48 protein-coding genes and 1 pseudogene (1 of these 49 running past the window's edge) are annotated in these 57,671 nt (G+C 71.2%); 26 read left to right on the top strand and 23 right to left on the bottom strand.

Features of this window, described 5'->3' with window-relative positions:
* On the bottom strand, window positions 1-147 hold the beginning of the coding sequence (locus ACFRCG_RS25825) for a peroxidase family protein (RefSeq protein WP_380035439.1). Its footprint begins 1,656 nt before the window's first position; 147 of the gene's 1,803 nt are visible here — the first part of the coding sequence; it begins with the start codon at window positions 145-147; its stop codon lies beyond the left edge, outside the window.
* Window positions 148-417: 270 nt separating this feature from the next.
* Between ACFRCG_RS25825 and ACFRCG_RS25820 the strand changes: the two genes are divergently transcribed.
* From ACFRCG_RS25820 to ACFRCG_RS25810, 3 genes are all read left to right on the top strand, one after another.
* Entirely contained in the window at window positions 418-1,464 is a 1,047-nt protein-coding gene (locus ACFRCG_RS25820) for a ferritin-like protein (protein ID WP_380035436.1), read from the top strand.
* 82 nt (window positions 1,465-1,546) lie between these two features.
* A complete protein-coding gene (locus ACFRCG_RS25815; protein WP_380035433.1) occupies window positions 1,547-2,926 on the top strand; it encodes an aminotransferase class I/II-fold pyridoxal phosphate-dependent enzyme in 1,380 nt (459 codons plus the stop codon).
* Window positions 2,927-2,935: 9 nt separating this feature from the next.
* Complete coding sequence (locus ACFRCG_RS25810; RefSeq protein ID WP_380035430.1) at window positions 2,936-3,259, top strand: hypothetical protein; 324 nt, start codon at window positions 2,936-2,938, stop codon at window positions 3,257-3,259.
* A gap of 79 nt (window positions 3,260-3,338) precedes the next feature.
* On the opposite strand, the gene ACFRCG_RS25805 is transcribed toward ACFRCG_RS25810, so the two are convergent.
* Window positions 3,339-4,235, bottom strand: a complete 897-nt coding sequence (locus ACFRCG_RS25805) for a sigma-70 family RNA polymerase sigma factor (protein ID WP_380035427.1) — start codon at window positions 4,233-4,235, stop codon at window positions 3,339-3,341.
* A gap of 83 nt (window positions 4,236-4,318) precedes the next feature.
* Between ACFRCG_RS25805 and ACFRCG_RS25800 the strand changes: the two genes are divergently transcribed.
* Together ACFRCG_RS25800 and ACFRCG_RS25795 are read left to right on the top strand one after the other, a co-directional pair.
* Window positions 4,319-4,768: a carboxymuconolactone decarboxylase family protein gene (locus ACFRCG_RS25800; RefSeq protein WP_380035424.1), complete on the top strand. Its 450-nt coding sequence runs from the start codon at window positions 4,319-4,321 to the stop codon at window positions 4,766-4,768.
* A 291-nt stretch (window positions 4,769-5,059) separates the two neighbouring features.
* Window positions 5,060-6,187 carry a methyltransferase gene (locus ACFRCG_RS25795; protein WP_380035456.1) on the top strand — a complete coding sequence of 376 codons (1,128 nt, stop codon included), beginning with the start codon at window positions 5,060-5,062 and terminating at the stop codon, window positions 6,185-6,187.
* Window positions 6,188-6,267: 80 nt separating this feature from the next.
* On the opposite strand, the gene ACFRCG_RS25790 is transcribed toward ACFRCG_RS25795, so the two are convergent.
* Window positions 6,268-6,453 (bottom strand): DUF397 domain-containing protein, encoded by a 186-nt coding sequence (locus tag ACFRCG_RS25790; protein ID WP_380035454.1) that lies wholly within the window; start codon window positions 6,451-6,453, stop codon window positions 6,268-6,270.
* Between the two features lie 10 nt (window positions 6,454-6,463).
* Complete coding sequence (locus ACFRCG_RS25785) at window positions 6,464-7,342, bottom strand: helix-turn-helix domain-containing protein (RefSeq protein WP_380035421.1); 879 nt, start codon at window positions 7,340-7,342, stop codon at window positions 6,464-6,466.
* A gap of 233 nt (window positions 7,343-7,575) precedes the next feature.
* On the opposite strand from ACFRCG_RS25785, the gene ACFRCG_RS25780 reads away from it, so the two are divergent.
* Together ACFRCG_RS25780 and ACFRCG_RS25775 are read left to right on the top strand one after the other, a co-directional pair.
* Window positions 7,576-7,992: an ATP-binding protein gene (locus ACFRCG_RS25780; protein ID WP_380035418.1), complete on the top strand. Its 417-nt coding sequence runs from the start codon at window positions 7,576-7,578 to the stop codon at window positions 7,990-7,992.
* Window positions 7,993-8,098: 106 nt separating this feature from the next.
* Window positions 8,099-8,779, top strand: a complete 681-nt coding sequence (locus ACFRCG_RS25775) for a hypothetical protein (RefSeq protein WP_380035415.1) — start codon at window positions 8,099-8,101, stop codon at window positions 8,777-8,779.
* A 43-nt stretch (window positions 8,780-8,822) separates the two neighbouring features.
* Here the strand turns inward: ACFRCG_RS25775 and lysA are convergent, their stop codons facing one another.
* Complete coding sequence (gene lysA, locus ACFRCG_RS25770; protein ID WP_380035412.1) at window positions 8,823-10,127, bottom strand: diaminopimelate decarboxylase; 1,305 nt, start codon at window positions 10,125-10,127, stop codon at window positions 8,823-8,825.
* Between the two features lie 198 nt (window positions 10,128-10,325).
* Between lysA and ACFRCG_RS25765 the strand changes: the two genes are divergently transcribed.
* The gene (locus ACFRCG_RS25765; protein ID WP_380035409.1) at window positions 10,326-11,897 is read left to right on the top strand and encodes a helix-turn-helix domain-containing protein; all 1,572 of its coding nucleotides are present in this window, start codon (window positions 10,326-10,328) and stop codon (window positions 11,895-11,897) included.
* Here ACFRCG_RS25765 and ACFRCG_RS25760 read toward each other — a convergent pair.
* The 3 genes from ACFRCG_RS25760 to ACFRCG_RS25750 all read right to left on the bottom strand — a co-directional run bounded on the left by ACFRCG_RS25760 (window position 11,882) and on the right by ACFRCG_RS25750 (window position 15,812).
* Window positions 11,882-13,474: a serine hydrolase domain-containing protein gene (locus ACFRCG_RS25760; RefSeq protein ID WP_380035407.1), complete on the bottom strand. Its 1,593-nt coding sequence runs from the start codon at window positions 13,472-13,474 to the stop codon at window positions 11,882-11,884. The two genes, ACFRCG_RS25765 and ACFRCG_RS25760, sit on opposite strands and share 16 nt — an antisense overlap.
* Complete coding sequence (locus tag ACFRCG_RS25755) at window positions 13,474-14,967, bottom strand: APC family permease (protein WP_380035404.1); 1,494 nt, start codon at window positions 14,965-14,967, stop codon at window positions 13,474-13,476. Before ACFRCG_RS25755 ends, ACFRCG_RS25760 begins: the two co-directional genes overlap by 1 nt.
* A 221-nt stretch (window positions 14,968-15,188) precedes the next feature.
* Window positions 15,189-15,812, bottom strand: coding sequence for an RraA family protein (locus ACFRCG_RS25750; RefSeq protein WP_380035401.1), 624 nt, complete (start codon window positions 15,810-15,812; stop codon window positions 15,189-15,191).
* 190 nt (window positions 15,813-16,002) lie between these two features.
* Between ACFRCG_RS25750 and ACFRCG_RS25745 the strand changes: the two genes are divergently transcribed.
* Window positions 16,003-16,704, top strand: a complete 702-nt coding sequence (locus tag ACFRCG_RS25745) for an HNH endonuclease family protein (RefSeq protein ID WP_380035398.1) — start codon at window positions 16,003-16,005, stop codon at window positions 16,702-16,704.
* Window positions 16,705-17,033: 329 nt separating this feature from the next.
* Here the strand turns inward: ACFRCG_RS25745 and ACFRCG_RS25740 are convergent, their stop codons facing one another.
* The gene (locus ACFRCG_RS25740) at window positions 17,034-17,519 is read right to left on the bottom strand and encodes a GbsR/MarR family transcriptional regulator (RefSeq protein WP_380035396.1); all 486 of its coding nucleotides are present in this window, start codon (window positions 17,517-17,519) and stop codon (window positions 17,034-17,036) included.
* Window positions 17,520-17,636: 117 nt separating this feature from the next.
* On the opposite strand from ACFRCG_RS25740, the gene ACFRCG_RS25735 reads away from it, so the two are divergent.
* Both ACFRCG_RS25735 and ACFRCG_RS25730 read left to right on the top strand, forming a co-directional pair.
* The gene (locus ACFRCG_RS25735) at window positions 17,637-18,548 is read left to right on the top strand and encodes an ATP-binding cassette domain-containing protein (RefSeq protein WP_380035393.1); all 912 of its coding nucleotides are present in this window, start codon (window positions 17,637-17,639) and stop codon (window positions 18,546-18,548) included.
* Window positions 18,545-20,191, top strand: coding sequence for an ABC transporter permease (locus ACFRCG_RS25730; protein WP_380035390.1), 1,647 nt, complete (start codon window positions 18,545-18,547; stop codon window positions 20,189-20,191). Before ACFRCG_RS25735 ends, ACFRCG_RS25730 begins: the two co-directional genes overlap by 4 nt.
* 54 nt (window positions 20,192-20,245) lie before the next feature.
* Here ACFRCG_RS25730 and ACFRCG_RS25725 read toward each other — a convergent pair whose 3' ends face one another.
* Window positions 20,246-21,712, bottom strand: coding sequence for a sugar porter family MFS transporter (locus ACFRCG_RS25725; RefSeq protein ID WP_380035387.1), 1,467 nt, complete (start codon window positions 21,710-21,712; stop codon window positions 20,246-20,248).
* Window positions 21,713-22,122: 410 nt separating this feature from the next.
* Here ACFRCG_RS25725 and ACFRCG_RS25720 point away from each other — a divergent pair, with 410 nt between their 5' ends.
* The 8 genes from ACFRCG_RS25720 (at window position 22,123) to ACFRCG_RS25685 (ending at window position 33,457) form a co-directional block, all read left to right on the top strand.
* Entirely contained in the window at window positions 22,123-24,471 is a 2,349-nt protein-coding gene (locus ACFRCG_RS25720) for a M4 family metallopeptidase (RefSeq protein ID WP_380035385.1), read from the top strand.
* A gap of 317 nt (window positions 24,472-24,788) precedes the next feature.
* On the top strand, window positions 24,789-26,000 hold the full coding sequence (locus tag ACFRCG_RS25715) for an ROK family protein (RefSeq protein ID WP_380035382.1): 1,212 nt from the start codon (window positions 24,789-24,791) through the stop codon (window positions 25,998-26,000).
* Window positions 26,001-26,318: 318 nt separating this feature from the next.
* Complete coding sequence (locus ACFRCG_RS25710; protein ID WP_380035451.1) at window positions 26,319-27,608, top strand: ABC transporter substrate-binding protein; 1,290 nt, start codon at window positions 26,319-26,321, stop codon at window positions 27,606-27,608.
* A gap of 4 nt (window positions 27,609-27,612) precedes the next feature.
* A complete protein-coding gene (locus tag ACFRCG_RS25705; protein WP_380035379.1) occupies window positions 27,613-28,578 on the top strand; it encodes a carbohydrate ABC transporter permease in 966 nt (321 codons plus the stop codon).
* 112 nt (window positions 28,579-28,690) lie between these two features.
* The gene (locus tag ACFRCG_RS25700) at window positions 28,691-29,596 is read left to right on the top strand and encodes a carbohydrate ABC transporter permease (protein ID WP_380035376.1); all 906 of its coding nucleotides are present in this window, start codon (window positions 28,691-28,693) and stop codon (window positions 29,594-29,596) included.
* Entirely contained in the window at window positions 29,593-30,879 is a 1,287-nt protein-coding gene (locus ACFRCG_RS25695) for a 6-phospho-beta-glucosidase (protein WP_380035373.1), read from the top strand. Before ACFRCG_RS25700 ends, ACFRCG_RS25695 begins: the two co-directional genes overlap by 4 nt.
* A complete protein-coding gene (locus tag ACFRCG_RS25690; protein ID WP_380035370.1) occupies window positions 30,867-31,901 on the top strand; it encodes an N-acetylglucosamine kinase in 1,035 nt (344 codons plus the stop codon). Before ACFRCG_RS25695 ends, ACFRCG_RS25690 begins: the two co-directional genes overlap by 13 nt.
* A gap of 356 nt (window positions 31,902-32,257) precedes the next feature.
* Window positions 32,258-33,457 (top strand): MFS transporter, encoded by a 1,200-nt coding sequence (locus ACFRCG_RS25685; RefSeq protein WP_380035367.1) that lies wholly within the window; start codon window positions 32,258-32,260, stop codon window positions 33,455-33,457.
* Window positions 33,458-33,470: 13 nt separating this feature from the next.
* Here ACFRCG_RS25685 and ACFRCG_RS25680 read toward each other — a convergent pair whose 3' ends face one another.
* Both ACFRCG_RS25680 and ACFRCG_RS25675 read right to left on the bottom strand, forming a co-directional pair.
* The gene (locus tag ACFRCG_RS25680) at window positions 33,471-34,325 is read right to left on the bottom strand and encodes a Gfo/Idh/MocA family protein (protein WP_380035365.1); all 855 of its coding nucleotides are present in this window, start codon (window positions 34,323-34,325) and stop codon (window positions 33,471-33,473) included.
* 202 nt (window positions 34,326-34,527) lie between these two features.
* Complete coding sequence (locus ACFRCG_RS25675) at window positions 34,528-36,249, bottom strand: alpha-glucosidase (RefSeq protein ID WP_380035362.1); 1,722 nt, start codon at window positions 36,247-36,249, stop codon at window positions 34,528-34,530.
* 250 nt (window positions 36,250-36,499) lie between these two features.
* Between ACFRCG_RS25675 and ACFRCG_RS25670 the strand changes: the two genes are divergently transcribed.
* Both ACFRCG_RS25670 and ACFRCG_RS25665 read left to right on the top strand, forming a co-directional pair.
* Window positions 36,500-36,994: a DUF2269 family protein gene (locus ACFRCG_RS25670; RefSeq protein ID WP_380035359.1), complete on the top strand. Its 495-nt coding sequence runs from the start codon at window positions 36,500-36,502 to the stop codon at window positions 36,992-36,994.
* A gap of 115 nt (window positions 36,995-37,109) precedes the next feature.
* Window positions 37,110-38,729: an ATP-binding protein gene (locus ACFRCG_RS25665; RefSeq protein ID WP_380035356.1), complete on the top strand. Its 1,620-nt coding sequence runs from the start codon at window positions 37,110-37,112 to the stop codon at window positions 38,727-38,729.
* Here ACFRCG_RS25665 and ACFRCG_RS25660 read toward each other — a convergent pair.
* From ACFRCG_RS25660 to ACFRCG_RS25615, 10 genes and pseudogenes are all read right to left on the bottom strand, one after another.
* Entirely contained in the window at window positions 38,697-40,901 is a 2,205-nt protein-coding gene (locus ACFRCG_RS25660; RefSeq protein ID WP_380035353.1) for a xanthine dehydrogenase family protein molybdopterin-binding subunit, read from the bottom strand. The genes ACFRCG_RS25665 and ACFRCG_RS25660 overlap by 33 nt on opposite strands.
* Complete coding sequence (locus ACFRCG_RS25655; RefSeq protein ID WP_380035350.1) at window positions 40,898-41,887, bottom strand: FAD binding domain-containing protein; 990 nt, start codon at window positions 41,885-41,887, stop codon at window positions 40,898-40,900. Before ACFRCG_RS25655 ends, ACFRCG_RS25660 begins: the two co-directional genes overlap by 4 nt.
* 5 nt (window positions 41,888-41,892) lie before the next feature.
* Window positions 41,893-42,375 carry a (2Fe-2S)-binding protein gene (locus ACFRCG_RS25650; RefSeq protein WP_380035347.1) on the bottom strand — a complete coding sequence of 161 codons (483 nt, stop codon included), beginning with the start codon at window positions 42,373-42,375 and terminating at the stop codon, window positions 41,893-41,895.
* A 72-nt stretch (window positions 42,376-42,447) separates the two neighbouring features.
* A complete protein-coding gene (locus tag ACFRCG_RS25645; protein WP_380035343.1) occupies window positions 42,448-43,260 on the bottom strand; it encodes an ABC transporter ATP-binding protein in 813 nt (270 codons plus the stop codon).
* Entirely contained in the window at window positions 43,257-45,008 is a 1,752-nt protein-coding gene (locus ACFRCG_RS25640) for a dipeptide/oligopeptide/nickel ABC transporter permease/ATP-binding protein (RefSeq protein ID WP_380035340.1), read from the bottom strand. The genes ACFRCG_RS25645 and ACFRCG_RS25640 overlap by 4 nt, the downstream gene beginning before the upstream one ends.
* Window positions 45,005-45,973 (bottom strand): ABC transporter permease, encoded by a 969-nt coding sequence (locus ACFRCG_RS25635; RefSeq protein WP_380035337.1) that lies wholly within the window; start codon window positions 45,971-45,973, stop codon window positions 45,005-45,007. The genes ACFRCG_RS25640 and ACFRCG_RS25635 overlap by 4 nt, the downstream gene beginning before the upstream one ends.
* Before the next feature lie 61 nt (window positions 45,974-46,034).
* A complete protein-coding gene (locus ACFRCG_RS25630; RefSeq protein WP_380035334.1) occupies window positions 46,035-47,588 on the bottom strand; it encodes an ABC transporter substrate-binding protein in 1,554 nt (517 codons plus the stop codon).
* An 80-nt stretch (window positions 47,589-47,668) separates the two neighbouring features.
* A complete protein-coding gene (locus ACFRCG_RS25625) occupies window positions 47,669-48,511 on the bottom strand; it encodes an alpha/beta fold hydrolase (protein ID WP_380035331.1) in 843 nt (280 codons plus the stop codon).
* A complete protein-coding gene (locus ACFRCG_RS25620) occupies window positions 48,508-49,866 on the bottom strand; it encodes an O-acetylhomoserine aminocarboxypropyltransferase/cysteine synthase family protein (protein ID WP_380035448.1) in 1,359 nt (452 codons plus the stop codon). Before ACFRCG_RS25620 ends, ACFRCG_RS25625 begins: the two co-directional genes overlap by 4 nt.
* A gap of 180 nt (window positions 49,867-50,046) precedes the next feature.
* Window positions 50,047-50,874, bottom strand: a pseudogene (locus ACFRCG_RS25615) (isopenicillin N synthase family dioxygenase); the annotation flags it as partial.
* A 519-nt stretch (window positions 50,875-51,393) separates the two neighbouring features.
* Here ACFRCG_RS25615 and ACFRCG_RS25610 point away from each other — a divergent pair.
* The 5 genes from ACFRCG_RS25610 (at window position 51,394) to ACFRCG_RS25590 (ending at window position 56,039) form a co-directional block, all read left to right on the top strand.
* Window positions 51,394-51,474, top strand: a complete 81-nt coding sequence (locus ACFRCG_RS25610) for a putative leader peptide (RefSeq protein ID WP_379998678.1) — start codon at window positions 51,394-51,396, stop codon at window positions 51,472-51,474.
* 316 nt (window positions 51,475-51,790) lie between these two features.
* Window positions 51,791-53,167, top strand: a complete 1,377-nt coding sequence (locus tag ACFRCG_RS25605; RefSeq protein ID WP_380035328.1) for a bifunctional o-acetylhomoserine/o-acetylserine sulfhydrylase — start codon at window positions 51,791-51,793, stop codon at window positions 53,165-53,167.
* Between the two features lie 36 nt (window positions 53,168-53,203).
* Entirely contained in the window at window positions 53,204-54,430 is a 1,227-nt protein-coding gene (locus tag ACFRCG_RS25600) for a homoserine O-acetyltransferase (RefSeq protein WP_380035325.1), read from the top strand.
* A 101-nt stretch (window positions 54,431-54,531) separates the two neighbouring features.
* Window positions 54,532-55,095, top strand: a complete 564-nt coding sequence (locus tag ACFRCG_RS25595) for a rhodanese-like domain-containing protein (RefSeq protein ID WP_380035323.1) — start codon at window positions 54,532-54,534, stop codon at window positions 55,093-55,095.
* A gap of 125 nt (window positions 55,096-55,220) precedes the next feature.
* The gene (locus ACFRCG_RS25590; RefSeq protein ID WP_380035320.1) at window positions 55,221-56,039 is read left to right on the top strand and encodes a polysaccharide deacetylase family protein; all 819 of its coding nucleotides are present in this window, start codon (window positions 55,221-55,223) and stop codon (window positions 56,037-56,039) included.
* 640 nt (window positions 56,040-56,679) lie between these two features.
* Here ACFRCG_RS25590 and ACFRCG_RS25585 read toward each other — a convergent pair.
* The gene (locus ACFRCG_RS25585) at window positions 56,680-57,558 is read right to left on the bottom strand and encodes an alpha/beta hydrolase (protein WP_380035317.1); all 879 of its coding nucleotides are present in this window, start codon (window positions 57,556-57,558) and stop codon (window positions 56,680-56,682) included.
* Window positions 57,559-57,671 lie beyond the last annotated feature (113 nt).

Raw genomic sequence — 57,671 nt, 5'->3', positions numbered from 1 at the left:
GTCCGCGACCAGGCCGTGCACGAGGCCGAGGGGGGTTCGCCCGTCGCCGTTGCCGTCGCCCAGGAGTTGATCGAGGAGTCGGGTACGTGCCTGCTCACGGAGGACGGTGCGGTCGTCGGGGGCTTCGGTCGAGATGTCGAGGGCCATCGCAGATGTGCCTTTCGCATGCGGCAGCGCGTGTGCGGCGGGGTGCGTGGGAGAGGGCTCGGCAGTCGTGCGCCGGGCGCCGAGACCTGTTCATCGTCACCCGGGCTTCCCGCGCGGTGTGGCAATGGGAGACATCGCTTCACTACAACGAGTTGGTTGTTTGCGCCGTATGGCGGCCGTAGGTGGCCGCTCGCCCGTTACCCGGCGCAGGCTCGGAACGGTCGCACCCACAGCCGGCGCCGCTCGCTCACCCGCACATCGGAGGATCAGATGGTCACGACCCTCGCCGAACCGTCACTCGCGGAGCGGATCGCCCGTCACGTTCTGCGTGACGACGTCAACGATTGGCAGAAGGAGATCAAGGATCAGCTGCAGTGTGCGATCGAGTTGGAGCTCACCACCATTCCGGCCTACCTCTGCGGTCTTTGGTCGATCAAGAACAAGGACGACAAGAAGAGCAAGCCTGCGTACGACCTGATCAGGAGTGTCGTACTGGAGGAGATGCTCCACATGGCACTGGCCTGCAACATGCTGACCGCCGTCGGAGGGGTGCCGACGATCAAGGCCCCCGTGTATCCGACGGCCCTGCCGGGCGGAGTCGGCGCGGGCCTGAACGTGCGCCTCCAGGGATTGACACGGGAATACGTACAGGACACCTACATGGCCATCGAAGCCCCGGAGATCCCGTCCCTGCCGCCGCCGACGACCGGCACTCCGGTCACGATCGGGGCCTTCTACGACGTGCTCCTGACCCGACTGCGACGCCACACCCCGGCACTCGTGCGCACGTCCCAACTCGGCGATGTGGATCTCGGCCTGTTCGAAATCCAGGACTTCGCGGACATCGAGCGGGCGATCGCCGAGATCAAGGCACAGGGCGAAGGCACCACCACCGTCCCCGGCATCTCCGACGACCCCGATGAGCTCGCCCACTACTACAAGTTCGCGCAGATCGTGGCCGGCGGCGAACTCATCAAGAAGGGCACGGGACGGTGGGAGTACAGCAAGGCTCTTCCCGTGCCCTTCCCCGACGTCTGGCCCATGGCCGAAGTGCCCAAGGGCGGCTATGCGAAGGACCCCGGCTCGTACACGGTGAGCGCGGGAGTCCAGAAGCAGCTGACCGCGTTCAACGACGCGTACAAGAAGGTCCTCGAACTCCTGCGCGACGCGTGGTCGCCCACCGGGGGCGGCCGGAAGTCGTTGAGCGCGGCGGTCGTGGCCATGAAGGGTCTGGAGAAGTTGGCGACCCCACTTCTCCAGGAGCAGAACCCCAAGAACACCGCGCAACACTTCGGTCCGGAATTCCTCGCCTCCTGAGCCCCCGCGCTCCCATCGACGGGCGGCGATTCGCCGTGTGCCGGCACTTGTCACATCATCCCGACGCCAAGGAGCCCGTAGCATGACGACCACATCCCCGCGCAAGACCGCCACCGCCCGCACGGACGCCGCGCTCGCCGAGAGTGTCGATCGGGCGGTGGCCCTGGAACGCCTGCGGCGGATCGCCGACCCCGAGGAACGCCTGGTCGCGTATACCCGGATCGTCACCGAGGACGTGTTCAATCTTGGTATCGCGAACAACGTCCTGCTGTTCGACCTGCTGAGCAAGGAGGTCTTCGCCAAGGTGCAACTCACCGAGGCGGACGCCGAGTACGTGTCACCGCCGTACGGGGTGCAGGAACTGCTCGACCCGATCACCACGTTGCTCCGGCGCAGGTTCTCCCCCGGCATCGACCCCGAGTACGACGTGTACGCCACCGCCGGCGGCTCGGGGGCCCTCGAGTCGTTGGCGTTCGCGCTGCTCCACGGCGGCGTGCTGAACCCGGGCGACCAGGTTCTGCTGCCGGCACCCTTCTGGCCCGGCTTCCTGTGGTGCTTCGAACAGCGCCCCGGCCTCAAGTGCGTACCCGCACGCCTGGACGGCGATCAGCAACTCACCCTGACCGTGGACGCACTGAAACGGGCCTACGAAGCCGCACCGGATCCCAAGCCCAAGCTGTTGGTCCTCACCAACCCGCACAACCCACTGGGCGTCAACTACGAGAAGAAGTTGCTCGAGGACGTATGCCGCTGGGCACTCGACCGGCAGATGCACATCGTCTCCGACGAGATCTACGCGCACTCCCAGAGCACGGGCACCGACGGATTCACCAGCGTCCTGTCCCTGGACGCCTACGCCACCGCCCCCGACCGCATTCACCTCGTGTACGGACTGACCAAGGACTTCGGCCTGTCCGGCTTTCGCATCGGCTTCCTGATCTCCAAGTCGAACGACGTCCGCAAGGTCATGCAGGGCGACGAGACCTGGAAGTCGCTGTCGTGGTTCGGTCCATTGGACTCGCTCAAGACGGCGTACGTCCGCAAGCTGTTCGGCACCACGGCCAAACCCAGTGACTTCCCGGCGAAGCTGATGAAGGACTACGCCGACCGTCTCGAGGACGCCCACGACAAAGCCGCCGCGAGCCTCGACAAGGCGCAGATCCCCTACGTGGGCAAGGGCGACGCCAAGCGCAACGCGGCCCAGTTCTTCCTGCTCGACCTGAGCAAGTACCTGGACAGCGCCAAGCTCCCCGGGAATCTGCCGCTGTTCAACCACGAGATCGATCCGCGCGAGGCCCGCCTGGAGGCCTTCCTCCGCACGGACGCCAAGGTGCTGCTCCTGCCCGGTGGGGAAATGCACTGCCCCAAAGCCGGGTACTTCCGGCTGTGCTACACCGCCGACACGGTGGACCGAGTCGGCAAGGCGATCACCGCCCTGGCGACGTCACTAGCGAAACTCTGAGGACACATCATGAACTGTCCCCGAATTCTCGGTTCGTTCCTGACCGCCGCGGCCGTCACGGCCGGGGGGCTCCTGGTCGCCGCGTCACCCGCGGCGGCGACTCCCGACGGGTGCGAGGTGACCAAGTACACCGAGAACCTCGCGCTCGCCGTCGTCGTCGGCGACTGTTACGGACGTCCCCACGACCAGCGATTCCGTGTGGTGGCCCTGTGCAAGCGCATCGACGGCTCGGTGTACGAGGACAAGTCCGCCTGGACGTTCGCCACGAGCAACAACGCCGCGAACTGCCAGGCAGGCGAGGCGCTCGTGGATGGCGACATCGAACTCGGCTGATCACCCGATCGGGCCGCAGGCTGTCCCGGAAAGGGGGGTGGGCAGCCTGCGGCTTCGTGGGTTCTGCCGAAGTACCGGCTCACCCGGGATCCGGTAGATCCATCAGGGCCAGCTTCGCCGGGTCGACCAAGGCCCTGATCTCGGTGATGCGGCCGTCGACGACGGTGAACGCGAGGACCGAGAGCGGAAAGCCGTCCTCGTGCCAGGAAACGACCCCGGGGAGGCCGTTGACGAACGCGGGCCGCCCCAGGGCGACCCCGCCCCCGGCCAGTCCCGCACCTGCCGCGACCTTGGTGGCGCCGAGGGTGACGACCGTACCGCCGGGGGTGTCGACGACCAGCCGCACGTCGGGGTCGAGCACTCGCAACAACTCCTCGAAGGCGCCGTGGCGAGCCGCCGCCAAAAACGCCTGGACCACCTCGCGCTGCTCCCGCGCGCCGTCCGCCGGCCGCTCGGTCGCCTGTACCTTCCTGCGCGCCCGGCTGGCCAGCATCTTGGTGGCGTCGGTGGACTTGCCGAGGATCCGGCCGATCTCGTCGAACGGCACCGCGAACAGGTCGTGCAGCACGAACGCGAGCCGTTCGTTCGGCCGCAACGATTCGAGGACGACCAGGAGCGCGAGCCCGACCGAGTCGGCGAGCACCGCCTCCTCCTCCGGCGCGCGGCCGTCGTCGATCGTCACGACGAACTCCGGCAACTGCTCGTCGTAGGACGCCTCGGGGCGAGCCTGCCGCGAGCGCAGCACGTCCAGGCTGATCCGGCCGACCACCGTGGTCAGCCAGCCGCCGAGGTTGTGGATGGTCGCCGGGTCCTGGCGGGACAACCGCAGCCAGGCTTCCTGGACCACGTCCTCCGCGTCGGAGTGCGACCCGAGCAGGCGATGGGCGACCGCGCGCAGTCGGTCGCGCTGGGATTCGAACGCCTCGACCATCGGGTCCGTGGGGCCGGGCTCGGGGTCGGGGTTGGTGCCGGACATGTTGTTACCTTCCTCGGATCCGCTCCGTCATGGGTGATGACGGGCCCGAAGGGGCGCAGGTAACCGATGAAGGAGCAGGACCCATGGAAGCACGGCTGAAGAGCGCGCCGAGCCCCGACCTGACCACCGCTTTCCAACACCTCTTCAAGGCGATCCACGCCGGGGGCGTCGAGCCGCGGCTGCTGGCGCTGATCCATCTGCGGGTCAGCCAGATCAACAGCTGCAGCCCGTGCGTGTACGCCTCGATCGACGCGGCGAAGAAGGCCGGCGAGTCGGACGAGCGACTGCACCAGGTGGCCGCTTGGCGCGAGACGCCGTTCTTCACCGACGAGGAACGGGCGGCGTTCGCGTTGACCGAGGCCGCGACCCGGATCCAGGACGGCGCGGCGGGCGTCACCGACGAGATCTGGGAGACCACGGCCGCCCACTTCACCCAGGAGCAACTGGGCGCGATCACCCTGGAGATCGCCCTGACCAACTTCTTCAACCGCGTCAACCGCACCACGAACGAGCAGGCCGGCAAGACCTGGTGACGGAACGGGGCGTCATCCGGGGGAGGCCCACGCCTCCCCCCGGCCCGAATCCGAGTTGCCCGTGTGCCGAGAACTGTGCGAACCTCACGTTCGTCTCTCCACCTCCCTGAAAGGGCCGGTCGTGACGCTCGGCATGGTTCTCGGCGACATCTCCTCTCGCGCTTCGACGCGGGAGCGGTAGCCCTGCCTGCCTCGATACACGCGCCTGTGCCGTAGCACGCGCGTCGTTTTCTCCCGCTCCTCGTCGAAGTGCTCTTCGTGCCCCGCACGTTCGATCACGAGGAGTACGTGGTGTCCACGATCCACTGGACCGAAGCCCACACGGTCCGATCCGCCCGTTGGCATTCCGAAAGCGCCACACCGCTTCCGCGACGCGTCGTCGTCGCGGACGACCGGATGAAAGCCGATACCGCATACCGCCTGGCCTGCGAAGGCACGGCGATGTTGTGGCGCGGCGACTACCACAACGCACGTCAACTGCTGCGCGCGATGAACCACCGTCTCGACCGGAAGCCTCCCCGTTCGGGTGAGGGCGACAGCCCGGCCGAGTCCTTCCGTCTCCACCGTCGCACCCGAGGCCACCGGTCCCGGGTGCTGGGCAAACTCCTCGTGCTACTGGAGGAGGACCACTCCCTGGCGCTGCGCAGAGCCCCCGACGTCCGTCGGGCGTGCACCGAGGCATACGGCCCGCCGCACGGCCCGTCGGCGGTCTCGCTCACCGAACTGCTGGGCGTGATCGGAGCACGGCAGTGGCGCGAGAAGGGCGTGGAGATTCCGGCACTCGCCGCCCGCATTCACCCGCACTACGGCGTCTTCTCCCCCGTCAGGGGCGAGTACGTCGATCTGGTCGCCCAGGCACCACTCCCCGGCGGCGGCCCCGGTCGCACCGCCTTCGACCTCGGCACGGGAACGGGCGTACTCGCCGCGGTCCTGGCCCATCGAGGAGTCGACCACGTGGTGGCCACCGACATCAATCCGCGAGCACTGTCCTGCGCCCGCGAAAACATCCACCGACTCGACCTCACCGACCGCATCGAGGTAGTCGGCCCCTGCCTCTTCCCGGAAGGCCGCGCCGACCTGGTCGTCTGCAACCCACCCTGGATCCCCGCCCACCCGACATCCGCAGTGGAACAGGGCGTCTACGATCCGAACAGCACCATGCTCCGAGCCTTCCTGAACGGCCTGCGCACGCGCCTCAAACCGGCCGGCGAGGCCTGGCTGGTCCTCTCCGACCTCGCCGAACACCTGGGCCTCAGAACCCCCGACGAGGTCCCCACCGCCATCGAAGCGGCCGGCCTCAAGGTGCTGAACAGGACCACCGCAAAGCCCCACCACCCAAGGGCAGGAAACCCCAAGTCACCCCTACACGCCGCCCGCGCCGCAGAAACCACATCCCTGTGGCGCCTGACGGGCATCTGACCCCAACTCCGCACCAGTGGAAGCCCTTTGTCCCCGATGCGCATCCGGGGGACAAAGGGCGATTCGGGTCCGGCTGCCAGTCAGCTTTTGAGAGCTTCCGCCAGGCAAGTCCACGCGTCGTGGGGGATGGCGAGAGTGCCGACAGTACGGTCCTTGCTATCCCGCACAGCGACGGCAGCTGTGGCTGGCGCGGTCTCGACGCAGTCATCTGCATTGTTCGAGTACGTGCTCTTGCGCCACCTGAGGTCCGCATCGACGGCATTCATGTAGTTCATCTCAGTCCAGTTCTCGCTCAATGTTGGCGATGAGTGCACGACTATCCTCCGTGCTCAGAGCATCACGAACCAGGCTGTCATGGAGCCGATTCAGTCGTCTGAGATCCCGAAGGTCAGTCTTCATCTCATTACCCGCGATGTTGTGCACGAAGGCAACCTCCGGTTCCGACGTCGCATCCGGGTTCTCCGGGTCCTCGTAACTGAGGATGTTGAACGCACTGGCCTGAGTACCACCGGCGCCCGCCCGATACGAGATGACGCGGACTGACACGTGGGCCAGTTCGGTGAGGTTCAGCAGGTGCAGCAGCTGGCCGCGGTGAACTTCCGGGCCGCCGACCTCGAAGCGAAGTGCCGCCTCGGTGATTACCGTTTCGATGGAAAGCAACGGCGGTTCGTACAGACGCCGTTGGCGCCTCGTTCGGACCGCGACCAGATCGTCGACTTGATCGGGGCCGAGGGAAAAGAACCCAATACCCGTGACAGCTCGCGAGTACCCCGCCGTCTGAAGATGCGCCGGGATCAGCACCGGGTGATAGTCACGGCGCCGGGTCGCGTCGGCTTCCCGTTCGATCAGGGTCGCGTAGTTCCTGGTCAGTACATCGTCGTACTCCTCCCACCATGGTGGGCTGGCGTCCCATACTCGTTGAGCCAGTTCGAGCAGGTCTGCGGCTTCTCCGTCGGTCAGTTCGTAGTACTTGACGAGCCGTGCCAAGACCTCAGGCGTGCAGTTTCTGAGGCCGTTCTCGATGCGGGTGAGTTGCGACGGGCTCAGGTTGACCTGGCGACCGACGTTCGCGGCGGTCACCTTCCCGCGCAGCCCTCTGAGCCGATCGCCAAGTTCCCGTTTGGCCCTGAAGCCGCTGACACCACTGCCCGCCATGGGAGTTCCCCTCCTCGTTCACGCCGTCCGTCAAATCGCAACGCACACGGACGTGGGCAGAGCGTAGCGGGTCTCAGCTCTCCGAAAGCATCGCTTTGGCAATTGCCCTGCATCGGCTTGACGACTGCATGTCACCGAGAGCAGTCTCTATTCGGTCACCTTGTGCATTGCTTGAACCACGGAACGCGACGAGATCGCCCTGCCCCAACGCCGTCGAACAAGGGGAATACCCCGTGACCTCACCGCCGATCGTGCATCGGATCAATCTGCCCCCCGGACCCCAAGCCGCGTCGATAGCAAGGGAGTTCGTCACCCAGCGCGTCATGCATGGCCGGACCGAATTCGTTGACGTGTTGCGGCTCGTGGCGTCCGAGTTGGTGGGGAATGCCGTGCGGCATGCCGGTGGGGCCCGGTCCATCTCGTGTGCGGTGGGCGAACAGGGTGTCGTGGTCGAAGTCATCGACAGCGGTGAGCCGTTCGCGCTTGGGGTGGAGCCTCCCGCCGATGACCAGGACTGCTGCGGGCGCGGGTTGTTTCTGGTCTGGGCCATGGGGTGCGGGCTCGGGTCGGGGCCCGTCCGTGGCGGTGGCAAGTGGGTTCGGGCCGTGATCTCGGATGAAGTCGCCGCAACTGAAACGAAGTTCCGCTAACCGGGTCCGCCTGTGCGATCCGGCCGCTCGTCACCGATCGATTCGATTCCAGCGAAACGGAGTTGTCGTGTCCGGGAACCAACCCTGCTCCACCGGAAGCCACTTGATGTCACCCGAAAGAGTGGTCGGGCTGCTTCAGACCTTCGAGACCGCTCGCACCTTCCTGAAATGCCTCCGCCTGGCCGACGTCCACCTCCTCCCGAGCGTCCCGGGCGGCCACACGACCCTGGCCTGGAGCGCCCCCGGCACGCCCGTCCCCCGCGCGTTCGACGACGAACGCAACCTGGTCGGCTGGTTCGAGGAAGTCCCCGAATACCTGGGCCGGATCGACGCGATCATGCACGTCTCACCCGTCGGCGCCCACGGTGACGGGGACCTGGAGGTGGCCGGGCCAAACGGCACGTCCGCGACCTTCCGGCGCCCGACCGAACACCCTTCCGCACACGACCGCCCCATGACGATCGGCGTGGTCACCGACGACAACACCGGCCTCATCCTCACCGGCCGGGGAGTCTGGCACACCCTGCTCCCGCAACCGATGGACCTCGTACCTCTCGGCGCCAACCTCGGCACCTACCTGGCCGGCTTGGCCCCGGCCGGCGAAGTCCTCCCCTACCGGTGGTGCCTGCGCGCCCTCCGCCACTACTGGATCGGCATCGTCTTCGTCCTCGACCGACGCGCCGCCCTCCACTGCCCCTGCGGCCGGGACACCATGCACCATCACCCGTCGTGGGAAGACCTCCGGGAGGCGCGGGCGCGGGACCGACCCGAACCGGAGACGAGTTGAGCAGGATCGCCGCCGCACCCGGTTCGTCCGACGCTCCTCACCGTCACGGGTTCGGTGCGCGCGAGGGCAGGTCCCGGCGCATCAGGTCGGCGTAGGTTTCGCGGCGCACCACGGCGCGGTGCGCGCCGTCGCGGACGAAGACCACCGGCGGTCGGCGCGCGCCGTTGTAGTTGTTGCTCAGCGCGTAGGTGTAGGCACCGGTGACCGGCACGGCGATCAGATCCCCGACCCGCGGGTCCGCCAGCGCGACGCCGGCACTGAGGGTGTCGCCGGACTCGCAGTGCCGGCCCACCAGGCGGCACAGCTCGCCCTCGCCCATCGGGCGGTCGGCGACGGCGGCCTCGAAGCGCTGCTGGTAGAGGGAGACTTCGAGGTTGTCACCCATGCCGCCGTCGACGGCGACGAAGGTGTGGCCCTCGCCGCGCTTGACCGTGACGACCCGGTACAACGAGACGCCGGACTCGGCGACCATCGAGCGGCCCGGCTCGACGAGGATGCGGGCGTCGGCCGGCAGCAGGCGTCGGGCGACGTCGGTGACGGCGTCGAGGTACGCCTCCACCGTGGGCGGTCGATCGGCGTAGGTGTAGCGCGAGCCGAGGCCGCCGCCCAGGTCGTAGACGGCGAACTCGCCGAGTTCGGCGACCGCTTCGACGGCCTGCGCGAAGGGCGCGAGGTCCAGGATCTGCGACCCGACGTGCACGTGGACGCCGTCCAGCCGCAGCCGATCGCTGCCGCGCAGTCGCGCGATCGCCTCCCGGGCCTGCGGCAGGGGCAGACCGAACTTGGAGCCGTTGTGGCCGGTGGACACGGCCTCGTGGGTGTCGGGGCGGATGCCGGGGGTGAGCCGGACCAGTACTCCCTGCTCCGTCGCGGTGCCGGCGAGGATCTTCTCCAGCCGGTCGATGTCGTCGAAGTTGTCGACGACGACCGTCCCGGCGCCGGCCTCGACGGCGAGGCGCAGTTCCTCCTCGGTCTTGGCGTTGCCGTGCACGACCAGCCCCGCCGGATCCGCGCCCGCGGCGAGGGCGAGGGTCAGCTCGCCGCCGCCGGCCACGTCGATGCCGACACCCTCCTCCGCGAGCAGTCGCATGACGGCGGTGCAGGGGAATGCCTTGGAGGCGAAGGTGACGCGCGAGTTCGGCCACCGGGCGGCCAGGCCGTCGACGTACCGGCGGGCGCGGGCGCGGACCGACGCCTCGTCGAGGATCAGCGCGGGGGTGCCGTAGGACTCGGCGAGTTCGGCCGCCCGCACGCCGCCGATGACCAGTCCGCCGCTCCCGTCCCGGGTGGTCCCGGGCGGGAACAGCCCCAGCAGTTCCAGCGCTGCCCGCGTGTGTGTCGCTGCCATCCGTGCTCCTTGTACCGGTGATCCGTGTGCCTGTGATCCGTCCCGCTCTCCCGCCATGCTCGCGCTCCGATCACCGTGGATCATCGTTGACATCGTCAATGTGGGTCTCCCAGACTTGACGCCCACCACAGTCCGTCCAGTCGGGAGTGCACCATGCGGGAGTCCGGCGCCCGGGGGAACCCGCCTGTCCGTCAGCTCGTGGACAACATCGGTCCGGCACTGCTGCGCCTGGTTCAGGAGGGGACCGGCGGCGGCGGGCCGCTCACCGACGTCGCCATCCATGCCCCGGGCGCGCCGACGCGGCTCGGACCCGGGTGCGTGGTGCTGGGGGTCGGCGTGACCACGGATGCCGAGTTGCGCGAGCTGACCGCTGCCATGCGGGAAGCCGGCGCGCACGTGCTGGCGCTGAAGGCTCCGGTGCCGCCGTCGGTCGACGACGCGCCGGCGATCATCGAGGTCAACCGGGACGCGTCCTGGATGCACGTGGCGACGACGGTGCGCGAGCAACTGCTCGCGGATGCGAGGACACGTGTGCGCTCGGCCGACACCGGCGCGGAGCTGTTCGCCCTGGCGAACGCCATCTACGAGGCCGTCGGCGCCCCGGTCACCATCGAGGACCGTTTCTCCGCGCTGGTCGCCTGGTCGCGTGGGCAGGACCGGACCGACTCCGAGCGGATCGAGACCATCCTGGGGCGGGCCGTGCACGAGCGCACGCTCGCCGAACAACGCGCGCGCCAGGAGTTCGAGCGGCTCCACGCCGGCACCGAACCGGTGTTCATGGAGGCGACCGGGTCGGACCAACTGGCAAGGGTGGCCATCGCGGTCCGGGCCGGTTCGGACGTCCTCGGCTACATCTGGGCCGCCGTCACCGGGCCGCTCGACGAGGAGGCCACGGCCCGGTTGCGCGAATTCGCGCCCGTGGTCGCCTTGCAACTGGTGGGCCTGCGCACGGAGACCGGCTACGCCCGCCGCCAGCGCGGCGAGTTGGCCGCCGCGGTACTCGGCGGGGCGGCCGACCCGGTGGAGGCGAGCCGGCTACAACTGGGCCCCGGCCCGATCTGCGTCCTGGCCGCGGCCCCGCGGGCGGCCGGGGACTCGGGCTCCGACGCGCCGGCCGCCGCCGGGCTGCGCCGGTTCGCGGACACGCTGGAGTACTTTCTGGCGGCGGTGCACCCGCGTTCAGCCCTGGTGACGGGTACCGGGGTGGTGTACGTACTGGCCGCCTGGCCCGCCGGACATGCCACGGCCCCGGAGTCCGCCGTCGCCCTGGCCCGCGACTTCCTCGCGCGGACCCCACTGGCCGGTGACTACGTGGTCGCCGTCGGCGGCCCGGCCGAATCGGTGGGCCGGATCGCCGACGTACGGGCGCAGGCGGACGCCGCGTTGCGGGCGCTGCGGCACCCGGCCGTCCGCGGACCGGTCGTGCGCACCGTGGAGGACATGGCGCTGGCCGTACTGCTGCTGCACCTCGCCGACGCGACCGAGGCGCTGGGCCTGCCGGAGGCCGGCGGCGCGCTGCGGCGGCTGCGCCGGGAAGAGGGCCGCGATGGTCCGCTGGCGGCGACCCTGGCCGCCTACCTCGCCGCCGCGGGGGCCACCGACACCGCGGCCGAGGCCCTGCACATCCACCCCAACACCATGCGCTATCGGCTGCGCCGTATCCGCGAGGTCTCCGGGCTCGACTTCGCCGATGCCGACGCCATGCTGCTCGCGCACCTCCAACTGCGGGTGCGCGAGCTGCGCACGAGCGCTTCTCACGGCTCCGGCTGATCCCGGAACGAGCGCGTGTAGCGGCACCCGTCCACGTCGACCCAGAGCACCGCGCCGTCCAAGGCGGGACCGGCCGTCAGTCGCTCCGGCAACCGGGGGTCGGCTCCGATGCGAAACGTCTCGTCGTCGAGCGGGACGAGTTCCGGTTCGTCGTCGGGCGCTTCCACGCCGGTCGCGGCGATCATGTACAGGCGCCCCGCCCGCCGCACGATGTCGAACGCGGGAAACCAGGGGGTGTAGCTCCGGTAGTGACCCACGAGCGCGTGTGGTGGGGCGGTCGGCGCACAGGGGTCGGGGCCCAGTGACTCGGGTCCGTAGAGCCAGCGTCCGTCCCGGGAGTGGTGGTAGGCGGACCACTTCGGGTGATCGCACACCAGTCGCCCGTCCCCCGCGTCGTACAGCTTGCCGGTAACCCCCTCCGAGGTGAGCGAGAGGCGGCCGTCCCCCGCGGACTCGACGCGGATCCCACGCGGCGCCGTTCCGTGGACGCCGACGTAGCGTCGGGCGTCGGGGATCCGCTCCGGATCGAACAGCGCCGGGTCCGCCGGGGCTCCTTGGACGACGGCGAGCACATGGCGGGCGAAGCGGTCGATGATCCGGCACTCGCCGGGTGCGTTGGTCAGCACGGCGACACCGTGCCCGCCGTCGATGTCGGCGGCGAGGTAGGAGCGGTATCCGACCATCCCGCCGGCGTGCGTCAGCCAGGTGCGGCCGTCGATCACTTCTACGCCCACGCCGCACGCGTAGCCGCGGCCGACCGTGTCTGCGGGCACCGTGAGCAGCTCTCGGAAACGCTCCGGCCCGACGATCCCGGTGCCGTCCAGGGTTCCCCGGCCCAGCAACATGCGGGCGAACCGGCCCAGGTCGGAAGCGGTCGCCAGGACGTTCCCATCGGCCGACGAATACTCGAAGAAGCCGGCCGGCGCGAGTGGGGCCGCCGGCAGCGGCGGGCGGTCGTCGCGCAGGAACCGGTAGCCGGTGGCGAGTTCGGCGGCCTCCTCGTGAACGATCCGCGCCGCCGAGTCGCGCATGCCCAGCGGCCGCAGCAGGCGTTCGGTCATGGCGTCGGCCGTCGACTGCCCCGTCACCCGCTCGACGATCAACCCCAGCAGGTTGTAGCCCTCGTTGGAGTAGTGGAACATCTCCCCCGGTTCGGCCCAGGTCCGCGCGTCACGAAGCGCGTAGCCGCGTGCGGCGGTATCGGGCAGCGCGTCGGCCCCGGCCACCAGTCCGGAGGTGTGCTGGAGGAGGTGCCGGACGGTGATCGCGCGGGATCCGCCGTTCGGAGCGAACCAGGGCAGGTGATCGGCGACGGCCGCGTCGAGGTCCACCTTCCCCTCGTCCGCCAGTGCGCCGAACAGGAAGGCGGTGAAGGTCTTGCTGATGGAGCCGATCTCGAAGCGCGTGCGACGCGAGATCGGCGCCCCGGACTCCGCGTTCGCGAATCCCGCGGTGACGAACGCGGACTCGCCGGTCCCATCGACGACGCTGATCGCGATTCCCGGCACCGGCCACCGGGTCCGCAACCGCTCCGCCAGCCCCGAAAGCACCTGTCGCACGTCCGGTTTCACATCCATCACACACTCGCTTTCCGAGAACGCAATCCCGCGAAACGGTCCGGACCCAGCTCGACCCGCGAGGAGTCGATCTCGGCGTCCGGCCGATCGCCTTTGACGTAACGTCGGCACAGGGGGTATAGCAGCACGGCCAGCAGCGCCACCACGACACTCGTGCCGAACGTCGCGGGCTCGTCGACCGCCGTACTCCATGCCAGGTACACGATCATCGCCGTGGGCAGTGCGACGACCAGGACCGCGCCGGGCAGGCCGCCGGGGACGCGAACCGGCCGCGACATCTGCGGATACCTCCAGCGCAGGACCAGAAAGGCCGTGAATTCCAGCAGGATCGAGGCCAGGGTGAGCAGCACCGTGGCCCGCAGGATCGAGCCGAAGTCGACCGCGGCGAGCACGACGACGACGGTGGTGCTCGCCAGCAGCGCACCCACGGGCGTGTCGAACCGTCTGCTGTCCCGGGCCATCCAGCGCGGCAGGTACGCGTCCGCCGCGAGCGCCCGCGGGACCCGGGTACTGGTCAGCAGGATCGCCATGAACAGCCCCACCAGAGAGAGCGCCGATCCCAGGGAGATCAGCACCTTGAGCCAGATACCGCCCAGGGCGTCGCCGACCACGACGAAGTCGCCTTGGACCCAGTCCGCGGGCGAACCCCGGTGCAGCCCGCTGCCGACGGCGGCGATGGTGGGCAGCAGATAGGCGGTGATGATCAGCGGAACCGAGATGAGCAGGGCCCGGGTGTAGGTCCGGTGCGCGTCGGCGACCTCGCCCAGCACGGTGCTCGGGCCGTCGAAACCGAGATAGAGCCACACGATCACGCCGAGCGCGCCGGCCACCGACGAGTGCACGCTTTGGTCCGGCACCGTGAAGGGCGAGAACACGTTGATCCCGTTACCGACCGCGTGCCAGATGCCGAGGACCGTCAGCACCGCGAACGGGGTGAGGATCACCAGCATCATCCCGACCGAGTACTCGCTCACCACCTTGGAACCGCGGTAGTTCAGATACGCCATCGGGAGAATGAGGGCGACGGTGACGATCCAGTGCAGGTCCACGACGAAACCGCCGTGGAACAGGTCCACGATCACCAGGCCCTTCCCGCGGGCGATGTCCGGGACCCACGTGGCCAGGTAGTCGACCAGCAGGATCGGGTAGAGGGCGAGGTTGAGCACGGACCCGATCGAATTCCAGGCTCCGAACACGAATGCCGCGCCTTTGCCGAGCGCGATCTTCGTCCAATGGTAGTAGCCGCCGTCGACCGGTATCGCGGCGCTCAACTCCGCTGCCACCAGCGCGTTCGGCACGCCGAATACCAGCGGCACCAGGACGATCATCAACAAAGTCATGCCCGGACCGGCGCCGGACAGTGAATTTTCGAGCCCGAAGGGGCCGCCGGACACCGTGAAGAAGAAGATTCCGACCAGGGGCAGTACACCGAGCGTGCGTCTGCCCGCCCCTGGCGCCGACCGCGTGATTTCCGACGGTATCCGTTCGCTCATCCTGGGCTCCACTCTCCATTCGCGCTGGTCGGCACAACGTACGGGGGAGCACCGGGGCCGTCCTCGTCGCGCCCGTCAAAGCCGCGACCCCCGGGTTGTCGCCGCCACCAACGCCGAGCCGCGCTCCACCCGGACACGACGAAGCCCCGGGCGACGAGGTCCCCCGGGGCTGCTGCGGCCCGGCCGCCGGCTACGACTGGAGGCGGCCGGCCGCCACGTGGTCAGTCGGTCGGCTGGTTCGCCGTGAGCAGGGCGTCGATTCGGGCGCGGTGGGCCGCCTCCCAGGCGGTCGGGGTCTCGGTGGCTTCCATGGCCGCTTTGCGTTGGGCGTCGTGGAGTACCCGCGCTCGGCGTGCGCTCGGGACGACCACGATGCCCTCCTCGTCGGCTACCACGATGTCGCCGGGGTCCACGTCGACGCCGCCGCAGCGCACCCGGGTGTCGAGCGGTGTCACGGCCGCCTTCGTGCCGGGGATGGGGATCACGCCCCGGGCGAACACGGGGAAGCCCATCTCCCGTACCTCCGCCAGGTCCCGGATCACCCCGTCGACCACGAAAGCCGCGATCCCGCGCCGCCGCGCGACCGCGCATACGTTGCCGCCGGCCAAGGCGTAGTCCACGTCGCCGGATTCGACCACGACGATCGAACCGGGCTCGGCGCGATGGATGGCCGCGTGCAGCATGAGGTTGTCCCCCGGCGGACACCGCACGGTGAACGCGGGGCCGGCCACGCGCGGCATCGGGCCCCACAGCGGCCGGATCCCGATGTCCATCACCTGCGCGCGTCCGAGCAGGTCGGCGAGGGTGGTCGGCGATGTGTCCGCGAATCCGGCACCGTCGTTCATCGGCTCATCCTTTGTTCGCATCGGGCGACGGGACGGCGCGACACTACCGAACAGGCCGTCCGCTCCCGCCGGTTGCACTCTTTCGAGTGGCCCGAGCCGCGTCGTCGCCGATCCCGTTCCGTCAGTCGCTACAACAGGACCGCGAACCTGATCACGACGACTCCGGGGCGACACGATGACGATGACTCAGATGACGGTGACGAGGACAACGACCACTGGGCGCCGGATGGCCTCCCTGGTGGTGGTGGCAACGAGCATCGGCGCGCTGCTGTTCACGCCGGGCACGGCTGTGGCGGCGCCGGCCGCGGGCGCCACGGCGTCGGCCGCGCGTATTCCGCTGCAGGACGCGATCGCCAATCTTCGGGTCGCGGAGGAGGATCGTTCCGGCTATGACCGCGCCGCGTTCCGGCACTGGATCGACGCGGACAAGGACGGTTGCACGACGCGCGCGGAGGTACTGATCGACGAGGCCGTGCTTCCGCCCGAGATCGGCGCCAAGTGCGCTCTTGCCGGGGGGCGTTGGTATTCCTACTACGAAGATGCCTACGTCGACGGTGCGGCCGGGCTGGACATCGACCACATGGTGCCGTTGGCCGAGGCGTGGGATTCCGGCGCGTCCGCGTGGACCTCGAAGCAGCGCGAGGCGTATGCCAACGACCTCGACCAGCCTCGGGCGTTGGTGGCCGTGACGGCGAAGTACAACCGTTCCAAGGCCGATCAGGACCCGAGCACGTGGCTGCCGCCGTATGAGGGGGCGCGCTGTGCGTACCTCACGGACTGGGTGATCGTGAAGACCAAGTACGACTTGGCGGTCGACCCGACCGAGCTCGACACGCTCCGGCGGCTGGGTGCGCAGTGCCCCAACGTGCCGATCGAGCCTGGCACGCCCTGAGGGTCCTCAAGCGCCGGACGGGCTGAAATGGGTCGCGTTCAGCGGAACAGGCTGCCGTTCACGGGTGCCTGCGTGGGCGTCCTCAAACGCCGGACGGGCTGAGATGGATTGCGTTCGGCGGAACAGGCTGCCGTTCATGGGAGCTTGCGCAGGCGTCCTCAAACGCCGGACGGGCTGAGATGGATTGCGTTCGGCGAACCAAGCTGCCGTTCACGGACGCCCGCGCGGGCGTCCTCAAACGCCGGACGGGCTGAATTGCGTTCGGCGGAGCCGGATGCCGTTCACGGGAACTTGCGTGGGTGTCCTCGAATGCCGGGCGGGGCTGGGGGTTAGCTGGTGGATCGGGCTCGCCAGCGTTGCATTACGCCGATGAATTCTTCCTGGAGGAAGGCGAAGAAATCGGCGGATTCGAGGGCTCGGGCGCCTGCCGGGGTGTCCGGGCCCAGGGTTTGGGCGCCGTCTCGGAGGATTGCCTCGAAGCGGCTCATGAGTTTGTCGCGCTCTCCGTAGGTCTCGTACCAGAGTTCGTCGTGCAGGCGGTAGCGGTCCCGCCGCGAACCCGGCTCGCGTTCGCGGTGGACCATGCGCACCTGGGTGAGGTAGCCGATCGCCGAGGACACCGCCGCCGGGCTGATCCGCAGCGACTCGGCGAGTTCGGCCGAGGTCATGCTCGCCGAGTCGGCCGCCAGGAGGGCGGCGAACACGCGCGCGCCCATCCGCTGCATGCCGGCATCCGTCAGCTCGCCCGCGAAGCGCTCGACGTAGCGTGCGACGGCCGCCTCGTCCCGCTTCGCCACCGATTCTTCTTCTCGCATCCGGCTCACCTTACGACCACCCTCCGGCCACCCACGAAGCACGCTGCCGCTTCGTCTTCATGATTCTTGACTTTTCTTAACTTCACAACTTTCTGAAGGAAGCGTATGTTCTGAAACATGAACACGGCGATCAGCGTCTCCGGTCTGCACAAGTCCTTCGGACGCACGCACGCCCTCGACGGCCTGGATCTGGAGGTCGCGACCGGCGAGGTACACGGCTTCCTCGGCCCCAACGGCGCCGGCAAGTCCACGACCATCCGCGTCCTCCTCGGCCTGATCCGCGCCGACCGGGGCGACGTCACCCTCCTCGGCGGCGACCCGTGGCGCGACGCGGTGGCCCTGCATCGTCGGGTCGCCTACGTACCCGGCGATGTCACCCTCTGGCGCAACCTCAGCGGCGGCGAGGTGATCGACCTGTACGGCCGGCTGCGCGGCGGCCTGGACCCGGCCCGGCGCGCCGACCTGCTGGACCGGTTCGAACTCGACCCGACCAAGAAGGGCCGCGCCTACTCGAAGGGCAACCGGCAAAAGGTGGCCCTGGTCGCCGCGTTCGCCTCCGACGTGGACGTGCTGATCCTGGACGAGCCCACCTCCGGCCTGGACCCGCTGATGGAGGAGGTCTTCCGCACCTGCGTCGCCGAGGAACGCGACCGCGGCCGCACCGTGCTGCTGTCCAGCCACATCCTGGCCGAGGTCGAGGCGCTGTGCGATCGGGTCAGCATCATCCGCAACGGACGCACCGTCGAGTCCGGTTCGCTGGCCGACCTGCGCCATCTGAGCCGCACCACCGTCCGCGCCCGGCTCATCGGCCCGGCCGACGGCCTGGCCGATCTCCCGGGGGTGCACGACCTGCGCGGCGACTTCGACCACACCGTGCTCCAGGTGGACAACGAGCACCTGAACCCGGTGCTGCGCCGGCTGGCCGAGATCGGCGTACGCGGCCTGACCAGCAGCCCGCCCACCCTGGAGGAGCTGTTCCTGCGCCACTACCGCACCGAGGACACCCACCCCGCGGCGGTGTCCCGATGACCGCCACCGCCATCACCCCCGCCCCCACCGTGTCGGCCCGCCACCTCGCCGGCACCCCCACCCTCATCCGCCTCGCCCTGCGCCGCGACCGCGTGTTGATCCCGGTCTGGGTGGTGGCCCTGATCGGCACCCTCGCCGGCACCGAACGCTCGCTCGAAAGGCTGTACGACACCGCCGCCGAACGCGCCGACGTCGCGCACGACATGAACGCCAACGGCTCGTTCCGTGCCCTGTACGGCGCGGTCTACGCCGACTCCTATGGCGCCCTCACCGTCTGGCGCGTCGGCGCCACCGTCGCCCTCCTCGCCGGCCTGATGAGCCTGCTCGTGGTGATCCGGCACACCCGCGACGAAGAGGAGACGGGTCGTCAGGAGGCCCTGTCCGCCGGAATGGTCGGCCGCCGGGCGCCCCTGACCGCGGCCCTGGCCGGCGCCGCCCTGGCCAACCTCGCGCTGCTGCTCCTGTGTACCGCCGTCCTGCGCGGCGCCGGCCAATCCACCGCCGGCTCCCTCGCGTTCGGCACCGCCGTGGCGCTGACCGGCATGGTCTTCGCCGGCGTCGCGGCGGTGTCCGCGCAACTGACCGAGAACACCCGCCTCGCCCGCGGCATCGCCGTGGCCGTCCTGGGCGTCGCGTTCGTCCTGCGCGCGGCGGGCGACGCGGCCCGGCCCGCGGCCGACGAAGGCAGCCATCCACTCGTGTGGGTGACCCCCCTCGGCTGGGCCGAAAACGTCCACCCCTTCGCCGGCGACCGCTGGTGGGCCCTGCTCCCCTCCGCCGCCCTCGCCGCCGGGTGCGCCGTGCTCGCGTACGCCCTCGCCGGTCGGCGCGACATCGGCGCCGGCTTCATCCGCCCGCGCCCCGGACCGGCCCACGCCCCCGCGTCGTTGGCCGGCGCATACGGCCTGGCCTGGCGCCTCCAACGCGGCACCCTCGCGGCCTGGGCGATCGGCCTCGCCTTGGGCGGCGCGGTGTTCGGCGGCATCGCCGACGGCGCCAAGGACATCGTCGGCGACAACGACGGCACCCGTGACCTGGTCCGCCGCATGGGCGGCCACGTCGACCTGACCGACGCGTTCCTGTCCACCCTGATCGGCCTGCTCGGCCTGATCTGCGTGGTGTTCGCGGCCGGTTCGATCCTGCGCCTGCGCGACGAGGAGACCGCCGCCCGGGCCGAACCGCTGCTCGCCAACGCGGTCGGCCGACTGCGCTGGGCCGGCGGACACCTGGTGGTCGCCTACCTCGGCACGGCCGCCGTCCTGGCCGCCGGCGGCCTCGCGATGGGCCTGTCGTACGGGATCACCGTGGGGGATGTTTCCGGCCAACTCCCCCGCGTCCTGCTCGCCACCCTGGCCCAGACGCCCGCCGTGTGGGTGATGACCGGCCTGGCCGTCCTGATCGTCGGCGCCCTGCCCCGCCTCACCCCGGCGGTCTGGGGCCTGGTCGGCCTGGTGATCGCGCTCGGCTGGCTCGGCCCGGCCCTGAAGTTGCCGCAGGCGCTCCTGGACGTATCACCGTTCGCCCACCTGCCCAAGCTGCCCGGCGCCGACGTCACCGCCACGCCGTACGCCTACCTGCTCACCCTCGCCGCCATCCTGCCCATGGCGGGCCTGACCGGCCTCCGCCACCGCGACCTCGGCTGAGCCCCGCGGCGACCACCGCCCCCCGGCGGCCGGGCCGGCCGACCACCCCCGCCCTCACCCCATCTCCTCCAACGTCTTGCCCTTCGTCTCCGGCACGAACTTCAGCACGAACGGAATCGACAACACCGCGAAGCACGCGTACATCACGTACGTGGCCGACAGATTCCAGTCCGACAACGTCGGAAACGACACCGTGATCACCCAGTTCGCGATCCACTGCGCCGACGCCGCCACCCCCAGCGCCGCCGCGCGGATCCGGTTCGGGAACATCTCGCCGAGGAAGACCCACACCACCACGCCCCACGACAGCGCGAAGAACAGCACGAACGAGTGGGCCGCGATCAGCGCGACGGTACCCTCGGTGTCCGGGAGTTTGATGTTCTTGCCCTGGCCGGTGCGGGCCGAGAAGGCCCACGCGACCAGGCCGAGCGAGATCGCCATGCCCGTCGAACCGACCAGCGCGAGCGGCTTGCGGCCCACCCGGTCGACCAAGGAGATGGCGATGATCGTGCCGATGATGTTGATGATCGAGGTGGTGAACGAGTACAGGAACGAGCTGTTCGGGTCGATGCCCACCGACTGCCACAACGACGCCGAGTAGTAGAAGATCACGTTGATCCCGACGAGCTGCTGGAACACCGACAGCCCGATGCCGATCCACACGATCGGCAGGAACACGAACCCGCCACCACCCAACAGGTCCTTGAACGTGGACTTGTGCTCGCGCCGCATCGCCGTCCGGATCTCCGCCACCCGCGCGTCCAGGTCGACGTCGTCGGACTCCACCTCGGCGAGCACCTTCCGCGCCTGCGCCTCCCGACCGACCGACAGCAGGAAGCGCGGCGACTCGGGGATGGTGAAGGTGAACAGGCCGTACAGCACGGCCGGCAGCACCATCACGCCGAGCATCACCTGCCACGCCTCCAGCCCGAAGATCAGCTTGCCGCGCTGGTCGCCGTCGGCCAGGTTGAGGATGCCCCAGTTGACCAACTGCGAGACCGCGATGCCGGTGACGATGGCGGCCTGCTGGAACGAGCCGAGCCGGCCGCGATAGGCCGGCGGGGCGACCTCGGCGATGTACGCCGGACCGATCACCGAGGCCATCCCGATCGCCGTGCCGCCCAGGACCCGCCACAGCGCCAGGTCCCACAGCGCGAACGGCAGCGCGGATCCCACCGCGCTGGCCGCGAACAGCACGGCGGCGATCTGCATCACCCGGATGCGCCCGATCCGGTCGGCGATCCGGCCCGCGATCGCAGCCCCGATCGCACAACCGACCAGCGCGGCGGCGACCACCTGGGCGAGCAGGCTGGAACCCGGCGAGAACTTGCCCCGGATGCCCTCGACCGCGCCGTTGATCACCGAACTGTCGTAGCCGAAGAGGAATCCGCCCATCGCGGCGGCGGCCGTGATGAAGATGACATGGCCGAGGTTCTCCGAATAGCCGCCGCCGGAACCACCGCCCGAGGTCCCGTCACCACCACCGCTCGACTGCCCGGTCGTCGCTGTGCTGCCGACCAACGTCGCCTCCTGGGTCCGTACGTCCGTGCGAGTCGGTGCGCCCCGCACGGTTCGGTACGCCCCGTCCCGGTCCGGTGCGCCCGTCCGGTCCGGGGCGGTCCGTACGGTGTTCCGGATCCGGCCCGGTTGCCGGATCTTGAGAGTTGCCCGATATTTCGCCGCTAATCATCGGCAGACGACCGGAGGGCGTCGCCCCTCACCCGGATCCGTCGTCCGGGATTCCGTTCGGCCCCGGGCATTTGCCAGAACTAGCCGATCGCCGCCGAGCGCTTCTCCGCCGCCCCACACCCGTGTGAGTGTTTCGCTCGCTCGGGCACGTACCCGGCCTGCACGGTCGCCCGTGTCGCTCCTCAGCGCCGCGGTGCACGTCGGCGACGTGGTCGAGGCATGTCCCCTCCCAAGGAGCCTCGATGAATCGCAGAACGACCACGGCCGGGACCGTCCTCGCCCTGATCGCCGGCCTGGCGATCGGCGCGGCCGGCCCGACCTCGGCCGGTACCAACGAACCGTCCTCCCCTCCCCCCGCAAGCTCGCAGGACAAGGCGGTATCCGCCGCCGACCGGGCAGTCGCGAACGGTCTGGACGCCCTCGCGAAGGGCCCGGACGAGAAGTTCGAACGTCAGCTCGTCACCCCCTGGATCAACGACCTGTACTCGGTCGCCTACCAGCGCACCTATCGCGGCCTGCCGGTCGTCGGCGGCGACGCGGTGGTCATGGCCGACGGTCAGGGCCGGGTCCGCGGGACCCAGGCCGCGACCAGCGCGCAGATATCCGTCCCGACCCGCGCGACCGTGGCCGCCGGCACCGCCGAGGCCACGTCCAAGGCCCAGCTTCCGGTCGTGGACAAGGTCGAATCGCACCGCCTCGTGGTCCACGTCCTGGACGGCAACAGCAACCTGGCGTGGGAGACGGTGGTCACCGGCCGTACCGACACCGCCCCCAGCCGACTGCACGTGTTCGTCGACGCGAGCACCGGCCAGGTCCTCGACAAGGTCGACGACGTCAAGGCCGGCACCGGCAACAGCCAGTGGAACGGCCCCAATCCGCTGACCATCCAGACCAGCGGCTCGGCCGGTTCCTACTCCCTCCGCGACTCCACCCGTCCCGGTCTGAGCTGCGCCGACAACGCCACCGGCCAGGTCTTCACGAAGTCCACCGACTCGTGGGGCAACGGCCAGGCGTCCAGCAAGGAGACCGGCTGCGTCGACGTCATGTGGGCGGCGCAGAACGAGTGGAACATGCTCAAGGACTGGCTCGGTCGCAACGGCCACAACGGCACCGGCGGCAGCTGGCCGGTCAAGGTCGGCATCAGCGACATCAACGCCTTCTGGGACGGCTCCTCCGTCTCCATCGGCCACAACCAGGCCAACCAGTGGATCGGCTCGATGGACGTCGTCGGCCACGAATTCGGCCACGGCATCGACCAGTTCACCCCCGGCGGCACCAGCCGCGAGGCCGGACTCGGCGAGGGCACCGGCGACATCTTCGGCGCGCTGACCGAGGCGTACACCAACGAGCCCACCTCCTTCGACTCGCCGGACTACACCGTCGGCGAGACCGTCAACCTCGTGGGCCAGGGCCCGATCCGCTACATGTACAAGCCGTCCACCAACGGCGACCCCGACTGCTACAGCTCCTCGATCCCGAACACCGAGGTGCACAAGGCGGCCGGACCGCTCAACCACTGGTTCTACCTGCTCGCCGAGGGCACCGCCCCGGCGGGCAACGGCAAGCCCGGCAGCCCGACCTGCAACAACACCACGCTGGCCGGCGTCGGCATCCAGAACGCGGGCAAGGTCTTCTACGGCGGCATGCTGCTCAAGACCAGCGGCATGACCTACAAGAAGTACCGCACCACGACGCTGACCGCGGCGAAGAGCCTCGACCCGACCTGCGCGCTGTTCAACAAGACCAAGGCCGCGTGGGACGCCGTCAGCCTGCCCGCGCAGACCGGCGACCCGACCTGTGTCGGCAACCCGGACGACTTCTCCCTCTCGCTCAACCCGACCTCGGGCAGCGTGCAGCCCGGCGGTGACGTCACCACCTCCGTGGCCACCGCGACCACGGGCGGCAACGCACAGCAGCTCACCCTGACCACCGGGACCCTGCCCAGCGGCGTCACCGCCGTGTTCACCCCGGGCACCGTCCAGTCGGGCAACAGCTCGTCGCTGAAGTTCACGGCGAGCGCGGGTGCGGCCCAGGGGACGTTCCCGATCACGGTCACCGCCACCGGCACGGCCACCACGCACAGCGCGCAGTATCAGCTGACGGTCGGTTCCGGTCCGGGCAACCCCGACTTCTCCCTCTCGCTCAACCCGACCCAGGGCACCGTCACGCCCGGCGGGGATGTCACCACGTCGCTGACCACGGCGACCATCAGCGGCACCCCGCAGCAGCTCACGCTGGCCACCGGGACCCTGCCCACCGGCGTGACCGCGGTGTTCACTCCCGACACCGTCCAGTCCGGCGCGTCGTCGTCGCTGAAGTTGTCCGCGAGTTCCGCGGCGACGCCGGGGACGTACACGGTGACGGTCACCGCCACCGGTACCTCCACCACACACAGCGTTGACTACCGGCTGACGGTCGGCACCGGTCCGGGCAACTGCTCCGCGCCCGCATGGGACGCCGGCACCGTCTACGTGGGCGGCAACGTGGTCTCGTACCAGGGGCACACCTACCGCGCCAAGTGGTGGACCCAGGGCGAAACCCCCGGAACCACCGGCCAGTGGGGGGTGTGGCTCGACCTCGGACCGTGCTGAGGACACCGGCTCGCGCGGAGTCCGCGCGAAGTCGAGGCCGCCGGTGGGTATTTCGGGTCGGTAGTACCCACCGGTAGCACCCGTCCGTAGCTCGCCCACAGTTCCGTGTTTCTTCGATCGTGCTGCCCGGCAGGCCCGCGGATGGGCCCGCCGGGCAGCCGCACGTCGGGCCCGCCGCCGGCCCCGGCGGACGGACTCCCTTGTCGGGCAAGGCGAACGACCTTGCCGGACACCCTTGACAGTGCCGAGAGAGCGGGCCTAATTTCCTCTACAACTCTTAGGAAGGTTTCCTAACAGTGGCGAAAGGGAGACCGCTCATGGCCGGGAGCACCGAGCGCGGCGCGGCAGCGTCCGGACGGGAGCAGGCCGGGCGGCCGAGCCTTTTGCGGGCCATCAACGACCGGGCCGCGCTCGAACTCCTCTTGCGGCACGGGCGGCTGTCCCGGGGTCAGATCGGCTCGATGACCGGTTTGTCGAAGCCGACCGCCTCTCAGCTGCTCTCCCGCCTGGAGGCGGCGGGCCTGGTCGTCGGGGTCGGTACCACCGAGGGCGGCCGGGGGCCCGGCGCCCAGCTGTACGAGATCAACCCGGCGGCGGGGCACGTCGCGGGCCTGGACGTCACGCCCGCCCGGATCCGGGTGGCCATCGCCGACCTGACCGGACGGGTGGTGGGCGAGCACGAACTGGCCACCCCGCGCCGGGAGTCGGCCGATACGCCGGGCCGGATCCGGGAGGCGGTCCGGGCCGCCGCCAAACCGGCCGGGCTCGACCTCGCCGATCTCGCGCACATGGTGATCGGCATCCCGGGAGCGTTCGATCCGACCACCGAGCAGTTCCGCTACGGCCGCCACCTCGCGGGCTGGCACACCCCCGGGGTGCTGGACCGGATCCGCGAGACCCTGGGCCTGACGGTGGACGTGGAGAACGACGTCAACCTCGCCGCGCTCGCCGAGCAGCGGGACGGATCGGCCCGCGACGCGGGGGACTTCGTGCTGCTGTGGGTCGACGAGGGAATCGGCTGCGCGATCGTGATCGGCGGCCGACTGCATCGAGGCTCGACCGGCGGCGCGGGCGAGGTCGGCTACATGCCGATGCCCGGTGCGCCGCTGCCGCACGACGTCAGCCGGCGCAATACCGGCGGCTTCCAGCAACTCGCGGGCGCGCCCGCGGTGTTGTCCCTGGCCCGTGCCTACGGCGTGGGCAGTCGTACCGCGCCGCAGGCCGTCGCCCGGGCGGTGCGGGCGACCGAACCGCGCGGCGGCGCCTTCCTCGACGAGCTGGCGAACCGGCTGGCGGTGGGGATCGCGGTGATCGTCTCGGTCCTGGATCCGGGACTCGTCGTGTTGTCGGGGGCCATCCCGATGGCCGGCGGCGAAGCGTTGCGCTCACGTGTGGTGGACGAGTTGCACCGCCTCGCGATCCCGCGCCCACGCGTCGTGCTCGGCGACGTGCCCGCCAACCCCGTGCTCACCGGCGCCGTGCACGCGGCGCTCGACGTCGCCCGCGACGTCGTCTTCACCACAACCTGACGCACCACGCACACCCGCAGGCCCACCCGGTACACGCACCTCGTACACGCACGCCCGTCCTCGTACGCGCCACCCGACGCCGTCCACCGTCGCGACCCGTCGGCACCCGGGCGCACCCCGCCCCGGGCCACCCCCGCCCGGGCACATCCCCGTCCAGGCACACCCAGCGCCACCGGCAGCACATGTACCACCGCCAGGACCACGGCGCCGCTCGTCCCGGCCGCGCCGCCGCCATCTCCGGAGGAGGACCCAGTGCACAGACTCCCACGGCTCCGTCGTTCCCTCACGACCCTCGCGTGCGCCGCCACGCTCGCCCTGATGGCCTCCGCGTGCGCCGGCGACGACGGCGGCTCGGGGTCCGGCACCGGCGCCTCGGAGGCGCCCGACAAGAAGGTCACCATCACCTTCTGGCACGGCTGGAGCGCCGAGAGCGAGACCAAGGCGGTCAAGGACCTGGTCGCCAAGTTCAACGCGTCGCACCCGAACATCACGGTCAAGATCGTCTCCAACGTGACGGACGACAAGATCACCCAGGGCATCCGCTCGGGCAAGGGCCCGGACGTGGTGTCCTCGTTCACCACGGACAACGTCGGCCAGTTCTGTTCGTCGGGCTCGTGGCTCGACCTCGCGCCGTGGCTGGCCCAGTCCAACATCGACCCCGCCACCACCTTCCCGAAGGCGGTGATGGACTACACCCAGTTCCAGGGCAAGCGGTGTGCGCTGCCCCTGCTCGCGGACTCCTACGGGCTCTACTACAACAAGGACATGTTCGCCGCGGCGGGCATCGCGGGACCGCCGAAGACGATGAGCGAACTCATCGCGACGGCGAAGAAGCTCAACCAGCTCAACGGCGACGGCACCTTCAAGGTCGCGGGCTTCCTGCCCACGTTCCACGCCTACGAGTTCACCCCGGCGCACGTGCTCGCCCAGTACGGTCCGACCTACCAGACGCCCGACGGCAAGTCGGCGCTGTCCAAGGACCCGGGCGTCCCGCAGTTCCTCAACTGGCAGAAGCAATTCGTGGAGAGCCAGGGCGGGTTCGACAAGCTGGAGAAGTTCCGCACCACCTTCGGTGAGGAGTTCTCCGCGGAGAACCCGTTCATGAGCGGCAAGCTCGCGATGACCATGGACGGCGAGTGGCGTACCGCGATGATCGCGAAGGACGCGCCGAACCTGAACTACGGCACCGCGCCGTTCCCGGTCCCGGACGACCAGCTGGACAAGTACGGCCGCAGCTACCTGACCGGCACCACCATCGGCATCGCCAAGTCCAGCCACCACCAGCGCGCCGCCTGGGAGTTCGTCAAGTTCGTCACGACCGACACCGACGCGCTGAACCAGCTCGCCGGGGCGATCCACAACGTGCCGACCACCAACGCCGCGCTGGCCGCGTCGCCGCTGGCGAACGACGAGCACTTCAAGCCGTTCATCGACGCGTTCAAGCACCCCGCGAGCAACACCACGCCCGCCAGCCCCAACGGCGGCAAGTACCAGGTGACCTTCCAGGAGTTCGCGTACAAGTGGGAGGCCGGCGGGGGTGGCGACCCGAGCAAGGGTCTGGCCGATCTGGACAAGCAGATCGACACCGACGTGGCCCAGGTCCAGTGATCCGATGACCACGACCGCCCCCGCGGCGGCGAAGGTCCCGGCGGCGCTGCGCAGGCAGCGCCGCCGGCGGAACCTGCGCACGCTCGCGTTCCTGTCCCCGTGGCTGATCGGCTTCTCGGTCTTCTTCGCGTATCCGCTCGGCGCGACCGTGTACTACTCGTTCACGCGCTACGACCTGATCAACCCGCCCGTGTGGGTGGGCACCCGCAACTGGAACTACGTCTTCAACGACTACCCGGCGCTGTGGCAGGCGTTGCGCAACACGTTGTGGCTGGTCGTGGTGATGGTCACCCTGCGGGTGATCTTCGGGCTCGCGCTGGGCATGCTGGCGATCCGGCTCAAGAGCGGGTCCGGGCTGTTTCGCACGCTGGCCTACCTGCCGTATCTGGCGCCGCCGGTGGCCGCCACGATCGGCTTCGCGTTCCTGCTCAACCCCGGTACCGGGCCGGTGAACAACCTGCTCGGCGACGCCGGACTGCCGCAGCCGGGCTGGTTCACCGACCCGGACTGGTCCAAGCCCGCGCTCACCCTGCTCGCCCTGTGGGGGATCGGCGACCTGCTGGTGATCTTCACCGCGTCGTTGCTGGACGTGCCGCGCGAGCAGTACGAGGCGGCCGAGTTGGACGGCGTGGGGCCGTGGCAGAAGTTCCGCTACGTCACGTGGCCGGCGATCACGCCGGTGGTGCTGTTCGCGGTGGTCACCGGGGTGATCCAGACGATGCAGTACTACACGCAGGCGATGGTTGCCGGGAAGGTCGCCAGCGGCATCATCGGCAACTCCGGTCAGCCGTTCGAGCCGGGCTATCCGCAGGGCACCACCCTGACCCTGCCGCAACTCGTGTACCAGGAAGGGTTCTCCACCTTCAACACCGGTGCCGCGTGTGTGATCTCGCTGATTTTGTTCGCCATCGCGATGGCGTTCACGTTCGTGCTGCTTCGGCGGCGGTCGGGGTTGTTGGACGACGACTGAGCGGGCGGCGGCCGGCGCCGCCGAAGGTGCCCGCGACCGCCACTCCCCTCCTCGAACACCCGGCCGAAAACCCGAGTTCGACGATCCACCGTGCCCAGAAGGGATCGGTTACATGGCCCAGACCGTCACGGTCGAGGCGGCCGGCGTCGTGCCGCCGCCCGTGCCCGCCCGGACACCGGCGCAGCCGCATCGGCGCAAGCGTGTACTGAGCTGGATCGGCGTGCACACGCTCGCCGTCACCGCCGTGCTGTTCTTCATCCTTCCGTTCGTGTTCCTGTTCCTGACCTCGGTGATGTCCGACAAACAGGCGCTGACCAGCCATCTGTGGCCCACGTCGTGGGAGTGGGGCAACTACACCGAGGTGATGAAGACCCCCGGCTTCGGCACGTGGTGGCGCAACACGCTGATGTACGCCGGGCTCGGCACCTTGTTCACCGTGGTCTCCAGCCTGCCGGTGGCCTACGCGCTGGCCAAGTTCCGGTTCCGCTTCCGGGGCGTGGCGCTGATGCTGGTGATCTCGTCGATGATGTTGCCGCCCCAGGTGATCGTCATCCCGATGTACATCTTCTGGGCCAAGCAGATGCACCTGACCGGGACGTTGTGGCCGCTGATCATCCCGATGGCCTTCGGCGACGCGTTCACCATCTTCCTGCTCCGCCAGTTCCTGCTCACCATCCCGTCCGAATACCTGGACGCGGCCCGGGTGGACGGGTGCGGCGAACTGCGCATCCTGATCTCGATCGTGCTGCCGATGATCCGGCCGGCGATCGCGGCGGTGGCGCTGTTCCAGTTCTTCTACTGCTGGAACGACTACTTCGGTCCACAGGTGTACGCCTCGGAGAATCCGGGCGCGTGGACGTTGTCGTACGGCCTGGAGTCGTTCAAGGGCGCGCATCAGGTCAATTGGAATCTCATGATGGCCGCCACCCTCTTGGTGATGGCGCCGGTGATCCTCGTGTTCTTCTTCGCCCAGAAGGCGTTCATCGAGGGCGTGACATTGACGGGAGTAAAGGGTTGAAGCTTGCGGTGGTGGGCGGTGGGTCCACCTACACTCCCGAACTCGCGGACGGCCTCGGCCGGTTGCGTGAGAGCCTGCCGGTCGACGAACTCGTGCTCGTGGACCCGGTGGTGGAACGCCTGGAGTCGGTCGGCGCGGTGGTCCGCCGAATCCTGGCCCGCTACGGACACCCGGCCCGGGTGGTGCTGACCGACGACCTGGACGCGGGCGCCGAGGGCGCCGACGCGGTGCTCTTCCAGCTCCGGGTGGGCGGTCAGCAGGCCCGGGCGCAGGACGAGGCGTGGCCGCTGGACTGCGGCTGCGTCGGGCAGGAGACCACCGGGGCGGGCGGCCTGGCCAAGGCGCTGCGCACGGTGCCGGTGGTGCTGGACGCGGCCGAGCGGGTCCGCCGGGTCGCGCCGGACGCGTGGATCGTGGACTTCACCAACCCGGTGGGCATCGTCACCCGGGCGCTGTTGGACGCGGGCCATCGTGCGGTGGGCCTGTGCAACGTCGCGATCACCTTCCAGCGGCGGTTCGCCGCGTTGTTGGACGTCGCGCCGGATCGGCTGCGCCTGGACCATGTCGGGCTCAACCACCTGACCTGGGAGCGGGGCATCCATGTGCTGGACGACCTGGGCGCGCCCGGGCCGGACCTGCTGCCGCGTCTGTTGGCCGAGCACGGGGCCACGATCGCGGCGGACATCGAGTTGCCGGTGGATCTGATGTACCGGCAGAACACGGTCCCGTCCTACTACCTGCGCTACTTCTACGCGCACGACGCGGTGGTGTCCGCGCAGCGGCACACCGGTTCGCGGGCCGAGGAGGTGGCCGCGATCGAGCGCGAACTGCTCGAGCTGTACAAGGATCCGACCCTGGACACCAAGCCGGAGTTGTTGGAGCGCCGGGGCGGGGCGTACTACTCGGAGGCGGCGGTGGCGCTGGTCGCCGCGCTGATGGGCAAGGGCGGCGACGAGGCGTCCCGGATCCAGGTCGCCGACGTGCGCAACAACGGCGTCCTGCCGTTCCTGCCGGACGACGCGGTGATCGAGGTGCAGTCCCGGGTCGACGCGAACGGGGCGACGCCGCTGCCGGTGGCGCCGGTCGGGCCGTTGCAGGCCGGGCTGATCGCGCATGTCGCGGCGTACGAGGAGTTGGCCTTGGACGCGGCGCTGCGCGGCGGGCGGGACCGGGTGTTCACCGCGTTGTTGGCGCACCCGCTGGTCGGGCAGTACGACATCGCCGAGTCGCTCACCGATCGGCTCCTTGCCGCGGGCAAGGAGCACCTTCCGTGGGCGCGGTGACCGGGGGCGCCTCGCCCGGGCCGGTCCCGGCCGTGCTCGCGATCGACGCGGGCAACTCGAAGACGGATGTCGCGGTGGTCGACGCGGACGGTCGGGTCTGGGGGAAGGCGCGCGGGCCGGGCTACAAGCCGTACGTGCTCGGCCACGAGGCGGCGGCGCAGGCGATCGCCGAACTGGTCGAGGAGGTGCTGCGCGCGGCGGCGGGGGTCGGGCCGGTGGAGCATGTCGCGGCCTATCTGGCCAACATCGACCTGCCGGTGGAGGAGTTGCGGCTGCGCAAGGAGTTCGAGGATCGGGGGTGGAGCCGCACGGTCACCGTCGGGAACGACACGTTCGCGGTGCTGCGTTCGGGTACGGACGCGCCGCGCGGGGTCGCGGTGGTGTGCGGCGCGGGGATCAACTGCGTGGGCCTGCTGCCGGACGGGCGTACCGCACGCTTCCCGGCGCTCGGACGGATGACCGGCGACTGGGGCGGCGGGATCGGTCTGATGGAGGAGGTGATGTGGTCGTCGGTGCGGGCCGAGGACGGTCGGGGGCCGGCCACGGCGCTGGCCGCGGCCACGTCCGACCACTTCGGTCTGCCGTCGGCGACCGCGGTGGCCGAGGCGGTGCACCTGGGCGAGTTGCCGGCCGAGCGGCTGCACGAACTGGTTCCGTTGTTGTTCCGGGTGGCCGAGGCGGGCGATCCGGTGGCGGGCGAGGTGGTGGAGCGGCAGGCGGCCGAGATCGCGGTACTGGCGGTGACGGCGCTGGGTCGGCTGGACCTGCTGGGCGAGGCGGCCGATGTGGTTCTCGGCGGCGGCGTGCTGGCCGCGGAGCCGCCGCTGCTGATGGCGGCGGTGGCCCGGCGGGTGCTGGAGGTCGCGCCGAGGGCGGTCCTGAAGGTCGCGTCGGATCCCCCGGTGGTGGGCGCGGCCCTGCTCGGGCTCGATCGCCTGCGCGGCGAGGGGCGGGCTCCGGTGGACGAGGGCGGGGCGGCGGAGCGGCGGCTGCGTGAGGAGTGGTCGGCGGGGGTGGGCTGAGCGGGCGGCCGGTGTCGGTGGGGGACGGGGACGGGGACGGGACCGGGGGACGGGGGTGAACGGTCCGGGCCGGGCCGTTCGGAGGTGGCCGGGGCGTCGGGCGGGCGTCGCGCCGGCCGGCTTCGGAGCGTGCAGGCGTGACCGCTCGGGGGCGTGACCGCTTGCGGGCATGGCGACTTGGCGGCGTGGGGCGCTGTCGACCCGGGGCCGCTGTGGCCGGCGCCGTGCGCCCGGGTCGGGTTCTGTGCTCGTTCGGGCATCGGGTGTTCAGTGGATCGCATACGATCCGGGCGGGGCGGGTTCATCCGCGACGGGGCCCACACGATGCGGATGGGGACGACTGTGGGCGATCTCGCGTGATCGACGGGTCCGCGCCGGGGCTGGTCCGCGACCGGGTGACCTGGTCGTTGTACCTGCACATGGCCGCGTTCGGCTACTTCCTGTACTGCTTCGGCCCCTCCGTCACGCTGCTCGGCGACGAACTGGGCGTGAGCAACGCGGTGGCCGCGCTGCACAGTACGGCCTATGCGGCGGCGGGCGTGTTGATCGCGCTGCTCGGCGACCGGCCGATGCGCCGCTTCGGGCGGGGGCGCACGTTGTGGACCGGGTGTGTGGTGTTGTGTCTGGGGGTGCTCGCGTACTGTGCGGCGGATACCCCGGCCGTGTCGTTGAGCGCGGCGCTGCTGTGCGGGTTCGGCGCGTTCCTGGTGGTGAACGTGGCGGGTACGGCGCTGGCCGACCACCACGGCCCGATCGCCGGGCCGAGCGCCCTCAGCGAGGCCAACGGCCTGGCCGCCGGCGTGGGTACGGCCGCCCCGCTGCTGATCGGCGTGATGGACTCCTCCGGTCCCGGCTGGCGCTGGGCCATGGTCGTGGTCCCGGTGCTCTTCGCCGCCCTGGCCGTGGTGTACGGCCGAACCCCGATCCCGGATCCGCACCCGCCGGCCCGCCCGGCACCGGACCGCCCGGAGGCGGCGACCGAGGACGAACGGCCGCCGGCCCGGGGCCTGCCGCCCGCCTACTGGTGGGCCTGGTTGTTGACGGTGTGCTCGGTGGCGGTGGAGTTCTCGTTGTCGTTGTGGGCCTCCACGCTGTTGCGCGATCGCACCGGGATGTCGGAGAGCGCCGCCGCCACCGCGATGACCGCCGTGGTGGCCGGCCTGTGCCTGGGTCGACTGGCGGGCGGGCGGCTGGTGTTGCGGGTGCCGCTGGATCGGCTGTACGGCGGTGCCGTCGCGGTCAACCTCGTCGGCTTCGTGGTGTTCTGGACGGCCTCGGTGCCGTGGCTCGGCTATACCGGCCTGTTCCTGTCCGGCCTGGGCCTGTCCGTACAGTTCCCCCTCGCCACCGCGACGGCGATCCGCGCGGCGGGCGGCCGAAGCGACCTGGCCCTCTCCCGGCTCGCCGGGGCCACCACCCTGGCCGCCGGGGGTGCGCCGTTCCTGCTCGGCGTGGCCACCGATCTGATGCCGGTCCGCACCGCGTTCCTGCTCCTGCCGATCCTGCTCCTGGCCTCGCTGCCCATCCTGCGCCTGGCCACCACCACGCGCCCGTGACGCGGCGGCCCGGTCAGGCCCGCGCCATCGCCGCCGCGTCGACGGCGCACTCCAGGACCGCCCTGCTGCGCGACCACGGCAACGGCGACGCCGCGCCGCCCGCCATGGCCAGGATCGTACGCATCGTGGCGCGGTAGCCCAGCGCCTCCTGCCAGTCGGGGGCGCCGCCGAGGCGGGTGGTGTGTACCCCGTCCTCGGTCTGCACCGCCACCTCGTACACCTCCTCGCCGCCCGCCCCGGACACCTCGATCGTGCCCGGCCGCCCGTCCGGCCAGCCGACCAGGATCGTGCCCGTGTCCTCGGAGCGGGTGGCCGGATGCACCAGCACCGACCGGCTCGCCGCCACCGCCCGCGCACCCGGACCGGCCACCGCGTCGAGGAGTTCGGCGCCGTGCAGGCCGAGCGAGACCAGCGTGCCGCCGCCCTCGGCCGGATCGTCCTGCCAGGCCCGCTCCGGCGTCAGGAAGCCCGCGATGTCGTGCCGGACCAACGCCCGTGCCCCGAGCACCCGTTGCCCCGCCAGGCGCTCGGCCAGGTCCACCACGGCGGGCGCGAAGCGCAGCACGGACGAGGTCAAAAAGCGCTCCTCGTGCCCCGCCACGGCCCGGTCCAACGCGGCCAACGCACTCGCCGAGGCAGCCGCCGGCTTGTTCACGAAGCAAGGCAGCCCGGCCCGCAACACCCGCGCCACGGTCGCCGCGATCAGGGCCGGCCGCACCGTCACCACCACCGCGTCCGGCCGGCGCGCGATCAATTCGGCGAGCGAGGCGGCCGGCTCACACGCGTGCAGCTCCCGGAACGCCGCAAAGCGCCCGGGCTCACCACCGTCCCACCCGTCGATCCCGCCCACGCCCAGATCCCGAGCCACCCCGGCATCGGTAAACGGATGACTATGCGCAAAACCGGCAAACCCAAGACGCACGCCCCGAACACCCCTCCCAGACAACACCCGAGGCCCCCGACCCTACGACCCACCCCCCGCCGCTCCCGGCCCGGACCCCGCCGGCGTGCGCACCATCCACACACCATGCCGGACGTCGCCCACCACCCGGCGGCGGCCCCGCGGCCGGCTACGCCTTTCGCTGTACTCGGGCCTCCCACGGTTGCAGCGTCGTCGGGTCGATCGCCGGGCCCACGTTGCCGAGGACGAGCGGGGCCGTTGCCCACGCGGTCGTGAGCACCGCCGGGATCTCGACCGGCTCGCCGGTGAAGTTGGCCAGCGTCAGCAGTGTGGTGTCGCGATGGCGCCGGGTGAACGCGTACAGCCGTTCGTCCTCCGCCAACAGCATCGTGAAGTCGCCGTGGACGACCGTCGGTTCGCTGTGTCGCAGGGCGATCAGTCGGCGGTAGTGGTGGTACACCGACTCCGGGTCGGCCCGCGCCGCCGCCGCGTTGATCGTGGTGTGGTTCGGGTTGACCGGCAACCACGGTGTGCCCGTGGTGAATCCGGCGTGTTCGGAGGAGTCCCATTGCATCGGCGTACGCGCGTTGTCCCGCCCCCGCGCCCGCAGTCCGTCGAGCACCCGTTCCGGGTCCTCGCCGGCCCGGATCGCCTGCCGGTAGTGGCCCAGCGCCTCGATGTCCCGCACGTCCTCGACCGAGGCGAACGGCGCGTTGGTCATGCCCAATTCCTCGCCCTGGTAGATGTAGGGCGTGCCCCGATGCAGGTGCAGCACGGTGGCCAGCATCGTCGCCGAACGCACCCGGTATCGCGGCCCGTCGTCGCCGAACCTGGACACCACCCGGGGCTGGTCGTGGTTGTTCCAGTACAGGCTGTTCCAGCCCGCCTCGGCCAGGCCCGTCTGCCAGCGGCCCAACGACTCCTTGAGCGCGGTCAGCCGCAGCGGCCGCACGTCGAACTTGTGCCGCCCGAAGTCCAGCCCCACGTGCTCGAATTGGAAGACCATGTCCACCTCGCCGCGTGCCGGGTCGGTGAACAGCCGCGCGTCCTCCAGCGTCACCCCCGGCATCTCGCCCACGGTGAGCACCCGCTCCGGCCGATCGGCGAATACCTCACGGTGCATCTCCGCGAGGTATTCGTGCACCCGGGGCCCGCACACGTAGTACGGCGACCCGTCGCCGTAGCGCCCGTCGCCCGTCAACTCGCCGTCCGGCAGGTCCGGATGCTTCGAGATCAGGTTGATCACGTCCATCCGGAACCCGTCCACCCCACGGTCGAGCCACCAGCGCATCATCGCGTAAATCGCCTGGCGAACCTCCGGGTTCTCCCAGTTCAGGTCGGCCTGCTTCGGCGAGAACAGATGCAGGTAGTACTCCCCGCTCGCGTCGTCGTACTGCCACGCCGACCCGGAGAAGAACGACCCCCAGTTGTTCGGCGCCGCCGACTCCTCCCCCACGACCCCGCGCTCCGGCCGCCCCGGGCGCCACCAATACCAGTCTCGTTTGGCGCTGTTCGGCCCCTCGCGCGATTCCCGGAACCAGGCGTGCTCGTCCGAGGTGTGGTTGACCACGAGGTCCATCACCAGCCGCATCCCACGCTCGTGTACCGCCGCCGTCAGCCGGTCGAAGTCGGCCGACGTACCGAACATCGGCTCGATGCCCCGGTAGTCGCTGATGTCGTACCCGTTGTCATCCTGCGGCGAGGGATACACCGGCGACAACCACAAGACGTCCACCCCGAGCCCGACCAGATGATCGAGCCGAGCCAGGATCCCGCCCAGATCCCCGATCCCGTCCCCGTCGGAGTCCGCGAAACTCCGCGGATAGATCTGATAGACCACCGCCGACTTCCACCAGGGCTCCTCCACCCGCTCCCCGTCGTCACTCCCCACGACTCACCAACCCCTCTCCCGAAGCACACGGAGCGCCCCAAGCACCCCGGCCCCTCCACTGTCACCCGCCGCCGGCCCCCGCGTCCGCCGACCCCGGATTTCGAGGCACTGCATGGGAGGAACCCCGCCGCGGCGCGGCGACCCGGCGCAGGCGACCCCGGACGCGGTCGACGTGCCCTTGGCGATAATCCGTTGGTGGGTGGCACCGTTGCCACTCGTGCCGATCATGGGCGAGTTTTAGCCTCGGCTGGTGACCAAGTTTCTGCTTGCCGTACATGTGCTTGCCGCGATTTTGGCGGTCGGACCGGTGACCGTTGCCGCGAGTATGTTCCCGCCCGCCGTCCGGAAGGCGCGGACCCATCCGCAGGACGAGCAGGCCGCGGCGGTGGTGCGCGGGCTGCATCGGACCTGTCGGGTCTACGCGGTCGTCGGCGTGGTGGTGCCGGTCTTCGGGTTGGGGGTCGCCCTGCGAATGGACGTGGTGGGCGATGTGTGGCTGATCGTGTCGATGGTGTTGACCGCGATCGCCGCCGCCGTTCTCGGACTGGCGGTGTTGCCCCGACAGAGCGCGCTGCTGGCCGACATCGGGACGACGGACGCCGCCACGACCGCGGCCCCCGATCCGTTGTCGCCCTTCCACCGCGCGACCGTGCGCCTGGGCATGCTCACGGGTGTGTTCAACCTGCTCTGGGCCACCGTGACCGTCTTGATGATCGCCCGGCCGGGGTCGTCCACCGGCGCCTGATCCGCCTGGGCTCGGCAGGTGCAAAGGTCGCCGTTTCGGGCAGGTATCGGTCCTCGCACGATGTCCGGCCCGCCGCCGGCGGGCTCGGCGCGATGGGCACGATGGGGACGGTGTGGTGGAGCGACACGAGGGGGTCGGCGCCGGGTCGCGGGCGCCGGGGATCGAAACGCGGCGGCACACCTGGGACACCAGGCGGTGGCTGCTCGTCGGGGTCTCCACGACGCTGGTCGTATCGGCCCTGCTCGCCGCGCTCGGCGCGTGGGTGTTCACCCATTCCACCTCCGTGAACGGGCGGCTGGTGGACTACAGTTCGCCGGCGCTGATCGCCGCGGTGCGCCTGGAGACGGCGTACGCCGACCAGGACGCCGCGGTGCGCGGCTACGTGTGGACCGGCAACGCCTCGCTTTTGGACGGTTACGCGACGGGCCACGCCACCGAGCAGGAACAGGCGGCCGTACTGCGCGAGTTGTTGCGCGACGACCCGACCGCGAGCAACGAGCTGCGGGTGGTGCAGGAGCGGGCGCAGGCGTGGCAGGACCGGGTGGTCCGGCCGGTGCTGGCCGTGCCGCCCGGGAGCGAGCCGCCGGCGGAGGTGCGTGCGGCCGTCGCCGACACGTCCGCCTATCCGGCGCTGCGCACCGCCACCCGCGAGCAGCTGCACCGCCTCCAGCGGCAGCGCGACAGCGCCAGGGCCGACCTCCAGGACGTCCGCGACCTGCGCACCTGGGTGTTCAGCGGGATAGCCCTGGTGGTCGTGGGGGGTGCGATCATGGTGTTCGCGGGGTTGCGGCACGGCGTGACCCGGCCGATGAGCCGACTGGTGGCGGACGCCAATGTGGTGGCCGGGGGCGACTTTCGGCATGAGATCACCCCCACCGGCCCCGCCGACCTGCGCGCGTTGGCCGACGCGATGGAGGCGATGCGCCGCCGCCTCGCCGACGAGTTGGCGTTCTCACACGACGCCCGGCACCGGCTGGACGAGCAGGCCACCGAACTGCGCCGCTCCAACTCCGACTTGGAGCAGTTCGCCTACGTCGCCTCGCACGATCTCCAGGAGCCGCTGCGCAAGATCGCGAGCTTTTGCCGTCTGTTGGACAAGCGGTACCACGGGCAACTCGACGAGCGGGCCGACCGCTATCTGGACTTCGCCGTGGACGGCGCGGTGCGAATGCAGGCCCTGATCGACGACCTGCTCGCCTTTTCCCGGGTGGGCCGGGGTCCGGCGACCGACGCGGAGGTGGACCTGAACGCCGTGTACGAGACGGTGGTCGGGGATCTGGATCTGGCCATCCGGGAAGCGGGCGCCGAGGTCCGGCACGATCCGCTGCCCACCGTGCGCGGCGACCGCTCCCAGCTTTCCCTGGTCGTGCAGAACCTGATCGCCAACGCGGTGAAGTTCCGCAAGCCGGACCGGCCGGTCCGGGTCTCGGTCGAGGCCGAGGCGGTGGACGGGATGTGGCGGATCTCGGTGACCGACGACGGCATCGGCATCGATCCGGCCCAGGCCGACCGGATCTTCGTGATCTTCCAGCGCCTGCACACCCGCGAGGCCTATCCGGGCAACGGCATGGGCCTGGCGATGTGCAAGAAGATCGTCGAATTCCACGGCGGCACGATCGGGTTGGACCCCGAGTACCAGGCCGGCACCCGCATCGTGTTCACCCTTCCGTCGGCCGAACGTCCCGGCGCCGGGAAGCCCCCGTCACTCGCCGAAGTCCCCCCGCCCCGGCCCTGATCCGCCCACCACCCGGTCCGGCGTGATCGGCAACGTGCGCACCCGCACCCCCGTCGCGTGGAAGACCGCGTTGGCGATCGCCGCCGCCGAGCCGACCGCGCCGATCTCGCCCGCGCCGCGCGCGCCGACGTCGCCGATGTGCGGGTCCGGGACATCCGTGAACAGCACGTCGAGCGCGCCGACATCGGCGTTGGCCGGCAGGTGATACCCCGCCAGGTGCGGTTCGACCACGTGCCCCCGGCGCGGGTCGATCGTGGTCGCCTCCATCAACGCCTGGGCCAGACCGAAGGTCATCCCGCCGACGAGTTGGCTGCGCGCCGTGCGCGGATTGATCACCCGGCCGATGTCGAACGCGCCGACCATCCGCCGCACCCGCACCGTCCCGGTCAGCGCGTCCACCGCGACCTCGGCGAACTGGGCGCCGAACGAGTGCACGGCGTAGGGCGATCCGGCGTCCGGATGGGCGTGGCCGATCGCCGAGATCGACGGCGAGCCGATCCGGGACAGCTCGCCCACGAAGGTGTCGCGGCCGAAGTCGATCGTGGCGATCTCCCGCCGGTACAGCGGCGACTCGGGGTCGGCCAGGGCGCCGGCCAGCAGGTCGTCGCGCACCGCCTCGCAGGCCCGCCGGATCGCCGGGCCGACGTAGGCCACGGTCTGCGAGCCGATCGAGGGGGGCGCCTCGGGCAGTTCGGTGTCGCCGAGCCGGACGAAGACCCGCTCCGGCCCGATGCCCAGCACGTCGGCGGCGATCTGCGCGAAGACGGTGTACGTCCCGGTGCCGATCTCGTGCGAGGCGACGCCCACCACCGCGGTGCCGTCGACTCGCAGTTCGGCGTAGGCCGCGGCCGGTCCCGGATCCATCTCGTGCGTCGCGCTCGCCATCCCGCTGCCGATCAGCACGTCGCCGTCGCGACGGGTGCCCGGCGTGCGATCGTGCGGGTCCCAGCCGAACCGCTCGGCGCCCAGGCGGTAACACTCGCGCAGGTGTTTGCCCGACCACGGTCGCCCCGTCGAGGGATCGGTGTCGGCGTGGTTGCGCAGCCGCAACTCCACCGGGTCGACGCCCAGTTCGTGGGCCAACTCGTCCATGGCCGACTCCAGCGCGAACGATCCCGGGGCCCGGCCCGGCGCCCGCTGGAAGGTCGGCGGCTGCATGTCGAGCCGCGCGATGCGCTGACGGATCGTCACGTTCGGGCAGGCGTACAACATCGCGGTCGTCGCGCCGGTGTTCTCCACCACGTTCTCCCCGAAGGAGGTCGCCGTGGTGCCGTCGTGGGCGATCGCGGTCAACCGGCCGTCCCGTCGCGCGCCGAGCACCACCCGCTGCCGGGTGGGCGGGCGCACGCCGCAGGAGGTGAACATCTGCGGCCGGGTGAGCGCGAGGCGCACCGGTCGGCCGACCAGCCGCGCCGCCGCCGCGGCGAGCAAAACGTGCGGCCACACCGTGCCCTTGCTGCCGAAGCCGCCGCCGACGAAACCGGACAACACCCGCACGTCCTCGGGCCGCAGCCCGAATGCCTCGGCCAGCGCCGCCCGTACCCCGAAGACGTACTGCGTCGAGTCGTGGACGGTGAGCCGATTGCCCGTCCAGCGCGCGGTGGTGGTGCACGGCTCCATCGCGTTCATGTGCTGCGGCGGTGTCTCGTAGTACGCCTCGATCGTCGCGTCGGCCACCGCCAGGCCCGTGGTCAGGTCGCCCCGGACCACGTCCTCGCGACCCGGCGGAGTCTGCGCGATGGCGTCCTCGATCCGGGCCAGCGGCGCCTGTTCGCGATAGCGCACCCGGATCAGCTCGGCGCCGGCCCACGCCTGCTCCCGGGACTTTGCGACCACCATCGCGACATGCTGCCCGTGGTGGTGGATCACCGCGTCGGACAGCGGTGTCCGGCCGTCGCCCATCGGCCCGTTGTCCGCCGAGTAGTAGGACGCCACCGGGCGGATGCCCAGCGAGCCGTCGGAGGCGCACACGGCCAGCACACCCGGCGCGCGCTCGGCGGCGGCGACGTGCGTTTCGAGGATGTGGCCCTTGGCGATGGTGCTCTGCAGCAGCACGGCGTGGGCGAGATGGGGCAGGGCCACGTCGCCGGTGTACATCGCGGTACCGGTGACCTTGACCGGACCGTCGACCCGCGCCTGGGGTCGGCCGATCCACGGCTGCTCCGGGCTCATCCGCGCTCCCCTTCCACGGCGGTCAGCGTGGTCAGCGCCCGGGCGACGACGCGACGGATGAGTTCGACCTTGTACCCGTTGTCCCGCAGCGGCCGGGCGCCCTCGGTGGCCGCCTCCCCCGCCCGGGCGAACGCGGCGGTGCTCGGCGGCGCGCCGATCAGCGCCGTCTCGGCCGCGACCGACCGCCACGGCGTGGTCGCCACGCCGCCGAGCACGATCCGGGCGTCGTGAACCGTGTCCTCGCGGACGTCCAGGGCGACCGCCACCGAGCACATCGCGAACGCGAACGAGGCCCGCTCGCGCACCTTGAGGTAGTACGAATGGGCACCCAGTGCCGTCAGCGGCACCTCGACCCCGGTGATCAACTCGCCGTGCGCGAGTGTGGTCTCGCGCTCGGGGGTGTCCCCCGGCGGCAGATGGAAGGTGTCGATCGGCTCCACGCGCGGACCGCCGGGTCCGTCGATCCGTACCCGGGCGCCCAGCGCGAGCAGCGCCACGGCGAGGTCGGACGGGTGGGTGGCGATGCATCGCTCGCTCGTCCCGAGCACCGCATGGCCGCGATGGTCGCCGTCCAGCGCCGCGCAGCCGCTCTCCGGCAGCCGCTTGTTGCACGGCATCGACGGGTCGCGGAAGTAGCCGCACCGGGTGCGCTGCATCAGGTTGCCGCCGAGTGTGGCGAGGTTGCGCAGTTGTGGCGAGGCGCCGGCGAGCAGGGCCTGGGCGAGCACGGGCAGGCGCTCGGACACCACCGGGTGCGCGGCCAGGTCGCTGTTGCGGACGAGGGCGCCGATCCGGAGCGTGTCGCCGTCGGGCCCGATCCCGCCGAGCGGCAGATTGCCGATGTCGACCAGCCGGGCGGGGTCGGCCACGCCGCACTTCATCAGGTCGACGAGGTTGGTGCCTCCGGCGATGTACATCGCGTCCGGGCCCAGCTCGGCCCAGGCGTGCGCGGGTTCGTCCGGACGGGTGTAGGTGAAGGGGCGCATGGCGGTCACCGCCCGGCCGCGGCGGCGATCGCCGTGACGATGTTCGGGTACGCGGCGCAGCGGCACAGGTTGCCGCTCATCCATTCGCGGATCTCGTCGTCGTCCCCGGCGTGGCCCTCGGCGAGCAGCGCGACCGCGGCCATGATCTGCCCGGGGGTGCAAAAGCCGCACTGGAAAGCGTCGTGGTCGACGAACGCCCGCTGTACGGGGTGCAACTCCCCCTCGGGATCCCCGCCCAGGCCCTCGATCGTGGTCACCTCGCGCCCGTCGTGCATCACCGCGAAGGTCAGGCACGAGGTGATCCGGCGTCCGTCGAGCAGCACGGTACAACTGCCGCACTGGCCGAGGTCGCAGCCCTTCTTCGGGCCGGTCAGCCCGAACTCGTCGCGCAGCGCGTCCAGCAGGGTGACGCGCGGGTCGACGCGGATCCGGCGCGGGTCCCCGTTGACCCGCAGTTCGACTTCGTCGGCGGCGGGTTCGATCGACATGGTCCCTCCGAGGTGGGCGCACCCGGGCCGTGCCGACCCGGGATCAGCGCTGCTACCCGCCCGCCGCGCGCGCTACACGGCCGGCTCCCTCGGCGCGGGCAGTGTGGGGATCGCCGCGAGCAGGTCGCGGGTGTACGGGTGGTTCGGGCTGCCCAGGACCCGCGCCGTCGGGCCCACCTCCACGGCCGCGCCCGCCTTCAGGACCAGGACCTCGTCGCACAGGTGTTGCACCACGCCGAGGTCGTGCGAGACCAGCACGAGGGACAGGCCGAGCCGGGTCCTGAGGTCGCCGAGCAGGTCGAGGATCTGCGCCCGGACGGACACGTCGAGCGCGCTGACCGGCTCGTCGGCGACCAGTACGCGCGGGTCCGGGGCGAGGGCTCGGGCGATGGCGACACGCTGCCGTTGGCCGCCGGAGAACTCGTGCGGGTAGCGGTCGCGGGTGTCGGGGTCGAGGCCGACGGCGGCCAGTACCTCGTCCACCCGCGCGTCGTGGTCACCGGCGACGCCCAGGCATTCGAGCGGTTCGGCCACGATGTCGCGCACGCGCGCGCGGGGGTCGAGCGAGCTCATCGGGTCCTGGAGCACGATCTGCACCTCGCGCCGGAACCAGGCCAGGGTGCGGGCGGGCCCGGGACGGACCTCGCGGTCGCGGTAGCGGACCGTGCCGCCGTCGGCCCGGTCCAGGCCGAGCAGCAGCCGGATCAGGGTGGATTTGCCCGCGCCGGACTCGCCGACCACGCCGAGCGCGCCGCCGTCGGCCAGCGCCAGATCCACCCCGCGCAGCGCGTACCGCCGCCCGGGTGGGGCCCACAACGAACGACGCGGCAGCCGGTAGGTCCGGGTCAGCCCCTCGGCGCGCAGCAGTACGGCGGGCGTGGTCACGACGCGGCCTCCACGGAGTCGGTGGGGATCTCGGTCGGCGTCTCGATCGGGACGAACGCCGTCGCCCGCGCGGCGGCGAGCAGCGCGCGCGTGTAGGGCGCGCGCGGGTCGTGCAGGATCGCCTCCAGCGGCCCCTGTTCGACCGTGCGCCCGCCGCGCAGCACCGCGATGCGATCGCTCACCGAGGACACCACCGCGAGGTCGTGTGTGATGAACAGCAGCGCGGTGCCCTGCTCCCGGGCCTGCTCGTCGAGCAGCGCGAGGATGTCCCGCTGCACGGTCACGTCCAGCGCGGTGGTCGGCTCGTCCGCGATCAGCAGCGCCGGTCGGCAGGCCAGGGCGATCGCGATGCCCACCCGCTGGCGCTGCCCGCCGGAGAGCTGGTGCGGCCGGGCCCGGACCAGGTCGGCCGGATCCGGCAGGCCCACCCGCGCGGCCAGCTCGATCGCCGCCTCGTCGGCCCGACGGCGGGTCATGCCCCGGTGCAGACGCAGCGGTTCGGCGATCTGCCGGCCGATGCGCATGGTCGGGTCGAGCGCGGTGAGCGGTTCCTGGAAGACCATGGCGACCCGGTCGCCGCGGATGCGGGCGAGTTCGGGCTCGGAGCGGCCGAGCAGTTCGGCGCCGTCGAGCCGGATGCTGCCGGTGACCTGGGCGCCCTCGGGCAACAGTCCGAGCACGGCCAGCGCGGTGAGCGACTTGCCGGACCCGGACTCGCCGATCAGGCCCAGCCGTTCGCCGGGCGCGAGGGTCAGGTCGACGCCGTCCACCACGGTGCGGCCGGCGATCCGGATGGTGAGGTCGGTGATCTCCAGGAGCGCGCCGTCGACCTCGGCGGGCGTACGCATCGCCCGCACCGCGCGCTCGCCCTCGTCCTTGGCGACCGGCCCCGGTCCCCCGTGCCGCAGGCGCGGATCGGTCGCGTCCCGGAGCGCGTCGCCGAGCAGGTTGAAGCCCGACACGGTCAGTGCCACGGCGAGTCCGGGCCAGACCACGAGCAGCGGCCGGGCCGCGATGTAGGGCTGTTGGTCGTGCAGGATCCGGCCCCAGGACACGGCGGGGGTGGGGCTGCCGTATCCGAGGTAGGACAACGCGGCCTCGGTCAGCGAGGCCACCGCCATCACCAGCGAGAGCTGGACGAGCAGGGTCGGCGCGATGTTCGGCAGGATGTGTCGCCGGATGGTGCGCCACGTGCCCGATCCGCTCGCGGCGGCGGCCAGGACGTAGTCGGTGCCGGCCACCCGCTCGATCTCGGCCCGGGCGATCCTGGCCAGGTGTACCCCGAACGCGACGCCGATCGCGCTCGCGGCGGTCCATACCGATCCGCCGAACACGGCGGCCAGGATCATCGCGGTGAGCAGCGCCGGGAACGCGATGGCCACGTCGATCAGTTGCACCACCCCGGCCGCGAACCGGCGCGGCCCGAGCGCCGCCGCCAGCGCCAGCGGCACGCCGAGCGCGGCGGCGATCGCCGCCGAGACGAGCGCGATCACCAGCGTCTCCCGGGAGCCGACCAGGATCAGGCTGAACTGGTCCCGCCCGAGCATGTCGGTCCCGAGCACGTGCCCGTGCGAAAACGGAAGCAGCCAGGGCGAGTTCGGGTCGACGGCGGTCGGGTCGTACGGGGTCCACACCAGCGACAGCAGCGCCGTGCCGACCAGGATCGTGATCAGCGTGCCGCCGATCAGGCCGTTGCGGTCGCGCAACAGCGCCCGCAGCGTTGCGCCGACGGCGATTCGAGCCCTCATCCGGACACCTCCCGGACCCGAACGTCCGCCAGGCGCGGGTCGATCAGCCGCTGGGCGATGTCCACGAGGAAGCCGACGAACAGCACGATCGCCACCAAGAGCATCACCTCGCCCTGCACCTTGACCAGGTCCCGGTTGCCCACGTCGGCGACCAGCATCGAGCCGACGCCGGGGAGGGTGAACACCTTCTCCACCACGATCGCTCCGACCAGGAGGGCGGCGACCTGTACGCCGAGCATGGACAACACCGGCCCGGCCGCGTTGCGAGGCCCGTGCCGAAGCAGCGCGCCGGTGCGGGTGCGCCCGGCGGCGCGCGCGGTACGCAGGTAGTCCCGGTGCAGCACGTCGAGCGTGGCCGAGCGGACGAAGCGCAGCAGCACCGCGCCCTCGGACAGCGCGAGGGTCAGCGTCGGCAACACCAGACTGCGGCTCGCCTCGCCGGGGTCGGCCCAGCCGTCCACGGGGAAGCCCTGGGCGGGCAGCAGCGGGGTCTGCACGGCGAACAGCAGGATCAGCAACAGGCCCACCCACAACGTGGGCAGCGCGATCCCGAGTTGGCTCGCCACGCTGATCGCGGTACCGTCGCGTCGCTCTCGGCGCACGGCGGCGAGCACCCCCAGCGGTACCGCGAAGGCGAGCGCCAGAACCAGCGCGCCCAGCACGAGCGGGCCGGTGACCCGCAGTTTCTCGCCGAGTTCGCCGGTCACCGAGGAGCCGTTGAGCTGCGAGTGGCCGAGGTCGCCGGTGGGTACCTCGGTCAGCCAGGTCCAGTACTGCACGATCAGCGGTCGATCCAGGCCCAAGTCGTGCCGGATGGCCCGCAGTTGTGCCTTGTCGGCGGTGATGCCGCCGACCGAGGCGGCGGCATCACCGGGGAGCAGTCGCAGCAGGGCGAAGGTCAGGATGCTCGCGCCGAGCAGGGACAGTACGAGCAGTCCGAGTCGGCGCACGACGAACACGGTCATGCCGGTCCCCGATCCGGCCGGTGTCGTGGCGGCCGGTCGTGCGACGGCGCCCGGCGCGAGGTCACTTGCCGATCCCGATGGCGGCGAGGTTGAGTCGGCTGCTGGTGTGGTGCTGGGGTGCGCCGCTGACGCCCTTGCGCACCACGGTCAGCGTCTGGGCCTGGTACAGCCAGTCGGCGCCGGCGTCCTCGGCGACCTGGCGGCCGACCCGGGCGAGCAGGTCGGTGCGGGTGCGCTCGTCGGGCGCGGCCACGGCCTGCGTGTACCAGTCGCGCACCTGCGCGTTGTCGTAGCCGAAGTAGTAGCCGGGGGTGGCGAAGTTGCCGACGTCGTGCGGCTCGGCGTGGTTGACCAGGCTCAGGTCGTAGTCCCTCGCGGTGTAGACCTCGCTCAGCCAGGCGGTGAACTCCTGCTGTTTGACCGTGAGTTCGATGCCGGCGTCCTTGAGGTTGGAGACCAGGACGTCGCCGATCGCGGCCGGGTAGATGTTGGGGATCTTCAGGGTGAGCTTGAGATCGGTGACCCCGGCGTCGGCGAGCGCCTTCTTCGCCGCCGCCGCGTCGTGCGGGTCGATCGTGGTCAGGTCCTGGTAGCCGGGGTCGGAGGTGGGTATCGGTCCGCCGAGCCGTACTCCCGCCCCGCCGAGGGACTTGATCAGCGCGTCCTTGTCGATCGCGCGCCGGATGGCGTGCCGCACGGCCGGGTTGTTCAGCGGCGCCTTGGCGTTGTTGATCGCCAGCGTGTACTTGTCGGTGGTGGTGCCGCGCAGCACGGTGAACCTGTCATTGCCCGTGAAGGGTTGGAGCAGCGTGGGCTCGGCCGCGGTCTCGATGTCGGTCTGGCCGGTGGCCTGCGCGTTGTTCGCGGCGTTGCGGTCGGGGATGTAGCTGAGCACGACCTTGGCCACCTTCGCCTTGGCGCCCTTGTACGCGTCGTTGCGCACGAGGGTGATCGCCGAGCCGCGTTGCCAGCCGTCCAGCTTGAACGGGCCGGTGCCGTTCTCCGTGGTGTCCAACTTGGCGAAGTCGGTGCCCTTCTTGTAGATCACGCCCTGGCGCTGGGTCAGCGCCCAGGTGAGGTTGGTGTCGCGCTGCTTGAGGGTGATCACCACGGTGGCCGGGTCGGGTGCGGTAACGCCCGCGATCGTGGCCAGGGTCTTGGCGTTCGGCTGCTTGGAGCCGGGCGCGAGCACCTGTTGGAGCGACCAGACGGCGTCCTCGGCGGTGACCGGCGAGCCGTCGTGGAAGGCGGCGCCGGGGGCGAGGTGGAAGGTGTAGGTGAGGCCGTCGGGGGACGTCTCGAAGCCGGAGGCCAGGGCGGGCACGATCTTGTTGTCGGCGTTGGTGTCGACCCCGAGCAGGCCCTGGTAGACGTTGTCGAGCAGGACCTGTTCCAGCGCGACGCCGGCGGTGGTGGTCAGGTTGAGGCTGGTGGGTTCCAGGACCAGCCGCACCCGGGCCGTGGCGTTCGGGTCGAGCGCGCTGTCCGCGGGCGCCGGGGCCTGGGTGTCGGCGCCGTTGGCGGCGGGGTTTGGGGTACCGCCGGAGCCGCACGCGGCGAGGACCGGTCCGGCCAGGGCGAGGACGGCGGCGATGCGGAGCGCGGAGCGGCGCATGGTGGATCGATCTCCTTGCGGGTGGGGTGGTGCGAGGTGACGTGGGGAGGCCGTGCGGCCCTCGAAGTCGGACCGAGCGCTCAGGCGCGGGCGGCGGCCAGCACGAACTCGGCGATCTCGTCGTGTACTTGGGCACTGTCGCGTTCGGCGAGCACGTTGTGCAGGTCGCCGGGGAAGATCCGGGCCCGGGCGTCGGGCAGTGTCTCGGCGGCGGCGCGGACCGCGCTCGCGGGCGCGAGGTCGTCGGCCTCGCCGTGGACGAACAGCACCGGACGGGTGATCGTGCCGCCGGCGATCAGTGCGGCGATCCGCTCGCCGCCGGCTTCCAGCGCGTCCAGCGTCTCGGGGCGCAGGCCGCCGGACCAGACCAGCGGGTCGTTGCGCAACCGTTCGGCGTACTCGGCGTTTCCGCACAGTTCGCTCGGGTCCTTGCGCAGCGACATCGGGTCGATGTCGTGTCGGGCGAGCAGCGCGCGCAGACCGCTCTCGCCCGCCGACAACCCGGTCCCGGCGCCGGCCAGGACCAGCGCGCGGGCGGACGCGGCGGCGACCCGCTCACCCGCGAGCAGCAGGGTGACGGCCGCGCCGAGCGAGTGGCCGGCCAGGATCAGCGGCACGCCGGGGCGGCCCGCGGTGATCCGTGCCAGGACCAGTTCGGCGTCGTCGGCGAGCGCGTCCAGGCTCTCGACCAGGACCCGGGTTCCGTCGCTGAGGCCGTGGCCGATCTGGTCGGGGGCCCACACCTCGATCCCGTCGGCGTTGAGTCGATGCGCCAACGGCTCGTGCAGGCCGGCGTGTTCGCCGAGTCCGTGCAGGAAGAGCACGACCGCGACGGGTTCGCCCTCGACGGGCCAAACGCGTAGGTGGAACTCACCGCGGGCACCGCGGATCCGGCTCTGGTGCACGGCCTGACGGGTGGTCATCGGGAGCCCTCCGCGAAGGTGTCGGTCGTACCGGCGGCGGCGGCCACCAGCCCGCCTGCCAAGTCGGCGAGCAGGTCGTCGATACCCTCCAGGCCGACCGACAACCGGACCAGCCCGGGGGTGACCCCCGCGTGGAGCCGCTGCTCGGGGTCCAGTTGCGCGTGGGTGGTGGACGCGGGGTGGATCGCCAGGCTGCGGGCGTCACCGATGTTGGCCAGGTGGCTGAACAGTCGCAGCCCCTCGACGAAGCGTCGCCCGGCCGGCAGACCGCCGGCCAGTTCCACCGACAACACCGCCCCCGCGCCGCGCGGCAGATAGCGCCGAGCCGCCGCGTGCCACGGGCTGGTGGGCAGGCTCGGGTGGTCCACCCGCACCACCTCGGGCCGCGCGGCGAGCCAGGCCGCCACCCGCTCGGCGTTGGCGGTGTGCCGGTCCAGGCGCAGCGACAACGTCTCGATGCCCTGGAGCAGCAGGAAGCTGTTCAGCGGTGACACCGCCGGGCCGAGGTCGCGCAACAGCCGTACCCGCAGGCGCAGCGCGTAGGCGATCCGGTCCGGACCGAACCGCTCCCAGAAGGAGAGGCCCTGATAGGTCGGGTCGGGCGCGACCAGGCCCGGGTAGCGGTCGGCGTGCGCGCCGAAGTCGAAGGTGCCGCCGTCGACCACGATCCCGCCGATCGCGGTGCCGTGGCCGCCGAGGAACTTGGTGGTGGAGTGCACCACGATGTCGGCGCCGTGCTCGATCGGGCGGAGCAGGTAGGGCGTGGGCACCGTGTTGTCGACCACGAACGGGACGCCCGCGGTGTGCGCGATCTCCGCGACGGCGGCCAGGTCGAGCACGTTGCCGCGCGGGTTGCCGACGCTCTCGCCGAACAGTGCCTTCGTGGCCGGTCGGATCGCGGCGCGCCAGGCGTCGAGGTCGTCCGGGTCGTCGACGAAGCTCACCTCGATGCCCAGGTCGGCGAAGGTGTGTTCGAGCAGGGTGCGGGTGCCGCCGTACAGGGACGCCGCCGCGACGAGGTGGTCGCCGGCGCGGGCCAGGTTGAGCAGCGCGAGGGTGGTGGCGGCCTGGCCGCTGCCCACGGCCACCGCGGCGGTGCCGCCTTCCAGTGCGGCGACGCGCTCCTCCACCACGGCGGTGGTGGGGTTGGACAGCCGGGTGTACGCGTGCGTCTCCAGGTCGGTGAGCGCGAACGTGTCGGCCGCGTGCGCCGCGTCGCGAAAGACGTAGCTGCTGGTCAGGTAGATGGGCACGGCGCGGGCGCCGGTGGCCGGGTCGGGGCGGGCCCCGGCGTGCACCTGGAGGGTCTCGAAGGCCGGTCGGGGGTCGGTCGGTTCGGCGGCGTCCGGGAGCAGGTCCGACCACCACCGCTCGACCACGCGCGGATGCGAGCGCAACCACCCGATCAGCGCGTTCTCCCCGTAGGCGGGCTTGAGCGGATTGGTGGGATCCTCGGTGACCCCGTCGGCCTCGGCGGCCAACTCGGCGGGCAGGTCGAGCGGTTCGACCACGGCGTCCAGGCGCGGGCCGAGGAAGAACGGCAACGAGTAGCGGTCGACGCCCGGTTGCGGGGCGAGCACCCGGTGCCGGGTGGCCCGCAGGTAGCCTCGTGTGGCGATCTCCAACATCTCGCCGATGTTGAACACGAACGCGTCCGGCAGCGGCGTCGCGTCGATCCAGGAGCCGTCCCGGGCCTGTACCTGGAGGCCGCCGATCTCGTCCTGCTGGAGCAGCGCGAGGTAGCCGTAGTCCTTGTGCGCGCCCACTCCCTGCTCGACGTCGGCGCTGGGCCGGCCCGGGTAGTGCACCACCTTGACGTGGACCGCGGCCTCCTCGTCGAACCACTCGTCGAAGTAGCCGCTGTCCTGGCCGAGCGCGGCGGCCAGCGCCCGCAGCACCTCGCGGCTGACCCGCAACGCCTCGGCCTGCCAGGCGAGTACGGTCTCGCGCAGTTCGGGCAGCGCGGCCGGCCACTGGTTGGGGCCGATCAGCCGCAGGTAGGCGGGATCGTCCGGGCCGAGGTCGAGCGCCGCCCGCTCGGGGCCGATGTCCAGTTGTTCGCGCCAGTCCGGGCCGCCCTCGGTGTACTCGGTGCCGGTGCGGGTGTATCCGCGAAACTGCGGCGAGTTGATGTTCTCCACCGCGAGCCGGTCCGCCTCGGGCAGCGCGAAGAAACGCTTCGAGACCGCCAGGGCGCGGGCCCGCAACTCCGGGTCGACGCCGTGGCCGATCACATAGAAGAAGCCGATCTCCCGTGCGGCGTGGCGGAGTTCGGCCAAGAAGGCGGCCGGGTCCGCGGCGGGGTCGCGGAATCGGGAGATGTCGATCACGGGCAGGGTGGTGGGAGGTGCGCTGGTTGCCATGACTGGGGTCCTCGGTACAGCCTCGGGCGCGCCGGGCCGAACGCCGGCCCGGGACGGGGCCGAACGCGGCACGGCGGACCCGTGGCGGGTGGGGCGAGACGGGTACGCGTGGGCGCGCCGGCCCGAGGGCGGCGACGCGGAAGGTGGGCGGGCCGGCGCGCGGCGGACCGGCATCGGTCACGCGGGGGCGGGCACACACCTGCTCTGCGGCGCGAAAGCGCACCGCACGAGCGCAGGGGTCAGCGACAGATCTGGTCGAAGTGGTCGGCTCGTCGACCCACCCAGAAGGGGTCGAGCAGCGCAGAAGCGACCTGACGCGGAGACATGGCCGTGATGTAAGCACGAGGAAGGCGTGTTGGTCCAGCGGACTTTCCGTCACATCCGGTCGACGACGCGTAAGGGTACGGGTCGGACATCGCGCCGGCCGACGGCCGACGTGTGGGCCCGGGACCGACCGGCGGCGAGTGTCGGGCGATACCCCGTGGCGCGAACCGCTTCGGGCCGCCTACACTCGCGGCCATGTCCTGCCCCATGCTCGTCAGTCGCCGCCACGTGGATCTCGTGCGCGTGACCAGCATGGCCTGTCGCATGTCCCGCTGAACCACGGTGACCGTTCCGGTCCCGGTGGTTCGCGCGGTGTGTGAGCCCGGGCGCTGACCCGCCGGCTCCGCCGCGCCCCGTGTTCTCCCGCTTCCCGCATTCCGCTCCCCCGTGCCCGGGCGCCTTTCGGCCCTGGCCTTCGGGTGGCCGAACCACGCGCGTCTCGCGGCCACTTCGCCGCGTGCCGCGCGGTCGGTGCGGTACGCCCGTTCGCCGCCCGTCAGGGGGCGTGGTCCCGCGTACCCGCGATCGGCCCGGCTCCACCCGCCGTTGCCCGCGCCCACCGCCGACACCCCTACCCCGCAAGGAGTTTCCGATGACCCTCGAAGCCACCGACACGCCGCCCGTCGTCGAAGCCGAACCCGTGGGCACCGACGGCCCCGTACGTACCGACGACCCCGCGTCGTGGTCCTTCGAGACCCGGCAGGTCCATGCCGGCGCCGAGCCCGATCCGAGCACCGGGGCCCGTGCGGTGCCGATCTACCAGACCACCTCGTTCGTCTTCCGGGACACCGACCACGCGGCCGGACTGTTCGACCTGTCCGAGGAAGGCCACATCTACACCCGGATCCACAACCCCACCACCGACGCGCTGGAGCGGCGTGTGGCGGCGCTCGAAGGCGGTGTGGCGGCGGTCGCGACGGCCTCCGGGCAGGCGGCGACCACGCTGGCGGTGCTCAACCTCGCGGCGGCGGGCGATCACATCGTCTCCAGCGCGTCGCTCTACGGCGGTACGTACAACCTGTTCCATTGGACACTGCCGAAGCTCGGCGTCGAGGTCACCTTCGTCGACGACCCGGACGACCTCGACGCCTGGCGCGCGGCGATCCGGCCGCGGACGAAGCTGCTGTTCGCCGAGACGCTGGGCAATCCGCGCGCCAATGTGCTGGACGTGGCGGCGGTCGCCGATGTCGCGCACGCCGCAGGTGTACCGCTGGTGGTGGACAACACGGTGCCCACGCCGTATCTGCTGCGGCCGATCGAGCACGGCGCGGACGTCGTGGTGCACTCGGCGACCAAGTTCCTGGGCGGGCACGGCACCGCGATCGGCGGGGTCGTGGTGGACGGCGGCACCTTCGACTTCGGCGCGCACGCCGAACGATTCCCCGGCTTCGCCGAGCCCGACGCTAGCTACAACGGGCTGCGCTACTGGCCGGATCTGGGCCCGGGCGCGTACGCGGCGAAGTTGCGCGTACAACTGCTGCGCGACGTGGGGGCCTCGATCGCGCCGCTGACCAGCTTCCTGATCCTCCAGGGCCTGGAGACGTTGTCGCTGCGGGTCGAGCGGCACGTGGCGAACGCGAGTGCGCTGGCCGCGTGGTTGCAGAGCCGGGAGGAGGTGGAGACCGTGCACTACGCGGGTCTGCCGAGCAGCCGGTGGTACACCGCCGGCAAGCGCTACCTGCCGCTCGGCGCCGGGGCCGTCGTGGCGTTCGAGTTGAAGGGCGGGGTCGAGGCGGGCCGCCGGTTCGTGAACGGGCTGTCCCTGTTCAGCCACCTGGCCAACATCGGCGACGTGCGCAGCCTGGTGATCCACCCCGCCAGTACCACGCACGCCCAGCTCACCGACGCGGAACGCCTGGCCACGGGCGTCACCCCCGGCCTGGTCCGGCTCTCCGTCGGCATCGAGGGCCTGGCCGACCTGCGCGCCGACCTGGTGGCCGGATTCCGCGCCGCCGCGCGGTCGAACTAGCCGGGAAGGCCGGGAACTTCGGACGGAACGCTCGCCATGTCGCACGCCGCACCCCCCACACCCGCCCCGCCGGGGCCTCGTTCGCTGACCCTGCCCGCACCGCTGTGGACCGAGTCCGGGGAGGTGCTGCCCGAGGTCCGGATCGGCTACGAGACGTGGGGTCGGCTCGCCCCGGACCGCTCGAACGCGGTGCTGGTCCTGCACGCGCTGACCGGGGACAGCCACGTCGCCGGCCCGGCCGGTCCCGGCTTTCCCACCCCCGGGTGGTGGGACGGCCTGATCGGCCCCGGTCGAGCGCTGGACACCGACCGCTGGTTCGTGGTCGCGCCGAACGCGCTCGGCGGTTGCCGGGGCAGCACCGGCCCCGCCTCGCCGGGTCCGGGTGGCCGGGCCTGGGGAAGTCGTTTTCCCCGGTTGACCATTCGCGACCAGGTGGCCGCGGAGGTGGCCGCCGCCGACGTGTGGGGCATCGAGCGGTGGGCGGCCGTGGTGGGCGGGTCGATGGGCGGGATGCGGGCGGTGGAGTGGGCGGTGACCCATCCGGAGCGGGTCGGCGCGCTGTTCCTGATCGCCACCGCGGCGGCGGCCGGCGCCGAGCAGATCGCGTGGTGCTCGACGCAGCTGCACGCGATCCGGGCCGATCCGGGGTGGGCCGGTGGCGACTACCACGATCGGCCGGCCGCGGCCGGGCCCTGGCGGGGGCTCGGCCTGGCCCGCCGCATCGCGCACATCACCTACCGCAGCGAGCCCGAGCTGGCCGCCCGCTTCGGCCGGGAGCGCCAGCCGGGCGAGGGCCCGAACGGCCGCTACGCCGTCGAGTCCTACCTGGACCACCACGCGGCCAAGCTGACCGCACGCTTCGACGCGGGCAGCTACGTGGCCCTGACCGAGGCGATGAACAGCCACGACGTGGGCCGGGGCCGGGGCGGCGTGGCGGCGGCGCTGGCCCGGATCACCGCGCCGACGGTGGTCGCGGCCGTCGACAGCGACCGCCTGTACCCGCCGAGCGGGCAGCGGACCCTCGCCGACGCCATCCCGAACGCGGGCCCCCTGCGCGTGGTGCGCTCCGCGTACGGCCACGACGGCTTCCTGCTCGAACTGGACCAGGTGGCTCCCCTGGTCGCCGAACTCCTGGAGCGGGCGACACGGGCGGATCGCGTCGGGAGTGCCGAACCCCCGGAGCGGGTCGGGCGTGCCGCCGCGACCCGAAATACGCCGCCGAACCGGAACACCCTGCTCGATCCCACCGTTACCGGAAGGTAGTCCTCCCCATCACCCCACCCGGTGTCGAGTCCGGGGAGCCGCGCCCCGCACCGGCGCGGCCCCGGCCCGGCGGCGGGCGGGCCGTCGAAAGGCCGATCACCATGACCGTTCTCGCTCCCGCGCAGGTCCGCGCCCGGTTGACCGCGTTCACCGTGCTCGACGTGCGCACCCCCGGCGAGTTCGCCACGGGCCACATCCCCGGCGCGTACAACGTCCCGCTGGATCGGCTGCGCGAGGCGGTGCCGGTGCTCAAGCGGGCGGCGCATCCCGAACTGTTGATCGTCTGCGCCTCCGGTGCCCGCTCCGAGCGGGCCCGCACCGAGTTGGCCGCCGCCGGCATCGAGGCCGCGCACCTGAGCGGCGGCACCTCGGCCTGGGCCGCCGAAGGCCACGCCCTGGACGCCCCGGGCGGCGCCCGCTCGGTGTGGCCGATGGAGCGCCAGGTCCGCTTCGCGGCCGGCTCCCTCGTGGTGCTCGGCCTGCTCGCCGGCCGCCGTGCGCCCAAGGTGCGCCTGCTGTCCGCGGCGATCGGCTCCGGCCTGGTCTTCTCCGCCGTCACGAACACCTGCGGCATGGCCGCCGTACTCGGCCGACTCCCCTACAACCGTCCCGCCGCCGAGACCCCCGACCTGCCCGCCACGCTCGGCGCCCTCGACCGCGGCTGACCTCTGACCGAGGGCAAGGGCGCGCCAAGTCGCCGCAAAATGGGCTTCGGATGGGGAACCCGCCCGTTGGCCGCGTACGTGTTCGGACATGTGTCCGTAGTTCCGAACAGTGCTTGGAGTCACCGGTGACGAGCCTGCCCACCCGCCGTGTCCTGCGTCGTCTGACCGTTCTCGCCGTGGCCGGGGTGCTCGCCGCCGGGACCGCGGCGTGTTCCTCGGATTCGGGAGGTTCCGGAGGCAAGGCGAGGCCCGGTGGGCGCGAGGGGTCCGCGGAGGTCGGTCCACCACCGTCCGACGCGCCCACCGCGGCCGATCCGCAGGCGTCGATCCCGGCGCCGCTGGTGCCGGACGCACTGGTGCGCAAGACCGCGACCGGCGGACGTACGGTCGCGCTGACCTTCGACGACGGGCCCAGCCCGCAGTGGACGCCGCAGGTGCTCGCGCTGCTCGAGCAGTACAAGGCGAAGGCGACGTTCTGCATGCTCGGCCCGAACGCGAAGGCCAATCCGAAGCTGGTCAAGGAGGTCGTCGCGGACGGCAACCGGCTGTGCGACCACTCGGTCACCCACGACGAGGGCATCGCGAAGCGCCCGCTGTCCCGGATCAAGTACGAGATCACCACCGCGCACGACCAGATCCTCGCGGCGGCCGGACCGGGCACGAAGGTCGACTGGTTCCGCGCGCCCGGCGGCGACTGGTCACCGCAGGTACGCGCGATGGCGGCCGGGTACGGCATGCGCTCGCTGGACTGGTCCGACGACACCCGCGACTGGCAGCGCCCCGGCGCGGACAAGATCCTGGCCACCGCCGAGAAGGAGCTCAGGCCCGGCGGGATAATCCTGATGCACGACGCGGGCGGCGACCGCGCGCAGACCCTGGCCGCGCTCAAGCGGCTGCTTCCCTGGCTGGTCCAACAGGGCTACACCTTCGACTTCCCCGCCTGAGTCCGGAGGCCGACACGCCCCGGCGGGTGCATCGGGATCGCCGCGTCGTGGATAAATCTAGTGAAATGCACTATTTGACCCTTATTGCCGCCGGTCGTCACACCCGGCTCCGCACCCGCATCCCGGCCCGGGCTCGGGCCCGGGTGACGATCGCCCTCCTCCTCTCCGCGACCGCCCTGGGCGCGACCATCGCACCGACGGCCGAGGCCGCCTCCACGCGCGGTGGGGCCATCGCCCGTTCGGAGGTCCTGGCCCGGGCGAAGGACTGGTTCGACCGCAGGGTCGAGTACGACCAACAGGCCGTCGCCCCGGACGCCGACGGCGCGCACGAATACCGCACGGACTGCTCCGGAATGGTCGCGATGGCCTGGCATCTGCCGAGCACCGACTTCAACACCGATTCCCTCGACCGGCGTTCGGTCACCGTTCGGGTGGGCCGCGACGACCTGCTCCCCGGCGACGCGCTGGACGACACCGCCGACGGCCACGTGGTGATCTTCACCGGTTGGATCGCCCGAAGCGCCGGCGCCTTCACGTACATCCAACTGGCCAACCCGCGCACCGACATGGCCGAGGGCACCGGCAGCTTCGACAGTCCGCTGCTCGCCGGCCACCCGACCGCGAACTACGTCGGCCTGCGCTACCTGCACGTCGTCGACGACGAGAACACGCCGTCGCGCGTCCTGGACCGGTATCCGTGGTCCTCGTCGAGGAATCGCAGCACCTCGGCGACCACGGCCGGGTCGCTCATCACGCGGTGATGGCCGAGTCCCCTGGTGACGAACAGCCGGGCCCGGTCGGGATGAGCCGCCGCGAGCCGATACCCCTGATCGACCGTCGCCGTCGGGTCGTCCTCGTCGTGCACGACCAGGATCGGCACTCGTACCCGCTCGGGACCGTGGGACGCGGAGAACCGCTCCCAGATGTCCGTCTCCGGGGCCAGCAGCCGCTCGTCCGCCCGCTCCCGGACCAGCGCCACCACCCTCGGGTGCAACCGGAGTCGGGCACTGAACCGGTGCAACAGGTATTCCATGTCGCACACTCCGCCGATCGCCACCATCCGATCCGCCCGCACCCCCGAGCGCAACGCCTGGAACGCCCCGAGCACACCGAAGGAATGCGCCAGCATGGCCCGGAAATCCCCATGGCGCTCCTGGAGTTGCCGGGCGATCTCGGCATAGTCCAACACCGTGGGGCCGATCCCGCCCGAATCCCCGTTGCCCGGCGCGTCGAAGCCGATCGGGGTCAGCCCCCGGGCCCGCAGCTCCTCGACGAACGGCGCGAAGCGCGAGGCCCGGGACTGCCATCCGTGCAGCAGCAGAACCGGCTCGGCCCCGTCGCCCCAGCGGTAGGTGACCACCTTCCGACCGCCGACATCCAAGGTGTCGGTGACCGCGAACAGGTGCGCCGAACGCTCCGCCTGCCGGACCGGACTGCGCCCGATCGGACGCCGAAACAGCGCATAGGCCAGCGCCCCGGCGGCTCGCGGAGACAGCGCCGTCGTCGCCCGCAGGGCCAACCGCGCGGACGTCTCCCCGGCCCGCCTGCCGACCGACCCGGAGTTGGGCCCCCCCCCGCGGGGGGGGGCAAGCGGGGGTTTGGAAGAGTGAGGATGGAAGTGGAAGCCCGCGG

Origin of the sequence: Embleya sp. NPDC056575 (genome assembly GCF_042793325.1) — a bacterium.
Taxonomy (GTDB): Bacteria; Actinomycetota; Actinomycetes; order Streptomycetales; family Streptomycetaceae; genus Embleya.
The sequence above is the reverse complement of the archived record's forward strand: the minus strand, read 5'-3'. Positions and strand labels throughout refer to the sequence as shown.

Coding starts and splice junctions, on each gene's coding strand:
- ACFRCG_RS25820 (WP_380035436.1), top strand. CDS start 418: ATGGTCACGACCCTCGCCGAACCGTCACTCGCGGAGCGGATCGCCCGT.
- ACFRCG_RS25815 (WP_380035433.1), top strand. CDS start 1,547: ATGACGACCACATCCCCGCGCAAGACCGCCACCGCCCGCACGGACGCC.
- ACFRCG_RS25810 (WP_380035430.1), top strand. CDS start 2,936: ATGAACTGTCCCCGAATTCTCGGTTCGTTCCTGACCGCCGCGGCCGTC.
- ACFRCG_RS25805 (WP_380035427.1), bottom strand. CDS start 4,235: ATGTCCGGCACCAACCCCGACCCCGAGCCCGGCCCCACGGACCCGATG.
- ACFRCG_RS25800 (WP_380035424.1), top strand. CDS start 4,319: ATGGAAGCACGGCTGAAGAGCGCGCCGAGCCCCGACCTGACCACCGCT.
- ACFRCG_RS25790 (WP_380035454.1), bottom strand. CDS start 6,453: ATGAATGCCGTCGATGCGGACCTCAGGTGGCGCAAGAGCACGTACTCG.
- ACFRCG_RS25785 (WP_380035421.1), bottom strand. CDS start 7,342: ATGGCGGGCAGTGGTGTCAGCGGCTTCAGGGCCAAACGGGAACTTGGC.
- ACFRCG_RS25775 (WP_380035415.1), top strand. CDS start 8,099: ATGTCACCCGAAAGAGTGGTCGGGCTGCTTCAGACCTTCGAGACCGCT.
- lysA (WP_380035412.1), bottom strand. CDS start 10,127: ATGGCAGCGACACACACGCGGGCAGCGCTGGAACTGCTGGGGCTGTTC.
- ACFRCG_RS25760 (WP_380035407.1), bottom strand. CDS start 13,474: ATGGATGTGAAACCGGACGTGCGACAGGTGCTTTCGGGGCTGGCGGAG.
- ACFRCG_RS25755 (WP_380035404.1), bottom strand. CDS start 14,967: ATGAGCGAACGGATACCGTCGGAAATCACGCGGTCGGCGCCAGGGGCG.
- ACFRCG_RS25750 (WP_380035401.1), bottom strand. CDS start 15,812: ATGAACGACGGTGCCGGATTCGCGGACACATCGCCGACCACCCTCGCC.
- ACFRCG_RS25745 (WP_380035398.1), top strand. CDS start 16,003: ATGACGGTGACGAGGACAACGACCACTGGGCGCCGGATGGCCTCCCTG.
- ACFRCG_RS25740 (WP_380035396.1), bottom strand. CDS start 17,519: ATGCGAGAAGAAGAATCGGTGGCGAAGCGGGACGAGGCGGCCGTCGCA.
- ACFRCG_RS25735 (WP_380035393.1), top strand. CDS start 17,637: ATGAACACGGCGATCAGCGTCTCCGGTCTGCACAAGTCCTTCGGACGC.
- ACFRCG_RS25730 (WP_380035390.1), top strand. CDS start 18,545: ATGACCGCCACCGCCATCACCCCCGCCCCCACCGTGTCGGCCCGCCAC.
- ACFRCG_RS25720 (WP_380035385.1), top strand. CDS start 22,123: ATGAATCGCAGAACGACCACGGCCGGGACCGTCCTCGCCCTGATCGCC.
- ACFRCG_RS25715 (WP_380035382.1), top strand. CDS start 24,789: ATGGCCGGGAGCACCGAGCGCGGCGCGGCAGCGTCCGGACGGGAGCAG.
- ACFRCG_RS25710 (WP_380035451.1), top strand. CDS start 26,319: ATGGCCTCCGCGTGCGCCGGCGACGACGGCGGCTCGGGGTCCGGCACC.
- ACFRCG_RS25705 (WP_380035379.1), top strand. CDS start 27,613: ATGACCACGACCGCCCCCGCGGCGGCGAAGGTCCCGGCGGCGCTGCGC.
- ACFRCG_RS25700 (WP_380035376.1), top strand. CDS start 28,691: ATGGCCCAGACCGTCACGGTCGAGGCGGCCGGCGTCGTGCCGCCGCCC.
- ACFRCG_RS25660 (WP_380035353.1), bottom strand. CDS start 40,901: ATGAGCCCGGAGCAGCCGTGGATCGGCCGACCCCAGGCGCGGGTCGAC.
- ACFRCG_RS25655 (WP_380035350.1), bottom strand. CDS start 41,887: ATGCGCCCCTTCACCTACACCCGTCCGGACGAACCCGCGCACGCCTGG.
- ACFRCG_RS25650 (WP_380035347.1), bottom strand. CDS start 42,375: ATGTCGATCGAACCCGCCGCCGACGAAGTCGAACTGCGGGTCAACGGG.
- ACFRCG_RS25640 (WP_380035340.1), bottom strand. CDS start 45,008: ATGAGGGCTCGAATCGCCGTCGGCGCAACGCTGCGGGCGCTGTTGCGC.
- ACFRCG_RS25635 (WP_380035337.1), bottom strand. CDS start 45,973: ATGACCGTGTTCGTCGTGCGCCGACTCGGACTGCTCGTACTGTCCCTG.
- ACFRCG_RS25630 (WP_380035334.1), bottom strand. CDS start 47,588: ATGCGCCGCTCCGCGCTCCGCATCGCCGCCGTCCTCGCCCTGGCCGGA.
- ACFRCG_RS25625 (WP_380035331.1), bottom strand. CDS start 48,511: ATGACCACCCGTCAGGCCGTGCACCAGAGCCGGATCCGCGGTGCCCGC.
- ACFRCG_RS25610 (WP_379998678.1), top strand. CDS start 51,394: ATGTCCTGCCCCATGCTCGTCAGTCGCCGCCACGTGGATCTCGTGCGC.
- ACFRCG_RS25605 (WP_380035328.1), top strand. CDS start 51,791: ATGACCCTCGAAGCCACCGACACGCCGCCCGTCGTCGAAGCCGAACCC.
- ACFRCG_RS25600 (WP_380035325.1), top strand. CDS start 53,204: ATGTCGCACGCCGCACCCCCCACACCCGCCCCGCCGGGGCCTCGTTCG.
- ACFRCG_RS25595 (WP_380035323.1), top strand. CDS start 54,532: ATGACCGTTCTCGCTCCCGCGCAGGTCCGCGCCCGGTTGACCGCGTTC.